This is a genomic window from Maritimibacter sp. 55A14, assembly GCF_003122205.1.
Taxonomy (GTDB): Bacteria; Pseudomonadota; Alphaproteobacteria; order Rhodobacterales; family Rhodobacteraceae; genus QEYE01.
Genome location: NZ_QEYE01000022.1, coordinates 1 through 56,703, shown reverse-complemented (window position 1 = coordinate 56,703; position 56,703 = coordinate 1). Strand labels below are relative to the sequence as shown.

The 56,703-nt window shown below is 64.2% G+C and carries 54 protein-coding genes (1 of these 54 only partly in view); 33 read left to right on the top strand and 21 right to left on the bottom strand.

From position 1 onward, the window contains the following. A protein-coding gene (gene dapD, locus DDZ14_RS15970) for a 2,3,4,5-tetrahydropyridine-2,6-dicarboxylate N-succinyltransferase (RefSeq protein WP_109425980.1) crosses the window boundary here: on the bottom strand, positions 1-794 show its 5' portion. The gene continues 34 nt to the left of window position 1, outside the view; the window shows 794 of its 828 coding nt (coding positions 1-794); it begins with the start codon at positions 792-794; the stop codon falls past the left edge of the window. Positions 795-888: 94 nt separating this feature from the next. On the opposite strand from dapD, the gene DDZ14_RS15965 reads away from it, so the two are divergent. Further along, positions 889-1,716 (top strand): TIGR00730 family Rossman fold protein, encoded by an 828-nt coding sequence (locus DDZ14_RS15965; protein WP_109425979.1) that lies wholly within the window; start codon positions 889-891, stop codon positions 1,714-1,716. Here DDZ14_RS15965 and DDZ14_RS15960 read toward each other — a convergent pair. The 4 genes from DDZ14_RS15960 to DDZ14_RS15945 all read right to left on the bottom strand — a co-directional run bounded on the left by DDZ14_RS15960 (position 1,698) and on the right by DDZ14_RS15945 (position 5,455). Continuing rightward, positions 1,698-2,591 carry an esterase-like activity of phytase family protein gene (locus DDZ14_RS15960; protein ID WP_109425978.1) on the bottom strand — a complete coding sequence of 298 codons (894 nt, stop codon included), beginning with the start codon at positions 2,589-2,591 and terminating at the stop codon, positions 1,698-1,700. The genes DDZ14_RS15965 and DDZ14_RS15960 overlap by 19 nt on opposite strands. Next, positions 2,564-3,526 (bottom strand): penicillin-insensitive murein endopeptidase, encoded by a 963-nt coding sequence (gene mepA, locus DDZ14_RS15955; protein WP_109425977.1) that lies wholly within the window; start codon positions 3,524-3,526, stop codon positions 2,564-2,566. Before mepA ends, DDZ14_RS15960 begins: the two co-directional genes overlap by 28 nt. Continuing rightward, complete coding sequence (locus DDZ14_RS15950; protein ID WP_109425976.1) at positions 3,511-4,860, bottom strand: MFS transporter; 1,350 nt, start codon at positions 4,858-4,860, stop codon at positions 3,511-3,513. The genes mepA and DDZ14_RS15950 overlap by 16 nt, the downstream gene beginning before the upstream one ends. A 64-nt stretch (positions 4,861-4,924) precedes the next feature. Continuing rightward, a complete protein-coding gene (locus DDZ14_RS15945) occupies positions 4,925-5,455 on the bottom strand; it encodes an acyl-CoA thioesterase (protein WP_109425975.1) in 531 nt (176 codons plus the stop codon). A gap of 141 nt (positions 5,456-5,596) precedes the next feature. Here DDZ14_RS15945 and DDZ14_RS15940 point away from each other — a divergent pair, with 141 nt between their 5' ends. Together DDZ14_RS15940 and DDZ14_RS15935 are read left to right on the top strand one after the other, a co-directional pair. After that, positions 5,597-5,881 (top strand): YggT family protein, encoded by a 285-nt coding sequence (locus DDZ14_RS15940; protein ID WP_109425974.1) that lies wholly within the window; start codon positions 5,597-5,599, stop codon positions 5,879-5,881. An 89-nt stretch (positions 5,882-5,970) separates the two neighbouring features. Next, the gene (locus DDZ14_RS15935; protein ID WP_109425973.1) at positions 5,971-7,290 is read left to right on the top strand and encodes a glycine cleavage T C-terminal barrel domain-containing protein; all 1,320 of its coding nucleotides are present in this window, start codon (positions 5,971-5,973) and stop codon (positions 7,288-7,290) included. Positions 7,291-7,293: 3 nt separating this feature from the next. Here the strand turns inward: DDZ14_RS15935 and msrA are convergent, their stop codons facing one another. Further along, complete coding sequence (msrA, locus tag DDZ14_RS15930; RefSeq protein WP_109425972.1) at positions 7,294-7,962, bottom strand: peptide-methionine (S)-S-oxide reductase MsrA; 669 nt, start codon at positions 7,960-7,962, stop codon at positions 7,294-7,296. Positions 7,963-8,117: 155 nt separating this feature from the next. On the opposite strand from msrA, the gene DDZ14_RS15925 reads away from it, so the two are divergent. Both DDZ14_RS15925 and DDZ14_RS15920 read left to right on the top strand, forming a co-directional pair. Beyond that, a complete protein-coding gene (locus DDZ14_RS15925) occupies positions 8,118-9,026 on the top strand; it encodes a D-amino acid aminotransferase (protein WP_109425971.1) in 909 nt (302 codons plus the stop codon). Then, entirely contained in the window at positions 9,026-9,742 is a 717-nt protein-coding gene (locus DDZ14_RS15920) for a sulfotransferase family protein (protein ID WP_109425986.1), read from the top strand. Before DDZ14_RS15925 ends, DDZ14_RS15920 begins: the two co-directional genes overlap by 1 nt. 200 nt (positions 9,743-9,942) lie before the next feature. On the opposite strand, the gene DDZ14_RS15915 is transcribed toward DDZ14_RS15920, so the two are convergent. The 3 genes from DDZ14_RS15915 to DDZ14_RS15905 form a co-directional block, all read right to left on the bottom strand. After that, positions 9,943-10,920 carry a Hint domain-containing protein gene (locus DDZ14_RS15915; protein WP_109425970.1) on the bottom strand — a complete coding sequence of 326 codons (978 nt, stop codon included), beginning with the start codon at positions 10,918-10,920 and terminating at the stop codon, positions 9,943-9,945. Positions 10,921-11,085: 165 nt separating this feature from the next. Next, a complete protein-coding gene (locus tag DDZ14_RS15910) occupies positions 11,086-12,309 on the bottom strand; it encodes an argininosuccinate synthase (RefSeq protein ID WP_109425969.1) in 1,224 nt (407 codons plus the stop codon). 78 nt (positions 12,310-12,387) lie between these two features. Further along, positions 12,388-13,455, bottom strand: a complete 1,068-nt coding sequence (locus tag DDZ14_RS15905) for a transporter substrate-binding domain-containing protein (RefSeq protein WP_158275543.1) — start codon at positions 13,453-13,455, stop codon at positions 12,388-12,390. A 148-nt stretch (positions 13,456-13,603) separates the two neighbouring features. Here DDZ14_RS15905 and ilvA point away from each other — a divergent pair, with 148 nt between their 5' ends. Beyond that, positions 13,604-14,872 carry a threonine ammonia-lyase IlvA gene (gene ilvA / locus DDZ14_RS15900; RefSeq protein ID WP_109425985.1) on the top strand — a complete coding sequence of 423 codons (1,269 nt, stop codon included), beginning with the start codon at positions 13,604-13,606 and terminating at the stop codon, positions 14,870-14,872. Between the two features lie 15 nt (positions 14,873-14,887). Here the strand turns inward: ilvA and DDZ14_RS15895 are convergent, their stop codons facing one another. Next, positions 14,888-15,226 (bottom strand): Hpt domain-containing protein, encoded by a 339-nt coding sequence (locus DDZ14_RS15895; RefSeq protein WP_109425967.1) that lies wholly within the window; start codon positions 15,224-15,226, stop codon positions 14,888-14,890. A gap of 164 nt (positions 15,227-15,390) precedes the next feature. On the opposite strand from DDZ14_RS15895, the gene DDZ14_RS15890 reads away from it, so the two are divergent. Then, on the top strand, positions 15,391-16,674 hold the full coding sequence (locus DDZ14_RS15890; RefSeq protein WP_233252616.1) for a PP2C family protein-serine/threonine phosphatase: 1,284 nt from the start codon (positions 15,391-15,393) through the stop codon (positions 16,672-16,674). Here DDZ14_RS15890 and DDZ14_RS15885 read toward each other — a convergent pair. Continuing rightward, entirely contained in the window at positions 16,669-17,109 is a 441-nt protein-coding gene (locus DDZ14_RS15885; protein ID WP_109425966.1) for an NUDIX hydrolase, read from the bottom strand. The two genes, DDZ14_RS15890 and DDZ14_RS15885, sit on opposite strands and share 6 nt — an antisense overlap. 87 nt (positions 17,110-17,196) lie before the next feature. Between DDZ14_RS15885 and DDZ14_RS15880 the strand changes: the two genes are divergently transcribed. From DDZ14_RS15880 to DDZ14_RS15835, 10 genes are all read left to right on the top strand, one after another. Further along, complete coding sequence (locus tag DDZ14_RS15880; protein WP_109425965.1) at positions 17,197-18,213, top strand: Hsp33 family molecular chaperone HslO; 1,017 nt, start codon at positions 17,197-17,199, stop codon at positions 18,211-18,213. Next, entirely contained in the window at positions 18,200-18,802 is a 603-nt protein-coding gene (locus DDZ14_RS15875) for a CoA pyrophosphatase (RefSeq protein WP_109425964.1), read from the top strand. The genes DDZ14_RS15880 and DDZ14_RS15875 overlap by 14 nt, the downstream gene beginning before the upstream one ends. Then, positions 18,799-19,953, top strand: coding sequence for a CCA tRNA nucleotidyltransferase (locus DDZ14_RS15870; protein WP_233252615.1), 1,155 nt, complete (start codon positions 18,799-18,801; stop codon positions 19,951-19,953). Before DDZ14_RS15875 ends, DDZ14_RS15870 begins: the two co-directional genes overlap by 4 nt. Before the next feature lie 183 nt (positions 19,954-20,136). Continuing rightward, entirely contained in the window at positions 20,137-21,981 is a 1,845-nt protein-coding gene (locus tag DDZ14_RS15865) for an ABC transporter ATP-binding protein (RefSeq protein ID WP_109425962.1), read from the top strand. After that, complete coding sequence (locus DDZ14_RS15860; RefSeq protein WP_109425961.1) at positions 21,978-23,204, top strand: class I SAM-dependent RNA methyltransferase; 1,227 nt, start codon at positions 21,978-21,980, stop codon at positions 23,202-23,204. Before DDZ14_RS15865 ends, DDZ14_RS15860 begins: the two co-directional genes overlap by 4 nt. A gap of 244 nt (positions 23,205-23,448) precedes the next feature. Next, entirely contained in the window at positions 23,449-23,997 is a 549-nt protein-coding gene (locus DDZ14_RS15855; RefSeq protein WP_109425960.1) for a glycosyltransferase, read from the top strand. A gap of 30 nt (positions 23,998-24,027) precedes the next feature. Further along, positions 24,028-25,296, top strand: a complete 1,269-nt coding sequence (locus DDZ14_RS15850; protein WP_109425959.1) for a lipopolysaccharide biosynthesis protein — start codon at positions 24,028-24,030, stop codon at positions 25,294-25,296. A 255-nt stretch (positions 25,297-25,551) separates the two neighbouring features. Continuing rightward, the gene (locus tag DDZ14_RS15845; RefSeq protein ID WP_109425958.1) at positions 25,552-27,486 is read left to right on the top strand and encodes a PrkA family serine protein kinase; all 1,935 of its coding nucleotides are present in this window, start codon (positions 25,552-25,554) and stop codon (positions 27,484-27,486) included. A 23-nt stretch (positions 27,487-27,509) separates the two neighbouring features. After that, positions 27,510-28,829, top strand: coding sequence for a YeaH/YhbH family protein (locus DDZ14_RS15840; protein ID WP_109425957.1), 1,320 nt, complete (start codon positions 27,510-27,512; stop codon positions 28,827-28,829). Beyond that, complete coding sequence (locus DDZ14_RS15835; RefSeq protein WP_109425956.1) at positions 28,822-30,336, top strand: SpoVR family protein; 1,515 nt, start codon at positions 28,822-28,824, stop codon at positions 30,334-30,336. The genes DDZ14_RS15840 and DDZ14_RS15835 overlap by 8 nt, the downstream gene beginning before the upstream one ends. Before the next feature lie 284 nt (positions 30,337-30,620). On the opposite strand, the gene DDZ14_RS15830 is transcribed toward DDZ14_RS15835, so the two are convergent. After that, entirely contained in the window at positions 30,621-31,388 is a 768-nt protein-coding gene (locus tag DDZ14_RS15830; RefSeq protein WP_109425955.1) for a type II CAAX prenyl endopeptidase Rce1 family protein, read from the bottom strand. Between the two features lie 397 nt (positions 31,389-31,785). On the opposite strand from DDZ14_RS15830, the gene DDZ14_RS15825 reads away from it, so the two are divergent. The 7 genes from DDZ14_RS15825 to DDZ14_RS15795 all read left to right on the top strand — a co-directional run bounded on the left by DDZ14_RS15825 (position 31,786) and on the right by DDZ14_RS15795 (position 38,829). Beyond that, entirely contained in the window at positions 31,786-32,694 is a 909-nt protein-coding gene (locus tag DDZ14_RS15825; RefSeq protein WP_109425954.1) for a LysR family transcriptional regulator, read from the top strand. 115 nt (positions 32,695-32,809) lie between these two features. Beyond that, entirely contained in the window at positions 32,810-33,973 is a 1,164-nt protein-coding gene (locus DDZ14_RS15820; RefSeq protein WP_109425953.1) for an ABC transporter substrate-binding protein, read from the top strand. Between the two features lie 61 nt (positions 33,974-34,034). Beyond that, on the top strand, positions 34,035-35,024 hold the full coding sequence (locus DDZ14_RS15815; RefSeq protein ID WP_109425983.1) for an ABC transporter ATP-binding protein: 990 nt from the start codon (positions 34,035-34,037) through the stop codon (positions 35,022-35,024). Then, on the top strand, positions 35,017-35,961 hold the full coding sequence (locus DDZ14_RS15810; protein WP_109425952.1) for an ABC transporter permease: 945 nt from the start codon (positions 35,017-35,019) through the stop codon (positions 35,959-35,961). Before DDZ14_RS15815 ends, DDZ14_RS15810 begins: the two co-directional genes overlap by 8 nt. Then, positions 35,951-36,757, top strand: a complete 807-nt coding sequence (locus DDZ14_RS15805; protein ID WP_109425951.1) for an ABC transporter permease — start codon at positions 35,951-35,953, stop codon at positions 36,755-36,757. The genes DDZ14_RS15810 and DDZ14_RS15805 overlap by 11 nt, the downstream gene beginning before the upstream one ends. Before the next feature lie 17 nt (positions 36,758-36,774). Next, the gene (locus tag DDZ14_RS15800) at positions 36,775-38,199 is read left to right on the top strand and encodes a gamma-aminobutyraldehyde dehydrogenase (RefSeq protein ID WP_109425950.1); all 1,425 of its coding nucleotides are present in this window, start codon (positions 36,775-36,777) and stop codon (positions 38,197-38,199) included. Positions 38,200-38,436: 237 nt separating this feature from the next. Continuing rightward, entirely contained in the window at positions 38,437-38,829 is a 393-nt protein-coding gene (locus tag DDZ14_RS15795; RefSeq protein WP_109425949.1) for a response regulator transcription factor, read from the top strand. A 191-nt stretch (positions 38,830-39,020) separates the two neighbouring features. Here DDZ14_RS15795 and DDZ14_RS15790 read toward each other — a convergent pair whose 3' ends face one another. The 5 genes from DDZ14_RS15790 to DDZ14_RS15770 all read right to left on the bottom strand — a co-directional run bounded on the left by DDZ14_RS15790 (position 39,021) and on the right by DDZ14_RS15770 (position 43,795). Beyond that, positions 39,021-40,658, bottom strand: coding sequence for an acyl-CoA synthetase (locus DDZ14_RS15790; protein ID WP_109425948.1), 1,638 nt, complete (start codon positions 40,656-40,658; stop codon positions 39,021-39,023). Between the two features lie 4 nt (positions 40,659-40,662). Continuing rightward, positions 40,663-41,463, bottom strand: a complete 801-nt coding sequence (locus DDZ14_RS15785) for an enoyl-CoA hydratase (RefSeq protein WP_109425947.1) — start codon at positions 41,461-41,463, stop codon at positions 40,663-40,665. A 22-nt stretch (positions 41,464-41,485) separates the two neighbouring features. Beyond that, complete coding sequence (locus DDZ14_RS15780) at positions 41,486-41,935, bottom strand: OsmC family protein (protein WP_109425946.1); 450 nt, start codon at positions 41,933-41,935, stop codon at positions 41,486-41,488. A gap of 30 nt (positions 41,936-41,965) precedes the next feature. Continuing rightward, positions 41,966-43,141 (bottom strand): glycine cleavage T C-terminal barrel domain-containing protein, encoded by a 1,176-nt coding sequence (locus tag DDZ14_RS15775; RefSeq protein ID WP_109425945.1) that lies wholly within the window; start codon positions 43,139-43,141, stop codon positions 41,966-41,968. A 162-nt stretch (positions 43,142-43,303) separates the two neighbouring features. Beyond that, complete coding sequence (locus tag DDZ14_RS15770) at positions 43,304-43,795, bottom strand: Lrp/AsnC family transcriptional regulator (protein ID WP_109425982.1); 492 nt, start codon at positions 43,793-43,795, stop codon at positions 43,304-43,306. Positions 43,796-44,412: 617 nt separating this feature from the next. Between DDZ14_RS15770 and coxB the strand changes: the two genes are divergently transcribed. From coxB to DDZ14_RS15745, 5 genes are read left to right on the top strand one after another with little or no spacing between them, the layout of a single operon-like run. Next, complete coding sequence (gene coxB / locus DDZ14_RS15765; protein WP_233252614.1) at positions 44,413-45,228, top strand: cytochrome c oxidase subunit II; 816 nt, start codon at positions 44,413-44,415, stop codon at positions 45,226-45,228. Between the two features lie 48 nt (positions 45,229-45,276). Continuing rightward, the gene (locus DDZ14_RS15760) at positions 45,277-47,049 is read left to right on the top strand and encodes a cbb3-type cytochrome c oxidase subunit I (protein ID WP_109425943.1); all 1,773 of its coding nucleotides are present in this window, start codon (positions 45,277-45,279) and stop codon (positions 47,047-47,049) included. Continuing rightward, positions 47,046-47,744, top strand: coding sequence for a cytochrome c oxidase subunit 3 (locus DDZ14_RS15755; protein WP_109425942.1), 699 nt, complete (start codon positions 47,046-47,048; stop codon positions 47,742-47,744). The genes DDZ14_RS15760 and DDZ14_RS15755 overlap by 4 nt, the downstream gene beginning before the upstream one ends. 13 nt (positions 47,745-47,757) lie before the next feature. Continuing rightward, positions 47,758-48,480 (top strand): heme-copper oxidase subunit III family protein, encoded by a 723-nt coding sequence (locus DDZ14_RS15750; RefSeq protein ID WP_109425941.1) that lies wholly within the window; start codon positions 47,758-47,760, stop codon positions 48,478-48,480. A gap of 6 nt (positions 48,481-48,486) precedes the next feature. Continuing rightward, a complete protein-coding gene (locus DDZ14_RS15745) occupies positions 48,487-48,855 on the top strand; it encodes a cytochrome C oxidase subunit IV family protein (protein ID WP_109425940.1) in 369 nt (122 codons plus the stop codon). Between the two features lie 7 nt (positions 48,856-48,862). Here the strand turns inward: DDZ14_RS15745 and DDZ14_RS15740 are convergent, their stop codons facing one another. Both DDZ14_RS15740 and mntR read right to left on the bottom strand, forming a co-directional pair. After that, positions 48,863-49,759, bottom strand: coding sequence for a DUF2189 domain-containing protein (locus tag DDZ14_RS15740; RefSeq protein ID WP_199221360.1), 897 nt, complete (start codon positions 49,757-49,759; stop codon positions 48,863-48,865). A gap of 120 nt (positions 49,760-49,879) precedes the next feature. Next, a complete protein-coding gene (gene mntR, locus DDZ14_RS15735) occupies positions 49,880-50,353 on the bottom strand; it encodes a manganese-binding transcriptional regulator MntR (RefSeq protein WP_109425981.1) in 474 nt (157 codons plus the stop codon). Positions 50,354-50,493: 140 nt separating this feature from the next. Here mntR and DDZ14_RS15730 point away from each other — a divergent pair, with 140 nt between their 5' ends. The 4 genes from DDZ14_RS15730 to phnE are packed head-to-tail and all read left to right on the top strand — an operon-like array spanning position 50,494 to position 54,768. Beyond that, on the top strand, positions 50,494-52,356 hold the full coding sequence (locus tag DDZ14_RS15730; RefSeq protein WP_109425938.1) for a cytochrome c peroxidase: 1,863 nt from the start codon (positions 50,494-50,496) through the stop codon (positions 52,354-52,356). 11 nt (positions 52,357-52,367) lie between these two features. Then, positions 52,368-53,225 (top strand): phosphate/phosphite/phosphonate ABC transporter substrate-binding protein, encoded by an 858-nt coding sequence (locus DDZ14_RS15725; protein ID WP_233252613.1) that lies wholly within the window; start codon positions 52,368-52,370, stop codon positions 53,223-53,225. 5 nt (positions 53,226-53,230) lie between these two features. Next, positions 53,231-54,010, top strand: coding sequence for a phosphonate ABC transporter ATP-binding protein (locus DDZ14_RS15720; RefSeq protein WP_233252612.1), 780 nt, complete (start codon positions 53,231-53,233; stop codon positions 54,008-54,010). Continuing rightward, positions 54,007-54,768, top strand: a complete 762-nt coding sequence (gene phnE / locus DDZ14_RS15715; protein ID WP_109425935.1) for a phosphonate ABC transporter, permease protein PhnE — start codon at positions 54,007-54,009, stop codon at positions 54,766-54,768. The genes DDZ14_RS15720 and phnE overlap by 4 nt, the downstream gene beginning before the upstream one ends. Before the next feature lie 236 nt (positions 54,769-55,004). Here the strand turns inward: phnE and DDZ14_RS15710 are convergent, their stop codons facing one another. Both DDZ14_RS15710 and DDZ14_RS15705 read right to left on the bottom strand, forming a co-directional pair. Next, positions 55,005-55,472, bottom strand: coding sequence for a DUF2269 domain-containing protein (locus DDZ14_RS15710; RefSeq protein WP_109425934.1), 468 nt, complete (start codon positions 55,470-55,472; stop codon positions 55,005-55,007). Continuing rightward, positions 55,469-56,560, bottom strand: a complete 1,092-nt coding sequence (locus DDZ14_RS15705) for an SDR family oxidoreductase (protein ID WP_233252611.1) — start codon at positions 56,558-56,560, stop codon at positions 55,469-55,471. Before DDZ14_RS15705 ends, DDZ14_RS15710 begins: the two co-directional genes overlap by 4 nt. Between the last annotated feature and the right edge of the window lie 143 nt (positions 56,561-56,703).

Below are 56,703 nucleotides of genomic sequence, written 5' to 3'. Positions count from 1 at the left end.
GAGCGCGTCTTCGCGTCCACCCGCTTCACGATCACCGCGCAATAGAGGTTGAGGTTGTTCTTGGTCGGCATGCTCCCTGAGACGACCACGGAATAGGGCGGCACCTCGCCCATGAAGACCTCGCCGGTCTCGCGGTCCACGATCTTGGTGGATTTGCCGATATAGACGCCCATGCCGAGAACCGAGCCCTCGCGCACGATGCAACCCTCGACCACTTCGGAGCGCGCGCCGATGAAGCAGTTATCCTCGATGATCGTGGGGCCCGCCTGCATCGGCTCCAGCACCCCGCCGATACCGACGCCGCCCGAGAGGTGCACGTTCTTGCCGATCTGCGCGCAGCTGCCCACCGTCGCCCAGGTATCCACCATCGTGCCCTCGTCCACATGGGCCCCGAGATTGACGAAGCAGGGCATCAGCACCACGCCGGGGGCGATATAGGCCGATTTGCGGACCACGCAGTTGGGCACCGCGCGGAAGCCCGCGGCGCGCCACTGGTTCTCGCCCCAGCCCTTGAACTTGCTATCGACCTTGTCCCACCAGCCGCCGCCCTGCGGCCCGCCCGGCTGGATTTCCATATCCTTGATACGAAAGCTGAGAAGCACCGCTTTCTTGGCCCATTGGTTCACATGCCAGTCGCCATTCTCCTGCCGCTCGGCCACGCGCAGGCGGCCAGAGTCCAGAGCGTTCAGCGTGTCCTCGATCGCCTCGCGTGTCTCGCCCCCGGTGGTCGGCGTGATGGTGTCGCGCGCCTCCCAGGCGGCCTCGATCGCGGTCTCAAGCTGGGCGTTCGACATCGGCGCTCTCCAATTCCTGTCTGGCCTCGTTGGGCCAGAGCCTATAGAGCAGTCGGACAGACCGCGCAATCGTGCTGACGCAGGGAGGATCGCGATGGATGACGAGGGCAGGCGGCGCGTTTTTCCCGACGCGCATCACGATGTCGAGCACACGCAGGAGGTGCCCGATACGCCGCAGACGCGCGCACCCGCATACCGGCTTGCCTTCGCCGATCCCGATTTCCTGTGCCGCGACGAACTGCGCCCGGTGCGCCTGCAACTGGAGCTTCTCAAGCCCGAGATGGTGATGGCCGAGCGCGGCATCGAGAGCACCATCGTGCTCTTCGGCGGCTCGCGCATCCCGCCGCCCGCCGAACGCGACACCGCCCGTACCGAAACCCTGGCCGAGTTGTCGCGCTTCTACGAGGAGGCGCGGGAGTTCGCCCGGCTGATGACGCTGAAAAGCATGGAAAGCTACGGGCGGGAGAATGTCATCGTCACCGGCGGCGGACCCGGCGTGATGGAGGCCGGAAATCGCGGCGCGATGGAGGCCGGTGGCGCGTCGATCGGACTCAACATCGTGCTGCCGCACGAACAGGCGCCCAACGAATACGTGACGCCCGATCTGTGCTTCAACTTCCATTACTTCGGCATCCGCAAGATGCATTTCCTGCTGCGCGCCAATGCGGTGGCGGTCTTTCCGGGCGGGTTTGGCACGCTCGACGAGACGTTCGAGACGCTGACCCTGATCCAGACCGAGCGGATGAAGCGCGTGCCGATCCTGCTCTTCGGCGAGGAATTCTGGCGCCGGATCATCAACTGGGAGGCGCTGGCCGAAGCCGGCACGATCTCGCCCGAGGATCTGGAACTCTTCCGCTTCGTCGACACTGCGGCGGAGGCAATGGAGGCGATAGAGACCTGGGATCAGGGCTCCAGCCGGTAATCGACGAATTCGGTGCGCTGCGCGGGGTTGAAATTGTCGTCCGACAAGAGCGTCGCGCGCAACGTGCCGCCGGGCTCTTGCCAGATCGCGATGGCCTCCAGATTGTCATGGGTGCCATAGGGTGTTTCCAGAAGCGTCGCTTCGGCGCGCAACCCGTCCGGGCCGGGTGCGAAGACCCGGATGCGGCTCGAGACGCCCGTCAGCACACCGCGGAAATCGCGTTCCAGCAGGTAGAGCCGCCCGTCCGGGCCGAAATCGGCACCGACCGGGAGATAGCGGTCGCGGCGCGGCAGGCTGTAGGGCTGTGTCCAGGCACCATTCGCGAAGACGAAGACAGGATAGGGCTTGATCCATTCGCCGGACCGTTCGGGGATCGCGAAGAGCCGGCCGTCCGGGTCCAGAGCAAGCGCCTCCAGCCCGGAATTGCCCTGGAACCCGGCGAAGGCCGGCGCGACCGGCAGCGCCTCGGGCACCGCGTCAGGGCCGGCGCGCGCGTCCACGCGATGGTCGCGCTCATAGGAGATGTAGAGCCGGCCATCCGCCGCCACGGCCAGCCCTTCGGCGTCAATGCGGGTGTCGCGCACCGGCGCGCCGTCCACGTCGCGGATCCAGCGCAGCCCGTCATGGCGCACGCCCGTCACGACGCCCTCCGGGCCGCGGTCCAGCCGCCCGGTCAGGATCTGGCCCTGATCGCTGATCGCGGTGAAGCTCCGGCCGTCTGCGTCGATCTCCAGCCCCGAGAAGCCGCCGAAATTGCTCTTCTCCGCCGGCCAGTGATAGCTGCCGACATGGACCAGCCGTTCCGCTGCGGCCGCGCCACCGCAGGCCAGCAGCCAGGTGGCCAGCGTTAGTCCGAGGCCAGGACGGCGGTGCATTGGGCGGGCAGATCGGCGAGCGTGTAGTCGCGCGGATGGCGCCGCTTGGGCGCCGGTTTCGCGGGTTTGCTGCCCGGCGGCGGCGGCTTGAGGTAATCCGTCACCCACCAGGTCAGCGTCTCGTCGCAGCCGTCGCCGCCTTTCGACAAATCCGCGACGGTCGGGCGCTGCACCTGGCAGGCGGCGGAGCCCGCCGGGCATTTCAGCCGGACATGGAAATGGTAATGATGGCCGTAGATCGGCCGCACCTTCTGCAGCCAGGCGCGGTCGCGCCCGGCGTCCCGGCACATTGCGATCTTGGCCGGCGCGGTCACGAAAACCCGATCCACCGCAGGGTCGGAGGCCGCAGCCTTGATGATCTGCATATGCGCCGGTGTCCAGTTGCCGTTCACGCTGCGCTGGTCGGCCGAGCGGACCGAGATCGAAGAAAGGCTCTCGCGCGCCGCGCGGCTGAGGTCGAGCCGGTGGGGCCGGAGCATCCAGATATCCGCGTCGAGCCCCATCTGGTGCGACCTGTGGCCCGAGGTCATCGGCCCGCCGCGCGGTTGGCTGATATCGCCCACATAGAGCCCCGGCCAGCCGTGCCGCGTGGCCTCGGCCGACAGCCGCCGGATGAAGCCGATCATCGCGGGATGGCCCCAGTTTCTGTTGCGCGACAGGCGCATCGCCTGCCAGGTTGGTCCGGTTTCCGGCAGTTCCACCGCACCGGCGACGCAGCCGCGCGCATAGCTGCCGAAGGCGGCAGGCTGCTGGCGCGATCCGCGCGGCTCCGCCCCGAAGAGCAGGTTCGCCTTGGTCGCCGTCGCGCCGGATTTCGTCACCGCCTCGGGCGTTTGGGTGGTCGCGGCGCGCGATGCCGTGTCAGGGCCAGAGGTCTCGTCGCCACAGGCGACTAGCGCCAGTGCAAGCAGGAGGGGGATCAGTGGGCGGACCATGTCTCGGCGCTGTCTCCGTCGGACTTGACCCATGCTAGCAAAATCAGGCCGATCAGGAAAAGGACAATCAGCGGCAGAATCCCGATCTGCTGGCTGCCCGAAATATAGGTGGCCACACCGATCGCCAACGGCGCGATGAACGAGGTCGCCTTGCCCGCCAATGCGTAGAGCCCGAATGCCTCGGTGATGCGCGCGGGATTGGCCTGGCGGCACATCATGGTGCGGCTCGCCGATTGCAGCGCGCCGCCTGCCGCGCCGATCGTGGCGCCCAGCACGTAGAAGGCGATATCGGGCAGGCGCGAGGCCGCATCGACGGGCAGGCCGAACACCGCCTCGCGCGAGACGAAGACGATGGCGATGGCTACCGAGGTGAGTACCAGCACGCAGGCGATGATGACGGGTTTGGGGCCGAAGGCGCTGTCGGCGTGCCCGCCGATCCAGGCGAATACCGCGCCGGTGATGATCGCCAGGATGCCGAAGATGCCGGTGTCCACGACGCTCCAGTTCAGCACGCCCGCGGCGTAAAGCCCGCCGAAGGTGTAGATGCCGTTCAGCGCGTCGCGATAGAACATCGAGGACGCCAGGTAGGCCAGCAGGCTTGGGGTGCGCGGCAGCCGCCGGATGGTCCGCGCCAGCCCCACCAGCGCGGCCCGCACCACGCCGGGTTCGGTGCGCACCGGCTTGGGATCGCGCACATAGAGGAAGAACGGGATCATGAAGACCGCGTACCAGATCGCCGTCAGCGGCCCCACGAAACGGGTGCCCTCGCGCGTGGCGGCGTCGAGGCCCAGCCCCGGACTCAGCCCCACGAAGGTGCGCCCGCTATCGGCATCCTCGGCGAAGAAGACGAGCATGATCACCAGAGCGATCAGCCCGCCGACATAGCCGAAGGCCCAGCCATTGCCGGAAATGCGGCCGATCTCCTCCTTCGGGCCGAGATCGGGCAGCATGGAGTTGGTGAAGATGGTGGCGAATTCCATGCCGATCAGGCCGATGGCGAAGAAAAAGAGCGTCATCCCGAGGCTGAAGCCTTCGGGCGCGGCCAGCCAGAGCCCGGCCGAACCGATCACGTAAAGCGCCGAGAAGCCCCAGATCCAGCGCATCCGGTTGCCGCCGGTATCGGCCATCGCGCCCAGCACCGGCGCCAGCAAGGCGATCACGACCCCCGCCGCACCGACACCGAAGCCCCAGGCGCTCTGCGCGGTGGACCCGTCGCCGAGGATTTCCTTGACATAGGGCGCGAAGATGAAGGTCAGCAGCAGCGTGTTGTAAGGCTGGCTGGCCCAGTCGAAGAAGAACCAGCCCCAGATCCGCTTGCGGTCGTATCCCGCCATGCCATGCCTCCTGCCCGTTTTGCGGCGATAAGACCGGGGCGGGAGCGGGCTGGCAAGCGAAATGTCAGGTCTCCGGCGGCCAGGGCCGGGTCGCGTCGGCCTCGATCCAGGCCCGCACATGGGCCGGCAATTCGGGTGAAGCCGCCTCCGCCCCCATCGCCGCCAGCACCTTCGCCGTGGGCAGCAGGCCGTTCCTGTCGGTCACGGCGGCGCGGTAGAGTGCCGCCGAATTGGCCTGTCCGCGGTGCCACATGGATTGTTCGATATACAAGAACCGGTCATCCCAGCCCACGCAGCGGCTGTGGATCTCGACCTTGTCGAAGACCCGCGTCCGCCGCCGCCATCGTACCGAGACGCCCGCCATCGTCAGGGCCCAGCGGTTGCGCCGCATCACCGGCACCAGCCCGACGCGCAGGCCGAGCGGGATGCGCCCCAGGTCGTAGAGCGTCAGCGACCGCCCGTTGTTGAGTTCCAGCCAGATATCCAGATCCCAGGGCCAGCAGATATGGTGCGAGACATGGGTGCCCAGGAAGGGCAGGCGGGGCTTGCGGGATTGAACGGCCAGTTCCTTGACCATGCGCACGATCGGGTACATCGCGGGACCTCCTTTTCCGCGAAGGTCTGGCGGGCTGTGCGGCGGCGTCAAGCCGGACGCTGCGGAAAGCGGGCGCTTGCAACCGCCGTGAAGCCGATTTACCTGTGGTCGGATCGGATTTTCCCAAGGAAAGAGCGGCCCATGACCTCCCTGCTTCAGATCATCCTGCTGGTTCTCGATGTGGTCTGGTTCATCGTGATCGCGCATGTGATCATGAGTTGGCTGATCAGTTTCCAGGTGCTCAATCTGCGCCAGCCGATCGTGGCGCAGCTCTGGTACGGGCTGGAGCGGCTGCTGGAGCCCGCATACCGGCGCATCCGCCAGTTCCTGCCGCCGATGGGCGGGCTCGACCTGGCGCCGCTGGTCGCGCTGCTGGCTGTCATCGCGCTGCGTATCATCGTCCGCAACAACCTCTACGCTTTCTGACCCGGCGCGCGGCCCGACTTGTCTGCCGCGCGGGGACTCCCCAGCTTTGGGGAGTGTTTCCGTTTTGCAACGGACAGGAGGAAAGCGCCATGAACGACCACCAGCGAACCCATCCCAACATCCCGGTCGTCGCGCAGTTCGACCGCAAGGTTCCGGTCAATCTGCGCCAGTCCGGATCGACCCCGGTGCAGATGCTGGTGTCCACGAGGGTGCGCAAATCGCCCTTCTGGCATCTGTCGGTGGAGGCCGGCGCTTGGCGGGCCACGGTCTACAACCGCATGTACCACCCCCGCGGCTACGTGAAGCCCGAGGATGGCGGCTCGATGGCCGAATACGATGCACTGGTGAACCGCGTGACGCTCTGGAATGTCGCGGTGGAGCGGCAGATCCGTGTGCGCGGCCCGGAGGCCGAAGCCTTCGTCAACCGCGTCATCACCCGCGACGCGACCCGGATCGCGCCGATGCGCGGGAAGTACTGCATCCTGTGCAATGAAAAGGGCGGCATCCTGAACGATCCGGTCCTGCTGCGCCTGGCGCCCGACGAGTTCTGGTTCTCGATTTCCGACAGCGACCTGATGCTGTGGCTGCAGGGCGTCAATCTCGGCCTCGGATACGATGTGGAGATCGACGAGATCGACGTCTCGCCGCTGCAGATACAGGGCCCGGTATCGGAGGATCTTGTGGCCGATCTGGTGGGCGAGGCGGTGCGCGAGATCCCCTATTACGGGTTGATGGAGGCCGAGATCGGCGGCGCCCCGGTCGTCGTCAGCCAGACTGGCTTCACCGGCGAGAAGGGCTACGAGGTCTATACCCGCGACAGCACGCTCAACGCCGAGGCCGTGTGGTACGCTATCCGCGGGCAGGGGGCGTGCTACGGGTTGCGGGTGATCGCGCCGGCCCACCATCGCCGCATCGCCGCTGGCATCCTGTCCTGGGGGCAGGACATGGATTGGGAAACATCGCCCTTCCAGGTGAACCTGGCCTATCAGGTGCCCCGCAAGAAGACGGCCGACTATATCGGCAAGGCCGAACTGGAACGGCAGCGCGACGAGATCGACGCGGGGCGCTACCCGTTCGAGTTGAAACTGGTGGGCATGAAACTGGCCGGCCGGCCGATCACCGATTACGCGCCCGATTTCTGGGTCATCCAGGACGAGGCGGGCGCGCGGGTGGGCTATGTGACCTCGCCATGGTGGTCGCCGGAACTGGATACGAATATCGCGCTGGGCTACGTCCCCTGGAAACTGAGCGCCATCGGAACGCGGCTGCGGGTCGAACTGCCTGAACGCTATGCTGAGCAGTCTGGCAGCCCCACCCCGGCCGAAGTGGTCGAGGTCCCGTTCCGCCCCTCGGTCAATCCCAGCGCCCGCGAACGGGCCCGCGCCCGTGGCCGTGACTGGGCGGTCTGAGGCTCAGTGCACGAAGGGCGCGGCGTCGCCCCAGAGCGCCTCGACCCGCGCATCCCGCCCGCAGCCCTTGCGGTAGCCCTTGTAGGCCCGCGCCTTGGTGACCCAGCCGAAGCGGGTCAGGATGCGCTCCTGGCTGGCGTAATAGTTCTGGTGATAGTCCTCTGCCGGATAGAACTCGCCGGCCTCCAGCACCGGCGTGACGATCTTGCGGCCGAGCGCAGCCTGTGCGTCGGCCTTGGCGGCGCGCGCCGTCTGCGCCTGCGCCTCGGTTTGCGCGAAGACCGCGGTGCGATAGCTCGGCCCCCGGTCGCAGAACTGTCCGCCCGCATCGGTCGGGTCGATGGAACGGAAGAAGAGGTCGAGCAGCCGGCGATAGCTCAGCCGGTCGGCGTCATAGGTGATCTTCACCGCCTCGTAATGACCGGTCCCGCCGCGCGTCACCTGCTTGTAGCTGGGGTTCTCGACATGGCCGCCGGTGAAGCCCGAGACGGTTTCCACCACGCCATCGACTTTGTCGAAATCGGCCTCCACGCACCAGAAGCAGCCACCCGCGACGATCGCGGTCTCAAGACTGCGCGCCTCGCCCGGCGCGGCCCGCAGCATGACGACAAGTGTGATTGTCAGAACCAGCGCGGACGTCTTGAACATGGTCAGATGTCGGGTTCGGGGCATCGGTCTTTCCTCCGGTTCATGTCGCCCGGTTCATGACCTAGTGCGCATTGCACGGACAACAAACGAGCCCGTGACCTCACGCAGGACTTACCGCCTGTTTCAACTTGGCGCGGCCGCGCGTCCTGCCTATCGTGCGCGCAAGGGAAGGAACCGGAATGACAGATCGCATCACCACACACCAGGCCGAGGACGACGCCCGGAACGCCGATATCCTGATCCATGTGAACGGCGCTCTGAAGCCGCGGGCCGAGGCGGTGGTTTCGGTCTACGATTCGGGCTTCATGCTGGGCGACGGCGTGTGGGAGGGGCTCAGGCTCTATAACGGGCGCTGGGCGTTTCTGGACGAGCATGTGGCGCGGCTCTTCGAGGCGGCGAAGGCGATAGATCTCGATATCGGGCTGGACGCGCAGGGCGTGGTCGACGCGCTGGAGGAGACCCGCCGCGCCAACGGGATGGAGACCGATGTCCATGCCCGACTGATGGTCACGCGAGGGCCCAAGATACGGCCCTTCCAGCATCCCGGCCTGTCGCGCGACGGCGCGACCCGCGTCATCATCATGGAACATTCGCGCCCCTCGCTGCCGCGGCCGGTCCGGCTGGCCACGGTGCCCCATCTGCGCGGCCTGCCGATGACCCAGGATCCCAAGCTCAACAGCCATTCCAAGCTCAATTGCGTGCTGGCCTGCATCGCCGCCGAGAAGGCCGGCGCCGACGAGGCGCTGATGCTCGACGTGCATGGCTTCGTGAACACCACCAACGCCTGCAACTTCTTCATCGTGCGCGGCGGCGAGGTCTGGACCAGCACGGGCGACTACTGCATGAACGGCATCACGCGGGCCAAGGTGATCGCGCTCTGCCGGGCCAACGACATCCCGGTGTTCGAGCGCAATTTCTCGCTGGTGGACACTTATGGCGCGGATGAGGCATTCCTCACCGGCACGTTCGGCGCGCAGACCCCGGTGGCCGAGATCGACGGCCGCCCGATAGGCGACGGCAAGATGGGGCCGGTCACGGCGCGGATACGGCAGCTCTACAAGTCACTGATCGCGCAGGAGTGCGGCTGATGCGCATCGCGATGTGGTCGGGGCCGCGCAACCTGTCGACGGCGATGATGTACGCCTTCGCGGCACGCGGCGACACCGCCGTCTGGGACGAGCCCTTCTACGCCGCCTATCTGCGGCTGACCGGGCGGGATCATCCGATGCGCGAGCAGATCATAGCCGCGGGCGATCCCGATCCGGCGCGCGTGGCTGCGCGCCTGACCGGGTCGGTGCCGGGCGGCAAGCCGGTCTTCTACCAGAAGCACATGACCCAGCACATGGTCCCCGGCGTGCCGCGCGGCTGGATGCGCGACTGCACAAATGTCTTCCTGATCCGCCATCCCGCGCGGGTGGTCGCGAGCTTCACCGCCAAGCGCGAGAACCCCGATCCCGACGAGATCGGCTTCCGGCTGCAGGCGGAATTATTCGACGAACTCGCGGAGGCCACCGGGGCGCCGCCGCTGGTGATCGACAGCCACGACATCCGCGACGATCCGGGCGGGACGCTGTCGCGCTTCTGCGCCCGGATGGGGCTGGACTACACGCCCGCGATGCTGACCTGGCCCGCGGGCGGGCATCCCGATGACGGGGTCTGGGCGGCGCATTGGTACGGCGCCGTGCACCGGTCCACCGGGTTCGCCGGGGCCGAAGGCCCGTTGCCGGAGTTTTCCGGCGCCGCCGCGCGCATGGCGGAGACGGCGCTGCCCTTCTACGAGCGGCTCGCGGCGTTCCGGATCTAGGGCGGTTTCAATTCGATCTTCTACATACGCCTTGCGCGAAGGTTCACCTGTTGCTCCGCTTGGATGTGCAGAAATTAACCGCGCCGCCCACTGGCCGGATCGCCATCCCGCGGCTCGTCTCCGAGTGTCCCAATGCCCGCAAGAGCCATCGTGACCGCTTCGGTTCAGCTTTCAGGACGTGGCCGCCGGGAGGCCCCCGATCAGTGGAATTCGCTGTAGAGCGCGCCGACTTCCTGCGAGCGCAAGACCATCCGCGCGGTTTCCGACAGCGGCCCGTACTGGCGCCCGAGCTGCGGGAAAAGTTCCAGTATCTCGGCGAGTTGTTCGCCGTCCATCCCGGCGCGGATCGTGTCGCCGACATAGAAGCTCTCGGTTGCAAGCCCTTCGGCGAATATGATCTCATGCCGGTCGAAGAGCAGGTGGTAATAGGTGATCCCCCCGGTCGGGACGGAGCCGGATATGCCGGGTCGCCCGATCAGGCTGAGCGCGGGGGCCAGGGCCTCGTCACAGCCAAAATGCAGCTCCATCTCCCATCCGTCGAGCAGGATGCGGTGCTGCGGCGAGACGACGAGCGCGCGGCGCGGCAGGTCCGGACCCAGCGCGCCCGGCGCAATGCAGACCGGCGCGAATTTGCGCTGCGCCAGAAGCTGGCGCTGCGTCAGGTGAACCGAGCCCACCCAGCGCAGCGGCTGGTAGCCATTGTCGAGCGTGCGCACCATCGAGCCGACGCGCAGGTCCTCCACCGCAATCTCGCCGTCCTCGGTCGTGATATGCGTACCTTCCGCGAGACAGGGAATGTCGTTGTAGTCCACCGCGGTGTAATTGCTGAAAGTGCTGAGCTGCACGGTCGATCCGGTCGAGGCGCCGGGGATCGAGTCGCCCGTGTCGTTCATGATGAAGGACCGCGTCGTGCCGTTGATCGTAAGCTGGAAGGTCTTGACCGTTTCGGCGCTGCCGTCGATCCGGACCGAGTCGTCGAAGAAGAACTCGTAATCTGTGATCGCCCCGGCATCGGACGTGAGAACCTGCGCCGCGCCGCTGTCGGCGCCCTGCGTGGCGTCCAGGAAGCCGTCATCGTCCTCGAAGCTCAGCGTGTAGCTGTTCAGCACGACAACCGTGCCCCCACTGCTGACATAGCTGTTGGGAACTTCGTAGATGGTGACTGTGCGCGTAACCATGATGCTGGGCCCGTTACCTCGTAACCACTCGAAACACTCTCTTCCGGCGGATGTCGGAAAGACATAATCCGGCCCGCTGTCATCATTTCGGCAGAATAGTGATGATAATCTGTTAATACTCCGGAGACCGAGGAATTCCGGGCCGGAATTCCCCTTCCGGTGGCGTCACGAGAGCTTTCTGTTGCGCATCGCAAGCAGGCGCAACCGCAGGGCGTTGAGCTTGATGAACCCGGCCGCGTCCTTCTGGTCATAAGCGCCGGCGTCGTCCTCGAAGGTTACATGCTCCTCCGAATAGAGGCTGTGGTCCGACCAACGCCCCACGGTGCGCGCCAGCCCTTTGTAGAGTTTCAGGCGCACCGTGCCGGTCACATGGTCCTGGCTGCGGTCAATCAGCGCCTGAAGCATTTCGCGTTCGGGCGAGAACCAGAAGCCGTTATAGATCAGTTCGGCATATTGCGGCATCAGTTGGTCCTTCAGATGCGCCGCGCCGCGGTCGAGGGTGATCTGTTCGATCCCGCGATGCGCCTCCAGCAGGATCGTACCGCCCGGCGTCTCGTAGATGCCGCGCGACTTCATGCCGACGAAGCGGCCCTCCACCAGGTCGAGCCGGCCGATCCCGTGCGCGCCGCCCAGTTCGTTGAGCCGCGTCAGGATCTCGGCCGGCGTCATGGCCTGGCCGTCGATTGCCACGGCATCGCCGCGTTCGAAGGTGATCTCGACGAATTGCGGCGCGTCGGGTGCGTCTTCGGGATTGACGGTGCGCTGATAGACGTAATCGGGCGCGTCCTCGGCCGGGTTCTCCAGCACCTTGCCCTCCGACGAGGTGTGCAGCAGGTTCGCATCGACCGAAAAGGGCGCCTCGCCGCGCTTGTCCCTGGCGATAGGGATCTGGTTCTGTTCGGCGAAGGCCAGAAGCTTGGTGCGGCTGGTCAGGTCCCATTCCCGCCAGGGGGCGATCACCTTGATATCGGGGTTGAGCGCGTAGGCTGCCAGCTCGAACCGCACCTGATCGTTGCCCTTGCCGGTCGCGCCATGCGCCACCGCGTCGGCGCCGGTTTCCGCGGCGATCTCGACCAGTCGCTTGGAGATCAGCGGGCGCGCGATGGAGGTGCCCAGCAGATAGAGCCCCTCATAGACCGCGTTGGCGCGGAACATCGGGAAGACAAAATCGCGCACGAATTCCTCGCGCACGTCCTCGATGAAGATGTTCTCGGGCCTGATGCCCAGCATCTCGGCCTTCTTGCGCGCGGGCTCCAGTTCCTCGCCCTGACCCAGATCGGCGGTGAAGGTCACGACCTCGCAGCCATATTCCGTCTGGAGCCATTTCAGGATGATCGAGGTATCGAGGCCGCCGGAATAGGCCAGCACGACTTTCTTGGGGGCGGACATGCGCGTCTCCGACTGTCTGGGGTCATTTCACCGCACAGCGATTAGCGCCTTTGCCCGCGCGGTGCAACAAAGCCTCGGTCAGTTGCCGAACCAGCGCCGGCGGATCGCCTCGTATGTGCCGTTCTCGCGCAGAAGCAGAAGTGCCTGGTCGATATCCTCGCGCATCGCGCTGCCCTGGGGAAGGGCGATGCCGTATTTCTCGGGCTGGAACACCCGACCGACCGTGGTGAAGGCGCCGTTTTCCGCGGTCTGCGCATAGTAGGAGAGAATGGGCGCGTCATGCACCACCGCGTCGAGGTCCCCCGATTCCAGTTTCGCGAACATCCCGCCGATTGTGGGATAGGTCGTGTGGACGATGGCTTCCTGTTGCAGGAACCGCGCCGAGGTCGATCCTTCGGTGGTGCCCACCCGCTTGTTGCGCAAATCCTGGTAGCTGTCGACCTGGCTGCGCAACTGCCCCACCGTCAGCTGTGTAGTGATCTGCGCCACGAAGGCCGAGACGATGAAAAGGCCGATCACGATCAGCGAATAGGCCAGCATCCGTCCGGCCCAGGTCCTGGGGGTGAAGATCGTGAAACTGGCATTCGTCACGACGTTGATCGACCACCAGAGCCCCTCGCTGAACCCCTTGGAATAGCCGTCCTCGGCAAAGCTCTGATGGCGCCGCTCCACCAGCCAGATCAGGTTGCCGAATAGGATCAGCAACAGGAAGGCGCTGCCCAGCCAGATCAGCAGGTCGGGATTGAGGACCGTCTTCAGCACCGAGGGCGCGTCGTTGATCGGTTTGAGGATCAGGAGGCCGGAATCGTAGATCGGCTGCGAGAAATCAAGCACTTGCTCGCGCGAATGGGTGATCGAGATATTGGCCACGGCGGCATCGACATCCTGAGCCTGCACCGCGGCCAGCATCTCGGGGAAGGTCTCGAATTCGGTGAATTCTGTCGTCACGCCCAGTGCATTGCCCAGCGCTTTCCACAGCTCGATGCTGAACCCGGTCCAGCCGCCGTTTTCCCGCAGCGCGAATGGCGCGCGTTGGATCGTCGCCACCCGCAGCGTCTCTGCCGTCTGCGCCGGTCCCGCCTCCGGAAAGACGCAGAGCATCGCCGCCAGAACGGCGGTCATCCATCCAAGTCTGAAACCGGCCAACACTGATCCCCTCCGTCCGTTTTGATTGCGATAGCCTGTCCAGCACCGGTGCGGAAGGCGTTTCGGCGGGGTATGTTGCATGCCTGCATCCAATGGTGTGCGGAAAATCCGCTTTACGGCGGCGGCGTGTCGCCGCATGGAAGGGGTCATGACCGATCATTCTCCCTCCCCCGCCGCCTTCCGGGAGCGCGCGGATGCCGCAACCGCCGCGTTGCGCGAACTCTTCCCGCCCACGCCGCTGGGCCGCAACGACCACCTGTCGGAACGGTTCGGCGCCGACATCCTGCTCAAGCGCGAAGACCTGACGCCGGTGCGCTCCTACAAGCTGCGAGGGGCGTTCAACGCCATCTCCAGGGTGATGGCCGATGCCGCCGGAGCGCGGCGATTCGTCTGCGCCAGCGCGGGCAATCACGCGCAGGGCGTGGCCTATGTCTGCCGCCACTTTGGGGTGGAGGGGGTGATCTTCATGCCCGTCACCACGCCGCAGCAGAAGATCGGCAAGACCGAGAAATTCGGCGGCGAGAACGTGCGGATCGAGTTGACGGGCGACTATTTCGACCAGACCCTCGCCGCGGCCCAGTCCTATTGCCGCGAGGCCGGCGCCCATTTCCTGTCGCCCTTCGACGATGCCGACGTGATCGAGGGCCAGGCCAGCGTCGCCGCCGAGATCGTCGCGGAACTGGGCGAGGCACCGGACATGATCGTGCTGCCCGTGGGCGGCGGCGGGCTGTCGGCGGGCGTGGTGTCCTATCTGCGCGCGGCGGGGCCGGGCACCGATATCCGCTTCGTGGAACCCGCCGGCGGGGCCAGCCTGGCGGCGGCGCTCGCGGCGGGTGCGCCGGTCAAGCTGGGCCGTGTCGACAATTTTGTGGACGGGGCGGCGGTGGCGCAGGTCGGCGCGCGGACATTCGAGGCGTTGAAGGACACCGATCCGGCCCGCGTGCTCGCCGCGCCGGAGGACCGGATCTGCGCCACGATCATCGAGATGCTGAATGTCGAGGGCATCGTGCTGGAGCCCGCGGGTGCGCTGTCGGTCGATGCGCTGGCCGACCTGGCGGGCGAGATCCGGGGCAAGCGCGTGGTCTGCGTGACTTCGGGCGGCAATTTCGATTTCGAACGCCTGCCGGAGGTCAAGGAACGCGCGCTGCGCTTCACCGGGCGGAAGAAGTATTTCATCCTGCGTCTGCCGCAACGCCCCGGCGCGCTCAAGGATTTCCTGACGCTGCTCGGGCCGGGCGACGACATCGCCCGTTTCGAGTACCTGAAGAAATCGGCGCGCAATTTCGGCTCGGTCCTGATCGGGATCGAAACGCGGCAGGCCGGCGGTTTTGACCACCTTTTTGCCCGTATGGATGCGGCCGGCTTCGCCTACCAGGACATCACCGACGATGAGGTTCTGGCGCAGTTCCTGATCTGACCGGGCGGCGCGCGGTCAGCCGCTTGTGCAGTTGGCGGCGCGCGCCCCCGTGCCCGACAGGAAGGCGGCGCGCGAGGCGTCGTAGATCTGCTCGATCCCGGCCAAATCGACCGCGCCCCCCGCAGCGGCGCGCCGTTCGTCCTCTGCGCAGAGTTCGGCGAAGCCGCGGAAGCCGAGATTGAGCGCGCTGCCCTTGAGGAAATGAAGCTGTTCGCCCAGGCGGTCCGGCGCGGCGCCGGGGCGGATGTCGGACATGACCGCCTCGACTTCTTCGAGGAATATCTCGATCACCTCCGCGAAATCCTCTGCCCCGACATCGTTGCGCAATTCATCCACCCTTTGCCAGTCAATCATGCTCCGCTCCGTGGTCTCGTCACCCCAATGAACCGGAGCTTAGGGCGCAGAGGTTAACGGGTCGTAGCCGCCGGGCGGTAAAGCCTGCACCATTCTGATGTTCACGCCATCTTAAACCTTGCCCGCGAAATCTGGCCCCCTGTGTCAGAGTTACGAGGTCCCGGTTGAAAGCAGCAGATCACAAGACCGGCGAGGCCGCCCCGCCACCCACCGCGGAGTCCGCGATCCGGCGCATTCTGGTCGCCGATGACAGCCGGATGCAGCGCAAGATCCTCACCGCGTCGCTGCGGCGCAATGGGGTCGAGGTGCTGGAGGCCGAAACCGGCGACGCGGCGCTCGCGATCTGCCGGGAAACGCCGGTGGACCTGGTGCTCAGCGACTGGATGATGCCGGGGATGGACGGGGTGGAGTTCTGCCGCGCTTTCCGCGCGCTCGGGAGCGACCGCTACGGGTATTTCATCTTGCTCACTTCGAAGAGCGGGAAGGACGCGATCGCTCAGGGCCTCGATGCCGGGGCCGACGATTTCCTCACCAAACCGGTCAATGCCGACGAATTGCACGCGCGCATCCGGGCCGGTGCGCGCATCTTGCAGATGCAGCGCGAACTGGTCGAGAAGAACCGGATCGTCAGCGACGCGCTGGCGGAGATACGCACCCTCTACGACGCGCTCGACCGCGACCTGACGGCGGCCAAGAAGCTCCAGGAATCGCTGGTTCCAGAAGTGTTTCACGATCTCGGCAACGCGCGCATCTCGCTGATGCTGCGCTCCTCGGGGCATGTCGGCGGCGATCTGGTCGGCCATTTTCCAATCGACGGCTGGCGCGTCGGGCTCTACGCGCTCGACGTCTCGGGGCATGGCGTCACCTCGGCGATGATGACCGCGCGCCTGGCCGGGTTGCTGAGCGGCGCCGTGCCCGAACAGAATGTCGCGCTGCGGCGCCGCGCGGATGGCGGTTACGCCGCCCGCCCGCCGGAGGAGGTTGCCGCCCGGCTCAACGCGCAATTTATGGCAGAGATGGACACCGATCACTATTTCACCCTGCTGCTCGCGGTTTTCGAGGTGCCGACGGGGCGGCTGACCGTGGTGCAGGCGGGCCATCCCCACCCCGCCTTGCAGGCCATCGGCGGCGAGATGAGTTATCTCGGCCATGGCGGCCTGCCCATCGGCCTGATCCCGGATGCCCGGTTCGAGAGTTTCACGCTGCAACTCGCGCCCGGCGAGCGGCTGCTGATCTATTCCGACGGGGTGACGGAATGCCCCGATGGCGAAGGCGGCATGATCGGGGAGGCGGGGCTGGCGCGGCTCATGCGTCGGCATCACGGCCTTTCTGGGCGCGCGTTTCTCAAGATCGTCTCGGGAGAATTGCAAGCGATCGCGGGCACCGACGACCTGCCCGACGACCTTTCCGCGCTGCTGCTGGAATTCGACGGGCCGGTTGCGTCATGAGCCCCCGAAGACATGCGCCACGAAATGCCGATCACCGGGATTGCCCAGATGGCGCGCGGCTTCGCCCGGCGTCATCCAGAGTGCGGTGTGACCGGGTTCGCGCGGGGGACCATGGCGCAGCACCGGCCGTGCCAGGAAGACATGGCAGACCTTGTGCGCCCAGAGTTCGTATTCCGGCATGTAAGTGAAGCGTTGGAAGGCACCCATCCGGCGTAGCGGCTCGATGCGCCAGCCGGTTTCCTCGAAGACCTCGCGATGCAGCGCCTGGAGCGGTGATTCGCCGGGGTCGATACCGCCGCCGGGAAGCTGGTACTCGGGCGACGGCTCGGCCTGGTGGGTGACCAGAAGCTGCCCGCCGCGTTCCAGCAACGCATAGGCGCCGGGACGCTCGCCATAGCGTATATCCGGCCTGACCGCTTCCCCGAAACGCCGCATGCGCCTGCCTCGTCGCCCTTGGCCCGGCGGTTGCCGTGCCTACATAGACGCGGTATGCCAACGCGCGATGCCCAAGGAAACCCCCGCATGAGCCTGACTCGAAAAATCGCGTGGGACGATACCGTCCTGCCCTTCCAGCTCGACCGGTCGGATGTCCGCGGCCGGGTCGCACGGCTGGACGGCGTGTTGGAGCGCGTGCTGCGCCAGCACGACTATCCGGCGCCGGTGGAGGCGATGGTGGCCGAGGCCGCGATGCTGACCGCGATGATCGGCCAGACCATCAAGCTGCGCTGGAAACTGTCGATCCAGGTGCGCGGCGACGGCCCGCTGCGCCTGATCGCCACCGACTACTACGCCCCTACCGCCGAAGGCGAGCCCGCGCGGCTGCGCGCCTGGGCCAGTTTCGACGCCGAGCGGCTGGACATGGAGGCTGCGCGGCCCTTCGGCGAGATCGGCCATGGTTATTTCGCGATCCTGATCGACCAGGGCGAGGGCATGACGCCCTATCAGGGGATCACACCGCTGGCCAGTGGCTCGCTGGCGGCCTGCGCTGAGACCTATTTCGCCCAGTCCGAGCAGCTTCCGACGCGGTTCTCGCTGTCGATGGCGCGCGCGCAGGCGCCCGGCGGGCCAGAGGCATGGCGCGCCGGCGGCGTGATGCTCCAGCACATGCCCAAGGCGTCGCCCCATGCCGCCGGCGCGGGTGAGGGCGGTTCGGGCGCGGCTGGGCTGCTGTCGGCGGAGGATCTTCTGGGCGGCGAGGATGGCGAGCACTGGGCGCGCGCGAACATGCTGCTCGACACGGTGGAGGAAACCGAGCTGATCGGCCCGCATGTTGACCCGCATGAGCTGCTCGTGCGGCTCTTTCACGAGGAGGTTCCGCGGGTCTTCGATGCGCAGTCCGTCGCCTTCGGCTGCACCTGTTCGGAGGAGAAGGTGCGCCAGAGCCTGTCGATCTATTCGGCCAAGGACATCGCCACGATGACGACCGAGGACGGTCGGGTAACAGCCGACTGTCAGTTCTGCGGCGCGCATTACGTGCTCGACCCCGCCGAACTGGGCTTTGAGGGCATCGCCCCGGAGGATAGCGGTGACGACGGCTGACCCCTTCGAGCCGGTCGTCGCCGCGCTGGGCCGCCCGGCCGTCCAATCGTCGGATTTCGACCTGACCCCGTCGGTGCGTCTGCCGGAGGGCCGCAAGCTGCGCCCGGCCGCGGTCCTGGTGCCGCTCCTGCAGACGGACCACGGTCTGCGGCTCTATCTGACCAAGCGCGCCTCGCATCTCAAGCACCATCCGGGGCAGATTGCCTTTCCCGGTGGCAAGCGCGACGACACCGACGAAAGCCTGGAGGCCGCCGCGCTGCGCGAGGCGCATGAAGAGATCGGGCTCGATCCCGGCAATGTCGATATCCTGGGCAGACTCGCGCCGCATGAGACGGTGACAGGCTTCACCGTGATGCCCTTCGTGGCCCGGCTGCGCGGTCCATTCGAGCCGGTGCCCGAAGCCGGCGAGGTGGAGGAGGTCTTCGACGTGCCTTTCGCGCATCTCTGCGATACCTCGCGCTACCGTGTCGAGGCGCGGCGCTGGCGCGGCGAATGGCGCCGCTACTACGCGGTGCCCTATGGCCCCTATTACATCTGGGGGGCGACCGCGCGCATCCTGCGCGGGCTGGCCGAACTGGTGCGGTCGTGACGCGGGTGACCGGCCCCTGGCTGGAACGGCCCGCGACCCAGACGGTGCTGGGCATGCTCGAGGCGGGCGGGCATCAGGCGCTGGCGGTGGGCGGTTGCGTGCGCAACGCCCTGCTGGGGGAGCCGGTGTCGGATGTGGACATCGCCACGGATGCGCGCCCGGAACGGGTCATGGCCCTGGCGCGGGCGGCGGGGCTCAGGCCCGTGCCGACCGGGGTCGAGCATGGCACGGTGACCGTGGTCGCGGACGGGACGGGCTACGAGGTGACGACCTTCCGCCACGATGTGGAAACCGATGGCCGCCGCGCGGTGGTCGCCTTTGCCGATGAACTGTCGGACGACGCGCACCGGCGGGATTTCACCATGAACGCGCTTTACGCGCGCGCCGACGGCACGGTGATCGACCCGCTGGGCGGGCTGGCCGACCTCAACGCGCGGCGTGTCCGCTTCATCGACGACCCGGCGGCGCGCATTCGCGAGGATTACCTGCGCATCCTGCGCTTCTTCCGCTTCCACGCCTGGTACGGCGATGCGGAGGCAGGGCTCGACCGTGACGGCCTGGCCGCCTGCGCCGAACTGGCCGGGGGGCTTGACAGCCTCTCGCGCGAACGGGTGGGGGCGGAACTGTCGAAACTCCTGGCCGCGCCGGACCCGGCGCCGGGCGTCGCGGCAATGGCGCAGGCGGGGATACTGGCGCGGATCCTGCCCGGTGCCGATCCGCGCGCGCTGCCGCTGCTGGTCCATTGCGAAGGCGCGGCGGGTATCGCGGCCGACTGGCGCCGGCGCCTGGCGGCGCTGGGCGGCGCGCCGGACAACCTGCGGCTGAGCCGCAAAGACGCCCGCCGGGTTGCGCTGCTGCGCACGTGCGCGGGCAGTTCCGACACGGTGGCGGCGCTCGGCTATCGCCACGGGGCGGAGGCCGCGCTCGATATCGCGCTGCTGCGCGCCGCGCTGCTGGAGACGCCGTTGCCCGCCGACGCCGCGGCGCAGGCCGCGCGCGGGGCCGCCGCGACCTTCCCGGTTGCCGCGCGCGACCTGATGCCGGGGCTCGATGGCCCGGAACTCGGCGAAAGGCTGAAGTGGCTGGAAGAGGCCTGGATCGCCTCGGATTTCACGCTGACGCGCGCGGAACTTCTGGCCGGGAAGGATTGACAGCCGGGCAGGGCGCGTGCGTGTTGCCTCACGATTGCTGACCGCTTTCCGCCGGGCCGCGGCATGGCCCGGCTGATCGCGCTGCCGGTGGTGCTGCTTCCGGCGGGCTGAGCCCGCGCGACATGGCCTTTGCCGTGGCGCGGGGCTATATCCTTGCGCAGACCCAAGCCGCAGGCCGCCCGCATGTTCCGCTATTTCGAAAACCTGGTCGATCCCTATGTCGCCCATGACGCGACGGATACGCCGCCACGGCGGCTCTGGCCCTTCATGCGCGCATGGTCGCGCCCCTTCCACCGGGTCTTCGCGGTGGCGGGGATTCTGTCGCTCGTCGTGGCGCTGGTCGAGGTCGGGCTGATCTTCTACATGGGCCGGGTTGTGGACCTGATGGGCGCGGGCAGCCCGTCCGAGGTCCTGTCGCGGCACGGGCCGGAACTGATCGGCATCGCGGTCTTCATCCTGATCCTGCGCCCGGTGATCCAGGGGATCGGCACGGCGGTCCTCAACAACGCGATCCTGCCCAATTACGGCACGCTTTTCCGCTGGCGGGCGCATAACCAGGTGCTGCGCCAGTCGGTCGGCTGGTTCGAAAACGATTTCGCAGGCCGCATCGCCGGGCGCATCATGCAGACCCCGCCGGCGGCGGGCGAGGCGGTGTTCCAGCTTTTCGACGCGCTGACCTTCGCGGTGGCCTATGTGATCGGCGCTCTGATCCTGCTGGGGGATGCCGATCTGAGGCTCGCGGTGCCGCTGGGCGTCTGGCTGCTGCTCTATTTCGGTCTCGTCATGTGGACGGTCCGGCGCGTCGGTCCGGCTTCCAAGGCCGCCGCCGATGCGCGCTCGCGCGTGACCGGGCGGGTCGTGGACAGCTACACCAATATCGACCAGGTCAAGCTTTTTGCCCATCACGACCGGGAACTGGCCTTCGCGCGCGAGGCAATCGAGGACGCGCGGCGCACATTCTCCGCCGAGATGCGGCTCTATACGATCATGGATGTCACGTTGACGCTGATCAACGGCTTCCTGATCGTCGGGGTCGTGGGTTGGGCAATGGCGCTCTGGTCGCAGGGCGCCGCCTCTGCCGGGATCGTCGCCGCGGCGGCGGCGCTGGCGCTGCGGCTCAACGGAATGACCGGCTGGATCATGTGGGCGCTTTCGTCCTTCTTCCGCCAGCTCGGAGTCGTGGCCGAGGGGATGGAGACGATCGCACAGCCCATCGCGCTGACCGACCGGGCCGGCGCGGGCGAGTTGGCGGTGCGCGCGGGCGAGATCCGGGTTGAGCGTGTCAGCCACCATTACGGCCGCGGCGCCGGCGGTCTGGATGACATCAGCCTGACCATCGCGCCGGGCGAGAAGGTCGGTATCGTCGGGCGCTCCGGCGCGGGCAAGTCGACGCTGGTGAAGCTCCTGCTGCGCTTCCATGACTGCGAAGCCGGACGCATCCTGATCGACGGGCAGGACATCGCGGCGGTGACGCAGGACAGCCTGCGCCGGCAGATCGGCATGGTCACGCAGGAGAGCACCCTGATGCATCGCTCGGTCCGCGACAACATCCTCTATGGCCGCCCCGAGGCCAGCGAGACGGAGATGATCGAGGCCGCCCGGCGCGCCGAGGCGCATGACTTCATACCCGGTCTGCGCGACGCACAAGGCCGCTGTGGCTACGACGCCCATGTCGGCGAGCGGGGCGTGAAGCTGTCGGGCGGGCAGCGGCAGCGCGTGGCGCTGGCGCGGGTGATCCTTAAGGATGCGCCGATCCTGGTGCTGGACGAGGCGACATCCGCACTCGATTCCGAGGTCGAGGCCGCCGTGCAGGACACGCTCTACAGGTTGATGGAGGGCAAGACGGTGATCGCCATCGCGCACCGCCTGTCGACCATCGCGGCGCTCGACCGGATCGTTGTGCTGGAGGAGGGCCGGATCGTCGAGGAAGGCCGCCATGCGGAACTTCTGGACCGCGGCGGCGCCTATGCGCGCTTCTGGGCGCGCCAATCGGGCGGGTTCATCGGTGTGGGCGAGGCTGCACAGTGAAAGTGACGGTGGAACGGCTTGGCCATCTGGGCGACGGGGTGGGCGACGGCCCGGTCTTCGTGCCGCGCGCCCTTCCGGGCGAAGTGGTCGAGGGCGTGGTCGAGGACGGCCGGATGCTCGCGCCGCGCATTCTCACGCCCTCGCCCCTGCGGGTGCGCCCCACTTGCCCGCATTACAACGGCTGCGGGGCCTGCGCGGTGCAGCACGCTGCAGATGATTTCGTGGCGGACTGGAAGCAGGACGTCCTGCGCGCCGCGCTGGCCGCGCAGGGGCTGGAGGCGCCGCTGCGCCCCATCGCAATTTCGCCGCCTGGCAGCCGCAGGCGCGCGGTGCTGGCCGGGCGGCGGACCAAAAAGGGCGCGATCGTGGGCTTCCACGGCCGCGCTTCGGAGACGCTCGTGGCGGTGCCCTTCTGCCGGGTCCTGCATTCCCACCTGCTGGCCGTGCTCCCGTTTTGCGAGCGGCTGGTGCAGGTCGGCGGCTCCCGCAAGGGGGAGCTCGGCTTTGCCGTGACCGCGACCGAAGGCGGCGTCGACATGGCGGTGACCGGCGGCAAGCCCGCCGATCTGGCCTTGCGCGCGGCCCTGGCCGCCGGGGCGGAGGAGGCCGATCTCGCCCGGCTGAGCTGGAACGGCGAACTGGTCGCCGAACGCCGCCCGCCGGTCGTCCATTTCGGCGGCGTCGCCGTGGTGCCGCCGCCCGGCGCCTTCCTGCAGGCCACCGCGCAGGGCGAGGCGGCGCTGACCGCCGCAGTGACCGAAGCCGTGGGGGGCGCGGCGCGGGTGCTCGACCTATTCGCGGGTTGCGGCACGTTCAGCCTGCCGCTCGCCGCGCAGGCGGAGGTGCATGCGGTGGAGGGCGATGCCGCGCTGACCGCCGCGCTCGATGCGGGCTGGCGGCATGGCGCGGGGCTCAGGCCCGTGACAGCCGAGACGCGGGATCTCTTCCGCGACCCGCTGCTGCCGGCGGAGCTTGCGGGTTGCGGTGCGGTCGTGATCGACCCGCCGCGCGCCGGCGCCGAGGCGCAGATGCGGGCGCTCGCGGCATCGGATATCGCGCGGATCGCGGCCGTATCCTGCAATCCGGCGAGTTTCGCGCGCGACGCGAGAGTGCTCTCGGAGGCGGGCTTCCGCCTCGACTGGGTGCAGGTGGTGGATCAGTTCCGCTGGTCTCCGCATGTGGAACTTGTGGCGCTGCTGACGCGCGGCCATAAGAGGGCCTGATCTGCAGTCATCCTGTTCGGCGCGGCGCTCTTGCGCATGGACACCTCGGAGACGTTGAAGGCACTTGCGGGCCCGTCATGGTGAGCACAGCCGGGAAACTCCATCATCCGGCGGTTCAGGACCGGTAGGCACGTCAACGGTTCATTGAGGCTCTCGCGCATCAGTCGGCGCGATCGCGTGGGAATTGCTTGGACGCTCACGATGCTGGCACAGTAAAAGACCAGTGATCTGTCCATGCACGGAAATGCCGAACGAATTGTCCAGTTCCGAACATCAGCCGCTGAATGTCTTGATTTGGGGAACCTATGATCTCGGCAAACCACGCACGCGGCTACTGCTGGAGGCTCTTCGGCGCTCAGGAGCGTCTCTAACGGAAATCCATGCTCCCGTCTGGGAAGGCGCAGAGGACAAATCCGTCTTGGGTAAAATCGATGCGTTGAAACGAGGCATCCGTTGGGGAGCAGCATATCCCCAGCTTATCTGGCGGTTTCTCCGCGCGCCCAGACCCGATGTCGTTGTGGTCGGATATCTTGGGCATCTAGACGTTTTGTTACTCTGGCCATTCGCCAGCCTACGCGGGACGCCGGTCGTCTGGGATGCATTCCTTTCCCTGTACGATACGGTGATAAACGATCGCCGCATGGTGTCGCCGCGGCATCCGGCAGCGTTTGTCCTGAGGGCCTGGGAATGGTTGGCCTGCCGCGCGGCCGATCGCATCGTTCTCGATACGGAGGCCCATGCCGACCTGTTTCGCAGCGAATATCGGCTCCCAAGGGCTGGTATCTGCGTTTGACCTCGCCTGGAGATTCCCTGAAGGAAGAGCATGGCCTTTTTCGCACCTTTCCAGCAGCGGTATCCGGGGGTCGCGTCCATTCTGCGGAACGGGGCGCTTCTGACCGCCACGCACTGGACCGAAGCCGGGCTTCGCGGGCTTTATGCGCTGCTCATCGCCCGGTGGCTGGGGCCCGAACTCTATGGCGTCTGGAGCTTCGCGACCACGAGCTACGTTTTCGCCGTCATGCTGACGGGGTTCGGTCTCGAGACCCTTATCCCCCTGCGGCTTGGGCGGGATCGGGCCTCCGGGGCCTTCCTTGGCACGACCTTCCTGCTGCGGCTCGGGCTGGTCGTTTTCGCCGCCCTGACCATGGCGCTTTATGCCCTTACGGTCGAAGGCCACGCGCTGTCGCGCCTTGCGCTTCTGATTGCGCTGCCCGCGCTGATCGGGCGTGGGCTGGTGCATTGGTCGCGATCCGCCTTTCTGGGGCTGGAACGAAACCATACGGCGTTCGGACTGGCCGCCGCGCTGCGGGTACTTGAGGTTTGCGCCGGGCTGGTCAGCCTTTGGCTCGGGGCGGGGGTGTTCACCTTGCTTGTCATCCACGCGGTCTCGTGGCTTGCGGAAGCGGCCCTGTCCCTGCCCGCACTGTCCCGGCAAGTCGCGATCAGACTGCACATCGACAGGGCGGAGTTGCGAACGGTTCTGAAGCAAGGGGCCGTGTTGGCGCTGGCCGCGACAAGCGTGGCCGTCCTCGCCGCGATGCCCCTGATCCTCACCCGCTATGTCACGGACAATCTGAAGATCGTCGGCCAGATCGGTTTGGCGACACAGCTCGCCACACTCGCGGTCATGTGTGTGCAAGGAATACTGGCCGCCGCGCTGCCTGTGGTCGGCCGCGCGTCAGCCAAGGGCGACCCGCGACTCCGCCTGTATGCGATAGGTGTCGCATTCGGCGCAGTCGCCGCCTTCGGTATCGCGATCGTCGCGGCGCGGGCTTTCGGGATTCCGGTTATCGACAGCCTGCTGGGGGTGGAATTTGCTCCGGCGGGGGCGCTTTTGCCTCTGGCCCTGCTCGTGGGCGGCATGACGATCCTGCCGGTCGGGTTCGGGCAGATTCTCGTCGCGCAAGGGCGCAGATGGCCCGGCATGGTTGCCGGATGGTCGGGGGCGTTGATACTGTTGTTGGCGCTGCCACCCATGGTGCGCGCATCGGGGGCGTCCGGCGCATTGATTGCTGCGGCCTTGGGCTGGAGCGTGCGTGCAGTCATTCTGATTGGATGTGCTCTTGTTCCCATGAGCGCCAGCGATCGCTGAAGCTGGCCGTCGGAATGCAGACGCCTGCGTGAGCGACAGCGGGAACCGGACGTAGCACATCACCCCCCGCCAGCCCCAAGCTGAGCAAATCCGGCATGGTCAGACAAGCCACTGAACGAACACAATAAACATATATTGAATAGAAACACCTCGGGTACAGCCCCATATTAATGATGGGCATGTTCGTGGTACGATGACCAGAGATTGGACAGCCGACGCACGGACCGAGACCGACCAGAGCAGGAGTGAGCAGAGATGGACATCTTCGACCAGTTTGCAAAAGGATATGAGCGCACCAACATCGTCGAGATGAGCCTGCAGGATTACCTCCTGGGCTGCCGCGAAGACCCGATGATGCGGGCGACGCCGACCGAGAGGATGGTTGCGGCCATCGGCGAGCCGGAACTCGTCGACACCAGTCAGGATCAGAGGCTGGGCCGGATCTTCCTCAACCGGACCATCAAGCGCTACGAACCGTTCCGCGGTCTTTACGGTATCGAGGAAACGGTCGAACGCATCGTCGGGTTCTTCCGCCATGCCAGCCAGGGACTCGAGGAAAGCAAGCAGATCCTCTATCTTCTCGGTCCCGTCGGTGGCGGCAAGTCCACGTTGGCGGAGATTCTGAAGCGGCTCATGGAGCAACAGCCGATCTACGTGCTCAAGGCGGGCGACGAGATCAGCCCGGTCTTCGAGTCGCCTCTCGGTCTTTTCGACCGCGAGCGGATGGGCGACGTCCTGGAAAACAAATACGATATCCCGAAACGGCTTCTGACCGGTCTGACGTCGCCCTGGGCCATCAAGCGGTTGAAGGAGTACGAGGGCGACATATCCAAATTCTCGGTCGCCAAGCTTTTTCCTTCGCAACTGCGCCAGATCTGCATCGCCAAGACGGAACCCGGGGACGAGAACAACCAGGACGTTTCCTCCCTGGTCGGCAAGCTCGATATTCGCAAGCTCGAGGAATTCAGCCAGAACGACCCGGACGCCTACAGCTATTCCGGCGCACTGAACCGAACGACGCAGGGCCTGATGGAATTCGTCGAGATGTTCAAGGCGCCGATCAAGGTGCTGCACCCGTTGCTCACGGCAACGCAGGAAAGCTCTTATATCGGCACCGAGAATATCGGCGCGTTTCCGTACCAGGGGATCATCGTGGCCCACTCCAACGAGGCAGAATGGCGTCAGTTCAAGAACAACAAGAACAACGAGGCGTTTCTCGACCGGATCAGCGTCGTGAAGATGCCATATTGCTTGCGGGCTACCGAAGAGACGCAGATTTACGACAAGCTCCTGCGGGAAAGTACCCTGCGCGACGCGTCCTGCGCCCCCGAGACGCTGGAGACCCTCGGACGTTTCAGTGTTCTGACGCGGCTGCGTGAGCATGAGAACTCGCCGATCTATTCCAAGCTCCGGGTCTATGATGGCGAAACGCTGAAAGACACGGATCCCAAGGTGCGCTCCGTGCAGGAGTATCGCGATGCCGCCGCCGGTGACGAGGGCATGACCGGCATATCGACCCGCTTCGCCTTCAAGGTGCTGGCGGAGACCTTCAACCACGATACCGAGGAGATTGCCGCCGATCCGGTGCACCTGCTCTACGTGCTCGAACAGACGGTCAAACGGGAACAGTTCGACGAAGAGACGGAAGGACGTCTCCTGGGCTTCATCAAGGACGAGCTTTCGCCCCGCTATGCCGAGTTCATTGGCAACGAAATCCAGAAGGCTTATCTCGAATCCTATACGGATTATGGACAGAACCTCTTCGACCGCTACATCGCATATGCGGATGCTTGGATCGAGGATCTGGATTTCAAGGATCCGGACACCGGGCAGATGTTCGACCGGGAAATCCTCGAACAGGAGCTTGCCAAGATCGAGAAACCGGCAGGTGTGGCCAACCCCAAGGATTTCCGCAATGAAGTCGTCAAGTTCGTCCTTCGCGCCCGCGCGGAACAGGACGGCAAGAACCCGGATTGGCGCAAATACGAAAAGCTACGCCGGGTCATCGAGAAACGCATGTTCGGCCAGATCGAAGATCTGCTTCCGGTGATCAGTTTCGGCGCCAAGCGCGACAAGGAGACTGACGACAAGCATGAGGAGTTCGTCGACCGGATGATGGAACGCGGATACACCCGTCGTCAGGTCCGGCGGCTTGTTGAGTGGTACATGCGCGTTAACAAGGCTGGCTGATCCCAAAGGAGGATGCGAGCAGATTGGCCCATTTCATTGACCGCAGGCTGAACCCAAAGGACAAGAGTCTCGGCAATCGCCGACGATTCATAAGGCGGGTGCGTGGCGTCGTGAAGCAGGCCGTGTCGGAGAGTGTGCGCCGGCGGGCCATCGCGGATGTCGATCAGAAAGAGCAGGTCAGTGTTCCGGCGGACGGCATTTCGGAGCCGAGTTTCCAGCATGCGACCGAAGGCGGCCAGCGGGAGCGCGTCCTTCCGGGCAACAAGTCGTTCCGGGCTGGCGACCGCGTCGATAAGCCCAAGGCCGGGGCCGGACAGGGCGGCCGGGAAGGCTCCGCCGAAGGTCAGGGCGAGGATGAGTTCATGTTCGTGCTGTCGCGCGATGAATTCCTCGATCTCTTCTTCGAAAATCTCGAACTGCCCGATCTGATCAAGCAGAACCTCAAGGAAATCCACTCGACCCGACCCCGTCGAAGGGGGTACGCAGTCACCGGCACGCCCGCCAATCTCAGCGTCGAACGGACGATGCGGAATGCCCTCGGACGGCGTATTGCCCTGGGGCGCCCCGGCACCAGGAAGATGCTCGATCTCGCCGAACGCGTTCGCGAACTCGAAGCGCTGTCTTCGCCGACCACGGAGCAGCAGGCCGAGCTCGAGGATGTAGAAGAGCAGCTGAAGAAGATTCTGCAGCGCCGCAGGCTGGTTCCTTTCGTCGATCCGCTCGATATCCGCTACAGGCACTTCACTCAGGATCCCGAGCCGACCGCTAATGCAGTCATGTTCTGCCTCATGGACGTCTCCGCCTCGATGGGGCAGCGCGAAAAGGACCTGGCCAAGCGGTTCTACGTTCTGCTCCACCTGTTTCTCCGGCGGCGTTACGACAAGATAGACCTTGTCTTCATCCGCCACACCCAGACCGCGAGTGAAGTGGACGAGGACACGTTCTTTCATTCGCGCGAAACCGGGGGAACGGTGGTCAGTTCAGCGCTGACCAAAATGAAGGAAGTCATCAAGGACCGCTATTCGCCATCGGATTGGAACATCTACGCTGCACAGGTCTCGGATGGCGAGAACTACACCGGCGACTCCGAGAACTGTGCCGAGATCCTCGATACGGATCTGATGCGGCTCTGCCAGTATTTCGCGTATATCGAGATCGTCGACGAGGATGAGGCTCGGCTATTGTCCAGCGAGGCCAACGGCATGGAACTGTGGCGTGCCTACCGGGGCCTCTCGAAGCGTTGGCAGCAGTTCGCGATGAAGCGCATCGCCGGCCCCGCGGATATCTATCCGGTGTTCCGCGAACTCTTTGAAAAACAGCCGGAGGGATCCGGTCATGGCTGATGTGAGACGCGGCGAACTCCTCTTCGACGGGGCCGAATGGGATTTCGATGCGCTGCACCGCGCACATGACGCGATCGAACGGGTCGCGCTCGACGACCTCGGGCTCAATCTGTACACCAACCAGATCGAGATCATCTCGTCGGAGCAGATGCTCGATGCCTATTCGTCCAATGGCATGCCGCTGATGTATAGGCACTGGTCCTTCGGCAAGCATTTCCTGCGCGAGGATCAGCTCTATCGCAAGGGCGCCCGCGGTCTTGCCTACGAGATCGTTATCAATTCCAACCCCTGCATCAGTTATTGCCTGGAGGACAATACGATGGCCTTGCAGGCGCTGGTGATCGCGCATGCCGGCTTTGGCCATAATCATTTTTTCAAGAATAACCACCTGTTCCGGCAATGGAGCGATGCCGGAGGTATCCTCGATTACCTCGAATATGCGCGCAACTTCATAGCGCGATGCGAGGAGAAACATGGCGAGCAGGACGTCGAAAAGCTGCTCGATGCCGCGCACTCGCTGATGCCGTCGAGCGTCTTTCGCCACCGGCGCCCGGTCGAACTGTCGCTGCGGGACGAAAGCAGGCGCCGCCGCGAGCGGCAGGCAGAAGAGGAACGGGCGGTGTATTACCTGTGGGAGACGCTCGACCGAGCCCGCCCCTCGGCACAGATCAACGAGGAAGCCCAGGCGCGCAAGCGCGAGATGGGGCTGCCGGAGGAGAACCTGCTCTATTTCATCGAAACCCACAGTCCAATTCTGAAACCGTGGGAACGCGAGATACTGCGTATCGTGCGGAACATTGCCCAGTATTTCTATCCGCAACGCCAGACCAAGGTGATGAATGAGGGCTGCGCCTGTTTCGTGCATTACCACATCATTCAAGCCCTGCATGAGGCCGGCCAGATCACCGACGGCGCCATGCTGGAAATCCTGCACAACCACACCAACGTTCTGACCCAGCCCGATTTTGACGATCCCCGATTTACCGGTCTCAACCCCTACGCCATCGGGTTCGCCATCATGCAGGACATCAGGCGAATCTGCGACGCACCGACCGAGGAAGATCGCGAATGGTTCCCCGATATCGCCGGGTCTCGGGACTGGCGCAATGTGCTCAAGGACGCATGGGCGAGCTATCGCGACGAGAGTTTTGTCCAGCAATTCCTGAGCCCCAATGTCATACGCCGGCTGCGGCTGTTCTCGCTCGTCGATGAGGAGGACGATCCCTATTACACCGTGAACGCGATCCATGACGAACACGGCTACCGGAAGGTCCAGGAAGCCTTGTCGCATAACGTCAGCGTGTCCATGATGGATCCGGACATCCAGGTTATCGACGTGGACCTTCTTGGGGACCGATGCCTGCAGCTCCGGCATTTTAAACGTCACGGAATTCCGCTGGATGAGAAAACGCGCGAGATGACCCTGACCAATCTCCGGCGCCTTTGGGGATACGAGGTCATGATCGATGATTCGGATAGTGACGGCTGCTCTGCCCGACCTTCCTAGTGCTCGCCACCTGACATAAGATACCCGATGGAAGCAGGATATTGGGCATCGGCCCAGCATCCTTGAGCGAAAACGGTCAGATGATGTGACCTGCCCCCCGACGACCGCGACGAACACCCGCCATTGATCGGGTCACCTGTCGCCGCAATGCGGCCTCCCTATTTCTGCCGCTCGCGCATCGTGCAGCATTTCTGACTTGGATAGCGGCAACGCGAGTCGGAGTGGCCTGTCCGGTCACCTCGTTTGGCAGTAGGCAGCGGTCCCATTTGCCACGACCAAGGTTGTCAAGAGCGACGGACGATGAAAACGTCCGCGAGGATCAGCACCACAAGCGCCACGAGCGCCGTGCCAACCAGCGGCGCCTGTACCATTTGGAATATTTCGAGTTTGCTCTGCTCGGCCAACGCCTGAACAACGCCAACGACGCCAAGGAAGGTGTGAAAGATGATTGTCGCATAGACGTCCTTTGAGAGGAAAAACATCGCGCTGGTCAGGAGGCCGATCAAACTTAGAAAGGCCACCATCCCAACCGTGTTGAACGGCGGGCTATGAGCGAAGTGATAGGCGCCGAACATAAGGCTCGCGACCATCGCGGCAATGGGAAGGGCGACCCACATTCTGGCATTGATACCCCGCGCAATCGTTCCCGCCATAATCGACCAACAGACCATTACTTCCGCTATCGAGACGACAAGGACTTGGGAGTAAGCATTCAGCAGAACCACGGGGGCGGTCGAAGGTGCGCCCTGCGCGAAAAGGAACCCAAGGCCGAGCGCCGCTCCCAACGGCACCCAGGCCACCGTTCGGCCGAGTGATGCGAACCCCGCGTGTCTTCGTCTTTGGGAATCGCCGCCCGTAAGGAAACGCAGCAGGAGTGCTGCACCAACGATCCCGATCAGGACATTCGCCACACCCGTGTAAAGGAGCCTGTCCGCGACCGCGTCAGGCCGCGCGAACGTTCCGATCCTGCCCTCTAACCACCACGTTGCGAGCGTCCACAGCACCCAAAGGCCCACGCCCCACGCAATCCGTCGACCGTCTGCGGCAATCATTGCGCCCTCTCTGTTCGCCAAATTCTGAATAGTGGCACATGCTTCCGGGTGCACTGAGCCATGTCAATTCAGTGGCTGGCGCTACAACCGAGACTTTTCGGCTCCGGGCTCGGACCGGACTTGCGGCCGCGCAGCGTCAGGCACAGGCAGTGGCGCGCCAAGGGAGCCGAGGACTGCCCAGACCGGATGAGAGGGATGGCTCATGCTCCAACGGCGTCGAATGCGCCATGGTGCAGTTGTTATCGACCGCTGGGAAACCCGAAACAGGTTGGCCTGTGGCTCGCGGTGGCCTAAAAGGTTTTCGATCAGTTGAAAAATCGCTCATGCCAATCTCCCGTGCCGGTCTGTCTGCCGGTTGGCGGCATTTTCTTCCCCGGACGAAGCAGATCACCTCGCCATGTCCCTCACTCTCAAACAGCTTCGCTATTTCGTCGCCGCCGCACACCAGGGGTCGGTCAGCAAGGCGGCCCATGCCGTGTCGATCTCGCAAAGCGCCGTGACCGAAGCGATCAAGGAACTGGAAGCCTGTCTCGGCGTGATGCTTTTCATTCGCCACCCGCGGGGCATGACGACAACGCCCGAAGGCCAGCAATTCCTGCGCCACGCGATCTCGATCCTCGCGGAAGTGTCGAACGCGACCCGCGTCGTATCCGCCGGATCGCAACGGGTCACTGGGCGGCTCAATCTCGGGGTGACCTCGCTGACGGCCGGTTACGTGTTGTCTGACGTTCTGTCACGATACCGCAGGCTCAATCCTGACGTCGACGTGACCGCGATCGAGGATACCGGGGAGTATCTGGAGCACCTGATCATCGGTGGCGAACTCGACGTGGCCGTGATGGTCACGACCAATCTGCGCGACGCGCAAGCACTCCAATCCGAGATCCTCGAGGTGTCGCCGTTTCGCCTGTGGTTGCCCGTCGACCACCATCTGAACCGTCAGCAGAGCATCACGCTGTCCGATGTGGCCGGCGAACAGCTCATCGTTCTGGATGTCGACGAGATGGAACAGGAGGCGGTCAAACTGCTCTCGGCCTTCGGCGAGCGGCCGCGCATCGCCTTCCGCACCCGGTCGGTCGAAGCGGTGCGATCGCTTGTCGCGACAGGGGCCGGCGTGGCGCTGCTGCCTGATCTCGTTTACCGCCCCTGGTCACTGGAAGGCGACCGGATTCACAGCCGCGATGTGTCCGGCGCCCTTCCAGTCGTTCAGGTGGGCCTCGTCTGGCGGCGCGGATCGCCGATTTCCGCGGCAGCACGCGAGTTTGTCGCCGTCGCGCAGGCTCAGCACGAGGTAAACGCACGATAAACTCGGTATCTGTTTATCAGATAGCTTGCGTTCTGATAATTGTATTTGCGATAATGTCAGTTCCTCCTCATGGTTTCCGCAAGACACGCAATGAAATCCAATGGGGAGACCTCTGATGAAATCCTTTCTGAATTCTTGCACTGCCCTCAGCCTTGCGGCCAGCGTGTCGGTCCTGCCAGCCTCGGCCGAGATGATGACATCCATCGGCGAGGGAGAGGGCGAACTCAATATCGTGGCCTGGCCGGGCTATATCGAGCGTGGCGAGACCGCGGCCGAGTTCGACTGGGTCACCAGGTTTGAGGAAAAGACCGGCTGCAAGGTCAACGTGAAGTCGGCCAATACCTCGGACGAGATGGTGGCGCTGATGAACGAGGGCGGGTTCGACCTCGTCACCGCCTCGGGCGATGCGTCGCTGCGGATGATCGCGGGCAAGCGGGTCCAGCCGATCAATATCTCGCTGATCCCGAGTTGGGATACGATCGACGACCGCCTGAAAGAGGCGCCTTGGCATTATGTCGATGGCGCCCATTACGGCGTGCCTTACATGTGGGGCCCAAACGTGCTCATGTATAATACCGAGGTCTTTGGCGACGACGCTCCCACCTCATGGAACGTGGTGTTCGAGCCGATGAACCTGCCCGACGGCGAGCCGAACGAGGGCCGCGTGCAGGCCTATGACGGTCCGATCCACATCGCCGATGCAGCGCTCTACCTGATGACGCACCAGCCTGAACTGGGCATCGAGTCGCCCTATGAGCTGAACCAGGAGCAATACGATGCCGCGCTGGACCTGCTGCGCCAGCAGCGCAAGCTGGTGAGCCGGTATTGGCACGACGCGTTCATCCAGATCGACGACTTCAAGAACGAGGGGATGGCGGCCTCGGGGTCGTGGCCGTTCCAGGTCAACCTGCTCCAGGCCGACGGTGCGCCGATCGCGAGCGTTATTCCCGAAGAGGGCGCGACCGGATGGGCCGATACCACGATGATGCACGCGGACGCGGCCAACCCCAACTGCTCCTACATGTGGATGGAGCACACGCTCAGTTCGAACCTGATGTCGGACCTGAGCGTCTGGTTCGGCGCCAACCCGGCGGTTCCTGCCGCCTGTACGGATGGGCGCGGCATGCAGACGGCCGAGGGCTGCACTAAGAACGGCTTCGACGATTTCGACAGGATCAGTTTCTGGCAGACGCCGGTGTCAAGCTGCGAAAGCCAAGGTGAATGCGTGCCCTACTATCGCTGGGTCTCCGACTATATTGGTGTGATCGGCGGCCGCTGATCGAACGACAACGGGCCCGCCGCTGCCCGTGCAGATCGGCGGGCCGACTTCGGAAAGTTTCATGACTTCAGCTATCGCCTTTCGCCAGGTCTCGCGCCATTACGGGACGGTACAGGCCGTGGATGCCGTCGATCTGGAGGTTGCCGAGGGCGAATTCTTCGCCATGCTCGGGCCGTCCGGATCCGGCAAGACCACCTGCCTGCGCCTTATCGCGGGGTTCGAGCGCCCTACCTTCGGCGAGATCGAGATATTCGGCCGGCCCTCCAGCGCAGTGCCGCCCTATCGCCGTCCGGTGAACACGGTTTTCCAGGACTACGCGCTGTTCCCGCATCTCAACGTGCGTGACAATGTGGCCTACGGGTTGATGATCGCCGGCGCGGGAAAGGCGGAGCGCCACCGGTCCGCGGAGGAGGCGCTCGCAATGGTGGCACTGCCGGGCTATGCCGACCGCAGGCCCTCGGCCCTCTCGGGCGGCCAGAGGCAGCGCGTCGCGCTCGCCCGCGCGCTTGTGAACAAGCCCAAGGTTCTATTGCTCGATGAACCGCTTGGCGCGCTCGATCTGAAGCTTCGCGAACAGATGCAGGTGGAACTCAAGAGCCTGCAGCGGCAGCTTGGGATCACTTTCGTGTTCGTCACTCACGATCAGGGCGAGGCGCTGTCGATGGCCGACCGCGTCGCCGTGTTCAACGAGGGGCGGATCCAGCAGATCGGTCGTCCACAGGACATCTACGACCGCCCGCAAACACCATTTGTGGCCGATTTTGTCGGTTCCTCGAATGTGCTGCCGCCGGAGATGGTCGAGCGCCTCACCGGACGTCGGGTTCATGCCAGCCTGCGGCCCGAGGCGGTGCGCTTGCAACCCTGCGGGCACCTCGCACGGGTCGTCGAACAGGCGTTCATGGGCGCCGTGACACGTCTGACGCTCGACATGGACGGGCAGAGGCTGTCGCTGCTCCTCCCCAAGGGGGAAGACGCGCCGGAGAAGGGCGCCACGGTGCAAATCGGCTGGGACGAGGACGCTCTGCATCCGATGGAGCCGCGGGATGGCTGAAACGGCTGCGCGCCCACCAGCCCCGCGAGGGCTGAGCGACAGGCTTTCGGACCTTCTGTGGAGCCGTCAGGGCTTGCTTGTCCTGTTGCTCATTCTGCCGCCGGCGCTGTGGCTGGGAATAATTTACCTCGGCGCGCTCTTCGCGTTGCTGGCGCAGAGCTTTTTCGCCATCGACCCGTTCTCGGGGCTCATCAAATACGAGTTCACGCTCCGCACCTACGGCGAGCTCTTCCGTGCCGCCAATCTCGATATCATCTTGCGCACGGTTCTGATGGCGGGGAGCGTCACCCTCGCTGCGGCACTCATCGGGTTCCCGGTAGCTTACTACGCGGCGCGTTACGCACGCGGGAAGTGGAAGGCGCTGTTCTACCTCGGCGTCATGCTGCCCCTTTGGTCGAGCTACCTGGTCAAGGTCTATTCCTGGAAACTGATCCTCGCGAAAGAGGGCATCCTGAGCTGGCTGTTCGAGACGCTGCACCTTACCTGGCTGCTCGACGCCTACCTTTCCCTACCGGTGGTCGGCGGCAATTCGCTATCGGTGAGCTGGACCGGCACCTTCCTCGTTTTTCTTTACGTATGGCTGCCGTTCATGATCCTGCCGACGCAGGCCGCGCTAGAGCGCGTGCCGCCCTCGATGCTCGAGGCGTCGGGCGATCTTGGTGCGCGTCCGGGGCAGACCTTTCGGCACGTGTTATTGCCACTGGCGCTGCCGGGGATCGTCGCGGGCTCGATCTTTACCTTTTCGCTGACCCTCGGCGACTACATCATCCCGCAGATCGTGGGCACGTCTGCGCGGATGATCGGACAGGCCGTCTATCAGTTCCAGGGTACGGCCGGAAACATTCCGCTGGCCGCGGCTTTCGCGGTCGTGCCGATCCTGATCATGGGGGTCTATCTCTACATCGCCAAGCGCATGGGGGCTTTCGATGCGCTCTGATCGCGCGCCACTCGGACTGAAGATCGCCGCTGCGGCGGGGCTCTTGTTCATGCACCTGCCGATCCTGCTGATCTTCGTCTATGCCTTCACAACCGAGGACAAGAGCTATCAGTGGCCGCCGCCGGGCTATACGCTGAAATGGTTCGGTGTGACATGGGAGCGCGCCGATGTATGGGAGGCCCTTTCGCTCTCGCTGCGGGTTGCTGCGATTTCAACGGCGATCGCGCTGTTGCTGGGCACGCTCTGTGCCGCAGCGGTGTCGCGCACGCGCTTCTTCGGGCGAGAGGCGATCTCGCTCCTGGTGATCCTGCCCATCGCGTTGCCGGGGATCATCACCGGCATCTCGCTGCGCTCTGCCTTCAACCTCGCCGATATCCCTTTCAGTTTCTGGACCATTGTTCTGGGCCACGCGACGTTTTGCGTCGTGGTAGTCTACAACAACGCCGTGGCCCGGTTCCGACGCACCAGCGGCAGCCTCGTCGAGGCGTCCATGGATCTCGGGGCGAACGCGTTCCAAACCTTCCGCCATGTGATCCTGCCGAATATCGCGACCGCCCTTCTGGCCGGCGGTATGCTCGCCTTCGCGCTGAGCTTCGACGAGGTGATCGTGACCACGTTCACCGCCGGCCAGCAGCAGACCCTACCGATCTGGATGCTGGAAGAGCTGGTGCGCCCCCGCCAACGTCCCGTCACCAACGTTGTCGCGATGGTCGTGGTGTTGGTGACGTTCCTGCCGATCCTCGGCGCGTTTTACCTCACCCGCGGCACGGAAACGGTCGCCGGTCAGGGCAAGTAACAACAGGGAGACCCATCATGGAAACCAATATGCTCATCGGTGGCACGTTCGAGGCCGGTACGGAGATCGAGGAAAGCGTGTTCAATCCGCGCACCGGCGAAGTGATCCTGAAGATGCCCGAAGCCGACCCTGGCCAGATCGACCGTGCGGTAAAGGCAGCCCGCGCGGCATTCCCCGCATGGTCGCGCACGACGCCGGGCGAACGGTCGGCCAAGCTCCTCGCGATCGCGGATGCCGTCGAGAGCAAGCTGGAGGAACTTGCCAAGCTCGAGGCGCTCAATTGCGGCAAGCCGATCAACGAGGTTCGCAACGAGGAAATTCCCGCCGTCGCCGACTGTTTCCGTTTCTTCGCCGGCGCGGTCCGGAACATGCATGGCCCGTTGGCGGGGAACTACCTTGCAGGGCATACGAGCATGATCCGGCGCGATCCGATCGGCGTCGTCGCCTCGATCGCGCCGTGGAACTATCCGATGATGATGATGGCGTGGAAACTGGCCCCGGCGCTGGCCGGCGGCAACACGGTGGTGATGAAGCCCTCGGAACAGACGCCCCTCACCGCCCTCGCCTTCGCCAGGATCATGGCCGATATCCTGCCCAAGGGCGTGATCAACGTGATTGTCGGTCAGGGCGGCACAGTGGGCAATGCGCTGATCAACCATCCGCAGGTCGACATGATCTCGATCACCGGTGACGTGGCGACTGGCAAGAAGGTGTTGATGGCGGCCTCCAAGAGCGTCAAGCGCACGCATCTGGAGCTGGGCGGAAAGGCCCCGGTCATCGTGCTGGACGACGCCGATCTGGGGCGCGTCGTGGCAGGGCTGAAGGCGTTCAGCTTCTACAATGCCGGACAGGACTGTACCGCGGCCTGTCGCGTCTACGCGGGAGCAGGCATCTATGACAGGCTAGTGGCGGAGCTGACCGACGCGGCGGGGAGTATCGTCTTCGCCAATGCCGACGACACGTTGAACGAAATCCCACCCCTCATCTCGCCGCGGCAGCGGGACCGCGTGGACAGCTTCGTGCAGCGCGCCGCGGAACAAAAACATATCGAGATCACTACCGGCGGCACGCCGCATGATGGCAACGGTTTTTACTACAAGCCGACCGTCGTCGCAGGGGCCCGCCAGGGCGACGAGATCGTCCAGCGCGAAGTATTCGGCCCGGTCGTCTCCATCACACGCTTCGCCGACGACGACCCGGTCGTCGGCTGGGCCAATGACAGCCAGTATGGCCTGGCCTCGTCGGTGTGGACGCAGGATATCGGCAAGGCGATGGAGATCTCGGCCGGGCTCCAATACGGCTGCACCTGGATCAACACGCATTTCATGCTCACCACCGAAATGCCCCATGGCGGCCTGAAACAGTCGGGCTACGGCAAGGATATGTCGATGTACGCGCTGGAGGATTACACGGCGGTGCGCCACGTCATGATCGCACATTGAACAGGGAGACCTCATGAATGCGGACGCCAAGCGGAGCTGGTCAACCGGGATGCCGCCAGGTTCATCGGTCGGGAGCATTTCCTTCATCACGGTTGTGTTAACAACTTGAGGGTGTATCGTTGACGCACGGGCGGAGTCCGGCTCATGCCTTTGTGTGGGGAGGGCACCCCAGGAGATGCTGCGGACTTGCAGGGAAGATGGCGCCTACGCGGGCGGTGATTACCAGGGTTCTGTTGGATGAAGATACTCGCCGTCGATGATGATCTGATGATCCTTGAGTTGCTCAAGGAGGCGATGGCCGCGCTCGGCGAGTTCGAGGTCGAGACCGCATCCTCTGGCGAGATGGCAATAGAGATCATCCGCGAGAGGGGACCCGTTTACGACTGCTTCCTGCTGGATATCCAGATGCCTGAGACCGACGGGATCGAGGTCTGCAAGACGATCCGGGCCATACCGGGCTGCGAGCATACGCCGGTCATCATGGCCACCGCGATGTCACAGACAGCCTATATGGAACGCGCCTACGCGGCCGGGGCCACGGATTATCTCATCAAGCCGTTCGATTTCATCGAGCTGAACACGCGCCTGAACGCGGCGGTCAGGACCGATCAATCGGATGGCCCGACTTGAGTTCCGTCACAGGCTTCCGTCAAAACCTGATGCGCTCTGATCCAGATGTTCGCCGAAGCGCAGCTTCTCCGAACAGATCATTCGCCGCGAGTGCCTGATCTGAACGCACGGTAGTTCCGATAGTGAGGACAATGTCATCTTCGGGTTAATGGCGACTCCCGTATAGCGCGGAGGATTGGGGGTTGCTGGCTTTATCCGAGCGCAAATTTCCTTGCCTTTTCGCGCAGGACGAATTTCTGGATCTTTCCGGTCGGCGTTCTTGGAACAGGCATGAAGACGAACCTGCCGGGCACCTTGTAGGGCGCGAGTTGATCGCGGCACCAGTCCCGCAGCGTATCGGCATCCGTCTGCTGACCCGTGGCGATTTCGACAAAGGCACAGGGCGTTTCGCCCCATTTTTCATGTGGCATTGCAACGACGGCTGCAACCCCGACGGCGGGATGGCGATACAGCACCTCTTCGACTTCGATGGAGGATATGTTTTCACCGCCGGAAATGATGATGTCCTTTGATCGGTCCTTGAGTTGGATGTAGCCATCGGGGTGCATGACGCCCAGATCTCCGGAGTGGAACCATCCACCGGCGAATGCTTCGTTTGTCGCTTTGGGATTGCGGAAATAGCCCTTCATCACGACGTTTCCGCGGAACATGACCTCGCCCATGGTTTCGCCATCACGCGGCACCGGGACCATCGTTTCCGGGTCCAGGACGTCGAGTTGCTCCAGTGGCAGATAGCGCACGCCCTGGCGGGATTTGAGCGCAGCCTGTTCGATTGGCGAGAGATCGGACCAGCCCTGATGCCAGTCATTAACCACTGCGGGGCCATAGGTTTCCGTCAGGCCGTAGAGATGGGTCACGTCGAAGCCCGCTGTTTTCATGTCCGCCAACAGCTTTTCGGGCGGCGGCGCGGCGGCGGTGAAGAATTGTACGGTGCGATCAAGGCTACGTTTGACCTCGTCGGGTGCCGAAATAATCAGCGACATCACGATCGGGGCCCCGCACAAGTGGGTCACGCCTTCGTCGGCAAGGGCGTTCCAGATCGGTTCGGCACGCACATTGCGGAGGCAAACATGGGTGCCGATGATGGCGGACATCGTCCAGGGGAAGCACCAGCCGTTGCAATGAAACATCGGCAAGGTCCACAGATAGACCGCGTGTTTTTGCATCGAGGTCGTCAATGCGTTGCCCTGCGCCAACAAGTAGGCGCCCCGGTGATGGGACACGACGCCCTTTGGGTCACCGGTCGTGCCTGACGTATAGTTAATCGAGATCGCGTCCCACTCATCTTCGGGCATCAGCCAGCCGAAGTCGGGATCACCTCCAGACAGGAAGGTTTCGTAATCCGTTGCCTCAAGGAGGGGTTCCGGCCAGGCAAACTCAGCGTCATCGTATTGGATCAAAACTGGGTTCACGGTTGCAAGCGAAAGCGCCTCTTGCATGAGCGGCATGAACTCCCGGTCCACGATCACAATCTTGGACATGGCGTGGTCGAGTTGAAACGCGATGATGGCTGCGTCCAGACGCGTGTTAATCGAATGAAGGACACCGCCGCACATCGGCACGCCGTAATGGCATTCCAACATCGCCGGGGTGTTTGCCAGCAAGACCGATACTGTGTCGCCGTGCCCGATGTTGCTCGCGGCCAGCGCCGAGGCCAGTTGCCGCGACCGCCGATAGAACTCGGCATAACTCCGCCGAAGATCGCCGTGAACGATTGCGATGTGGTCTGGGAAAACGTCGGCGGCGCGTTCCAGAAAGACCAGCGGCGTGAGGGGCTGATAATTCGCAGGATTGCGATCCAGCCCGGTGTTGTAGGGGTTCGTTCCCATGGAATCAGGCATCCTGCCACTGTGGCGCACGTTTCTCGATGAAGGCACCGATGCCCTCTTCGGCATCATGGGCGAGCATGTTCTGAACCATCACGCCGGAGGCGTAATGATACGCCTGCGCCAGCGGCATCTCGCGTTGCGCATAGAACGCGCGCTTTCCGGTGGCGAGTGTCATGCTGGATTTGGACGCGATCTTGCGGGCGATCGCCATGGTGACCTCCTGCAACGCCTCGGGGGCAACCGCATAGTTGAGCAAACCGATTTCCGCCGCGCGGACCGCAGGGGTCATGTCGCCCGTCAGCAGCATCTCCATCGCGTGTTTGTTGCTCACGTTCCTCGACAAGGCCACCATCGGGGTGGAACAGAACAGGCCGATATGAACACCCGGTGTGTTGAACTGCGCCGTGTTCGCCGCAATGGCAAGATCGCAACTGGCCACCAGTTGGCAACCCGCCGCGGCTGCAATTCCTGTGACCTCGGCAATGACCGGTTTTGGACAATTCACGATCGCCTGCATGAGGGCGGAACACTGCGCCATGACCTTGGCGAAATAGGCCTTGCCGCGATCAGGGCCGGCCCGACCGGCGGTCATTTCCTTCAGATCGTGACCCGCGCAATAGGCCGGTCCGGTCGCGGCCAGAATGACGACCCGGACCGACCGATTGACCCCGGCCTCGGCAAAGGCCCCGCCCAGCTCTGCCAGCATCGCCTCGGATAGGGCATTGCGCCGTCCGGTGTCATTCAGGGTCAGCCGCAAGATGCCCTCATCATCCAGATCACGCAGCAGAATATTGCTCTCTTGCACAGGTCAGATCCTTCTTTGAGGTCTATAGAATGTTGATTTCCACGCTGTCAGCGAGGGTATTGGCGATAAAGCAGTAGCGATGCGCGCGATGCTGCATCTGTTCCAGCTCGGTTGCGTCGATTGCAAAGCCCGTGTCAAACCGTACAACCGGGTGCAGATCCACGCGCGTGACCGACATCTTGCCCCTGGCGTTTCGGCCAAGATGGACGACGGCATAGTCATGATAGCTCGCGACCGGCCAACCGGCTTTGGCCGCCAGCGCCAGAAAGGTCATCATTTGACAGCTGGACAGGGCCGATGCGAGGGCCTGTTCAGGATTGGTATTGCCGGGATCACCGCCCCAATCCGGGGCGGCGTCCACTTGGACATCGCAGCTGTCATTGTATTGCACGGTATGTGCATTTGAGTACTTGCCTGTCTGCAACGCGGGTTCTGCGCGCTGCCAGTGCAGTTCGATCGAAAGGTCGGACATTTTTTTCGGGTCTCTATTCTGTTGAGGCGCTCAGGCGGCTGCGATAGATTTTTTGGGGTCGTAGAACGGGCGCTCCACGATGGTGGCATTTTCGGTTCCGACTTCGTTCACAATGCCGGATCTGTTCACGACTTTTACCCGCGTACCCAGATTGCCATATTCTGACGCGACCATCGCCAGCGCGATATTCTTTTCAAGGCGGGGTGAGTGGATAGCAGACGTCACCTTGCCGATGACCACGCCGTCTTTTTCAATGCGCCAATAAGAGGAGTTCGGACCTTTCAGCGGCTCGCCTTCGATGATCAAACCAACCTGTTTGCGGCTCACGCCCTCCTCCTGAATACGGCGCAGCGCCGCCTTACCGATGAAATCGGCCTCCATATCGAGGTTCACCAGCCTGTCCATCCCAAGCTCGTAAGGGTTGGTGCTGCTGTCTGCGTCCGCATGGTAGGACAACATCCCTCCCTCGATCCGGCGGATCGACGAGGTATGGCCGGGCTGCAGGCCGAACGAAGCGCCCGCCGCCATGATCTTCTCCCACAAATCATCGCCGCGTGACCCGTCGCGCAGGTACAGTTCATATCCCAACTCGCTGGACCAGCCGGTGCGCGACACGATCAGCGGAATGCCGTCAAGCTCGACCTCACGCAGCCAGTAGTATTTCAGTTCCATGATGTCGTCGCCGAACAACGCCTTCATAACCTCGCCTGATTTTGGCCCCTGCAATTGCAGCGGTGATACGTCGGGTTCACCGATGGTGACATCAAAGCCGGAATGTACGGCCACGCCCTGCGCCCACAGCAGGATGTCGCTGTCGGCCAGCGAAATCCAGAAGTGGTTTTCGGCCAGACGCAGCAGGATCGGGTCATTCAGCAGGCCGCCATCGGCATTGGTGATCAGGATGTATTTGCACTGCCCAACCGCCATTTTCGACAGGTCTCGCGAGGTCAGCATCTGGGCGAATTTAGCGGCATCCGGCCCGGTGATTTCAACCTGCCGCTCAACACCCACATCGCACAGGATCGCCTCATTCACGAGGTTCCAGAAGTTTTGCTCCGGATCGCCAAAGTCACGCGGGATATACATGTGATTATAAACAGAAAATCCCTTTGCGCCCCAACGCAATGTGGCGTCGAAATAAGGAGATTTGCGGATTTGTGTGCCGAAACCGAAATCTTCCGATTGTAGATCGTCTGCTTGTGTCATGTTTATCGCCCTTGTTCACCAGCGGCCTGACGTGCCGTGGATGGTCTGAATCTGGCGATTGTTTAGCCTCGGATACTCCATGTAAGCGGACCAAAAATAGGCAGTTGGCAGACTGAACAGACCGTTTTTGCGGCGTCAAACGGACTGTTCGGGCGCGTCGGGTCATATACCCTGTCTGAGTGCCAGTTTCGCCAGGTTTGGCTGGCCTGATTTGACCTTCCGAGTCGCGATGTATGTCATGTAGCGATCAATCCCAAGCTCAGCCGCCAGTAGGGTATCCATCAGCCTCTGAAATGACTCGAGGCTAGGGGTTACAGTCTCCATGACATAGTCCATACCGCCACCTGTGGCGACGCAATCGGTGATCTCGTCCAGATCTCTGATGAAGGCCTCGAACCGATCGAAATCCGACTTGCGGTGATGCGTCAGCGCGATGGTCACAATGACGTGGGTAAGATCGCCTATCTGATCAAGCGCTATTTCAGCGTGATACCCTCGTATGAAACCCGCAGCTTTCAGCTTGTCCAAACGGGCCCAGCAGGGTGTCGGAGAAAGATTGACGATCTCAGCCAGCCTGGTCTTGCTTAGCTGTCCATGCTTCTGGACTGCGCTGAGGATGCGAACATCGGTCGCATCAAGACCAAGCCTTTTCATCTGTTCGATACTTTCGTTGCGTCTCGCGAGACCGATGCGGCGGACATCAATATACAGGAAGCGGCTACTTACGTAAGCGCCGGGTTCACTGCCCTGCCCAAGGCCAGAAATCATGATCTGTTCCCTGAAGTCCGCAGGGTACTGGTCCCGCGTTCTCGGCATGAAAAACACCCTGCTTCATCAAGTGAGACGTGTCTACCGGATGCCGGGCCGAAACCGAAGACCATGTGGGCTGGGACCTGAGCCACCGGTCCCGGCCATGGACTCGCTGACGGATGTCTTCACTACCCTGCCGCCTGGGCGACGAACTCGATCGGCATGGGCCTGGCCCTTGTCTTTGCCACCTTCGTGCTGCCGGTGCTGGGCGATGCCACCTGGCAACTCTACGGCGCGTCGGAGCCAAGGGACGCGGAGTGAGCAGGGGGGCGGACCATCGTGGCCCGGCGCCCTGACCGAACATCGGCCGCTCACTCCCCATGTCCCGATCCTGGGGCGGGCGGCGCCACGGCGCTGGAAAAACGGCCAAAAATCCGTTATGGTTACATGGTTTTGCTTGGGTGCTCCTCGTCACGCCGTCTTGGCGCGCTGAATGCGTCGGGAGATGTACCGCGATGATAATGGCATGGGTCCTCGTCCTCGTTGTCCTTGGCTCGGTGATCTTTCACCTTGTCAGCCCGTGGTGGTGGACGCCGATCGCCTCGAACTGGGGCTACATCGACGACACGCTCGTCATAACCTTCTGGATCACCGGGATCGTGTTCGCCGCCATTGTGCTGTTCATGGCGTATTGCGTGTACCGGTTCCGGCACCAGTCCGGGCGGACCGCCGAATACGACCCCGAGAACAAGCGGCTTGAGATCTGGCTTTCCGTCGTGACGTCGCTCGGTGTCGCGGCCATGCTGGCGCCGGGCCTCATCGTCTGGAAGCAGTTTGTCACCGTTCCCGACGATGCGACCCAGGTCGAGGTTGTCGGCCAGCAATGGTTCTGGAGCTATCGGCTGCCGGGAGAGGATGGCAGGCTCGGCTCAAGCGGAGTGGAATGGATCTCGTCCGACAACCCGCTCGGCGTCAATCCCCATGACCGCTTCGGCGCAGATGACGTCATCGTGGAGGGCGGCAATCTCCGCCTGCCGATCGGCAAGCCGGTGAAGGTCGTGCTGCGGTCGGTCGACGTGCTGCATGATTTTTATGTGCCGGAGTTCCGCGCCAAGATGGACATGGTGCCGGGCATGGTGACCTATTTCTGGTTCACGCCGACACGCACCGGAGACTTCGAGGTGCTCTGCGCCGAGCTTTGCGGCACCGGCCACGCCTTCATGCGCAGCTATGTGCAGGTGCAGGAACAGGCGGATTACGATGCCTGGCTTGCGGACCAGGCGACCTTTGCCAGCCTGCAACAGGGCCAACCTGTCAGAGTGGCCAAGCAACCTTGACGAGACGATACCGCCCGGCCTTCCGCGACCGGAGATAGGAGGCGAAACATGGCGAATGCCAGCGACAGACCGGATGCCGGAATTCCCCCCGCCGAGGTTCCCGACCTTGCGTTGCCGCATCCGCATAGCTGGTGGGCCAAGTATGTCTTTTCGCAGGACGCGAAGTATATCGCGATCCAGTATGCCTGCACCGCCACGGCCATCGGGCTGGTTGCACTGGTGCTGAGCTGGCTGATGCGGCTGCAGCTGGGCTTTCCGGGGATTTTCGATTTCATCACCCCCGAAGCCTATTACCAGTACATCACCATGCACGGCATGATCATGGTCATCTACCTGCTGACGGCCCTCTTCCTGGGGGGCTTCGGCAACTATCTGATCCCGCTCATGGTTGGCGCCCGCGACATGGTGTTCCCCTTCGTCAACATGCTCAGCTACTGGGTTTATCTGCTGGCGGTACTGGTGCTGGTGGCCAGCTTCTTCGCGCCTGGCGGACCGACCGGCGCCGGGTGGACGCTTTATCCGCCGCAGGCGATCCTGAGTGGCACGCCAGGCGGGCAGGGCGCGGGGATCATTCTGATGCTGGTTTCGCTGATCCTGTTCATCATCGGCTTCACCATGGGCGGGCTGAACTATGTCGTGACTGTGCTACAGGCCCGCACCCGCGGCATGACGCTGATGCGGATGCCCCTGACTGTCTGGGGTATCTTTATCGCCACCGTGATGGCGCTGCTGGCATTTCCCGCCCTCTTCGTCGCCTGCGTGATGATGCTCTTCGACCGGCTCCTGGGCACATCGTTCTTCATGCCTGCGCTGGTCGAGATGGGCCAGCAGCTGAGCTATGGCGGCGGCAGTCCGATCGTCTTCCAGCACCTGTTCTGGTTTTTCGGACACCCGGAGGTGTATATTGTCGCGCTACCCGCCTTTGGTATCGTCTCGGATCTGATCAGCGTACATGCGCGCAAGAACATCTTCGGCTACCGGATGATGGTCTGGGCGCTTGTGATCATCGGCGCGCTGAGTTTCATTGTCTGGGCGCACCACATGTATGTCAGCGGCATGCACCCCTATTTCGGCTTTTTCTTCGCCACCACGACGCTGATCATCGCGGTGCCTACGGCGATCAAGGTCTATAACTGGGTGCTGACGCTCTGGCGCGCCGACATCCATCTGACCTTGCCGATGCTCTTCGCGCTGGCCTTTATCGTCACCTTCGTGAACGGCGGTCTGACCGGGTTGTTCCTAGGCAATGTGGTGGTCGATGTGCCGCTCAGCGACACCATGTTCGTGGTCGCGCATTTCCACATGGTGATGGGGGTGGCACCGATTCTGGTGATCTTCGGGGCGATCTATCACTGGTATCCCAAGGTGACTGGCCGGATGCTGAACGTGGGTCTGGGCCATATCCATTTCTGGGTCACCTTCGTGGGGGCTTATGCGATCTTCTTCCCGATGCACTATGTCGGCCTCGTCGGCGTGCCGCGGCGCTATCCGGAGATCGAGGCCACGTTCATCACCACGCCCATCGCGGGGCTCAACGCCTTCATCAGCGTCGCCGCCCTGACCGTCGGGGCGGCACAGATTCTTTTCCTGTTCAACCTTTTCTGGAGCCTGCGCAACGGGCGCGAGGCGGGGCCCAACCCGTGGCGGGCCTGCTCGCTCGAATGGCAGACACCGGAGACGCCACCGAAGCACGGCAACTGGGGCAAGGAGTTGCCGGTCGTCTATCGCTGGGCCTACGACTACTCGGTGCCGGGCGCACCTGAGGACTTCATTGCCCAGAACGATCCGGGACCGCGGGTCGAGAGGGATGGGCCGCCATGAGCATCGTCCTCGTCTTCCTGCTCGCGGTCGCGCTCGTCGCGGGGTGGTGGTTGTCGCAGCAGCGTCTGACCTCCAAGCCGTGGCTCGAAACCGGGGCGGGGCCGCCCGCCTCCGACAGGCCCGAAATTCCCACCGCCAAGATCGGTCTCGGCGTGTTCCTCGCGGTGGTTGGCGGTCTCTTCGCGCTGTTCGGCAGCGCGCTGGTGATGCGGATGGGCTATGCCGACTGGTATCAGGTGCGGCTTCCGGATGTCGTCTGGGTCAACACCGCCATCCTGGTGCTGAGCAGCGTGCTGATACACATCGCCGTCGGCGCCGCGCGCCGGGACGAGACGGCCCAGCTGCAAGCGGGGGTTGCTGCGGCCGGGGTCTCCACGCTCGCCTTCCTGGGCGGGCAACTCCTGGCCTGGCGCATCCTGATCGACAGTGGCGAGCCGCTTGCTGCGCATCCCGGCGCCAGCTTCTTCTACCTGATCAGCGGCCTGCACGGCCTGCACATCCTCGGCGGGCTTGTGGCGCTGGCCCGCACCGGCGCGCGCCTCTGGCGGGGCGAGGAGTCGCGGCGCGTCCGGCTCGGGGTCGAGCTTTGCGCCATCTACTGGCATTTCCTGCTGATCGTCTGGTTCGGGATGCTCGCCCTGCTGATGGGCTGGGCAAGCGACGTGGTCGCGCTGTGCCGGACGATCCTGACATGAGGGGGGACGACGCATGGCCGACGCGACGGTAAAACGGCTCGACGCCTCCGGACAGCGGCCCGACGGGCTGGAAGGGTTCGTCGCCGACTGGAGTTCGGACCAGCGCGCCTTCAAGAAGGTGTCCTGGGGCAAGGCCATGATGTGGATCTTCCTGCTGAGCGACACCTTCATCTTCTCGATCTTCCTCGTCTCCTATATGTCCGCGCGCTCGTCGACGACCGAGGCCTGGCCTTCTGCCAGCGAGGTCTTTGCGCTGCATATCGGTGGGGCCGATATTCCCCTGATCCTGATCGCCATCATGACATTCGTGTTGATCTCGTCCTCCGGCACGATGGCGATGGCGGTGAACTGCGCCTATCGCAAGCAGCGCCGGAATACCGCGCTGCTGATGATCGCGACGGCCGCGCTCGGCGCCGCCTTTGTCGGGATGCAGGCCTTCGAATGGTCGAAGCTGATCGCCGAGGGCGTCCGCCCCTGGGGCAATCCCTGGGGCGCGCCGCAGTTCGGCGCCAGCTTCTTCATGATTACAGGCTTCCACGGCACCCACGTTTCGTTCGGGGTGATCTTCCTTCTCATTGTTGCCTCGAAGGTCTGGAAGGGCGAATTCGACAGTGGCCGGCGCAGCTGGCTCTGCCGCGAGAAGGGCGACTACGAGGCGGTCGAGATCATGGGTCTCTACTGGCACTTCGTCGATCTCGTTTGGGTCTTCATCTTCGCGTTCTTCTATCTGTGGTGAGGGAACATGACGAAAGCCAAAATCCATCAAGCCAGCAACGCTCCGGCAGCTGCCCCCGCCCATGAGGAGGGTCAGCAACATCCGATCAAGCTCTATCTCGTCGTCTGGCTCCTGCTTTTCGTGCTGAGCGCGGGGTCATACCTCGTGGACTATGCGGATCTTCAGGGGCTGCTCCGCTGGAGCCTGATCGTCATCTTCATGCTGTTGAAAGCGGGGCTGATCGTCGCCGTCTTCATGCACATGGCCTGGGAGCGGCTGGCGCTCGGCTACGCGATCCTGCTGCCGCCCTTGGCGGTTCTTGTGTTTCTCGCGATCATGACCGCCGAATCCGATTATACGCTCGGCTCAAGACTGATATTTTTCGGAGGCCAGTAGGGCATTGTCAGCCTTCGTCCCGCGCGGCGGTTGCGGTCGCGGCCGGCACGACCAGTCTGCGGTACAGATGCCAACTGCTATGGCCGAGAACCGGAAAGGTCACGATCAGCCCGGCCAGAAGCGGCACGGCGCCCAGGAACAGAAGCGCGACAACCAGAAGTCCCCAGAACAGCACCGGGCCGGGATTGCGCCGCACGGCAAGATGCGATGCCGCCACGGCCGCTGCCGCCGACACGTTCCGATGCAAAAGCAGAGGAAACGCCACGACCGATGTGCGCAGTGCGAAGAAGGCGAAGCCGAAGCCGGCCGCGTTGCCCAGCAGGATCAGGGTCCAGCCACTTTGTGTCGCGACGACCGCGCGTGCGAATGCCGCAAGCCCGCCGTGATCCTGTCCGCCCAGGATCAGACGATAAAGGACATGCGCGCAAAGAATCCAGCCGAGGAAGATCGCCAGCAGCACAAGCGCGACCTTGGCGATCTCGGGCAATGCCGGCGAGCGCAGCACGTCGAGCGCGTGGCGCCATGACGCGTCGAGACCGGCTTCGAGCCGCCGGCTGATCTCGTAAAGCCCGAGCGCCGCGAACGGCCCCAGAAGCGCGAAACCTGCCGCCAGCGGATAAATCAGATAGAACGCATCCATACGCGACGCCCACGCGAAAAGCGCGAAACCGATGACCGGATACACCAGGATCGCGAACGCGTAGTGGGAAGGCTTCACGAGAAAGTCGGCAAGCCCGCTCCGCAGGGCGTCGATCACGTCGCCATAGCTGATCCGGCGGATGTCGAATGCCCCTGCGCCGCCGTCGCCGTTCGGGGCATATCTTTCCGCCGACATTGCGCTTTTCCTCGGACAAGACCGGCCGTTGCGCTGACCGCCTCGCGCCGGACCGTCGGCGCGCCGCATCACGCCGCGCCGATCCAGCCTACACGGTCGTGGACAATTTGTCCTGACCGGCGCTTGGGGGTGCGCCAGTGTCCCGCGGCGCCCGCATTCCGTTCCCGGCGGCAGGCCGCCAAGGTGCGGTCAGCCGTGTACTGCGACGAACCTCTCGAACGCGGCCAGCGTTTCCTCGCTGACATGGTGTTCAATGCCCTCGGCGTCCCGTTCGGCCGTCTCCACATCCACGCCAAGGGCAACCAATGCTGCCACGACGCTCCGGTGCCGGCGGCGGCAGGCCTCCGCCAGCGCCGCGCCGGCCTCTGTCAGGAAGATCGAGCGGTACCGCTCCCGGCGGACGAGCCCTTCACGCACGAGGCGGGAGAGGTTCTTGGTTACGGTCGGCGGCTTGACCCCCAGCCGTTCGGCCATGTCCACCGGGCGGGCTTCGCCATTGATTTCGACAAGCTCCGCGATCAGCTCGACATAGTCCTCCGCCATCTCGCTTTCATGCGCGGTGCGCACCGAGGCGAACGCGCCGGCCTGAGCGGCCGGGGCGCGCTCCCCTTTGCCTGACGCCGGTTCGCCACAGGCCCCGTTGGTATCGCGTGAGCTTTCCATGCGCGAACCCTGAAACATATCACGGCGATTGACAATGTATTCGCCTGTGCTATCAAATTTAGACACGGCTAATTTTTACACATCCCGAACCGAAAGGCGATGCCAGGAACATGCAAGTGAAGTTCACAGTTGGGTTGCGAATGATATGCATTATCGCAAGCGCCGCCGCGACGCTCGCCAACGGTCCAGCCCTTGCGACCCCTGCGAAAGAGACGCCCTGGCTGCCCGAGGCCGCCGCCTATCGGCTGACCCTGCACTACGGCAACCTCGCTCCGGTGCCTTGGGAGAAAATCGAGAAGGCGTGGACCGAGCCCTATCGCGGGGCGGCGTTCCGCGAAGGCGCGATCGACCGCATCTCGGATGACAGCACGTTGAACACCGAAGCCATGGAGGCAGCGATCGACGCCCAGGACCGGCAGGCGCTCTTCGCCGCCGCGACCCGGCTCATTGCCGGACGCATCGAGGAACAGCTCGACCGGGCGATCGCGGCAGAGACGTCGGGTGCCGCTCAGACAGCGGTGTTGGAAGCGCAGGAGCTCTATCGCGCCTTCGCTGATCACGTGACGGCCGCCGACCCGGAGGCCGCGCGCGAGATCGGGATGGCTTGGCTGGAACTGTCCAGCGCGACCGGATCCTCCGGCGTGCTTGGCACGGGCGCGGCGCCCCGGAACACCGAGCGAATGGAAGCGGCCCGCAGGGTCATCTCGAGCTTCCTTGCGGCGAATTACCTGCCCGACAGCTTCGGGCGGCGCGCCACGCTATCGGCCATTCCCGAAACCGTCGCGGCGAGCGACAGGGTGGTGGACCTTCCCGCGACCCTTCCGCCGGGGTCTGACATTTTCGATCAAGACCCGCTGCCGCTTCTCGTGCTGAATTTCGAGGAGCAGGGGATCGACGAGAAGGACCTGCCGCTCATCGCCTATGGCGACATGCTGTTCGACAGCCCCGAAATCTTCGGAGATCCGGCCCGCAGCAACGGCATCGCCTGTTCCACCTGCCACAACCGGTCCGACATCAACCAGCGCTTCTTCATTCCCGGCGTCAGCCACCAGCCCGGTGCGGCGGACGTGGATGGCGGGTTCTTCAATCCGATGTTCAACGACCGCAGGGCGGATTCCCTAGATATCCCCAGCCTGCGAGGCTTGCGGTTTACCGGGCCTTACGGACGTGACGGACGGTTCGCCTCGCTGCGCGACTTCAGTCGCAATGTGATCGTGAACGAATTCGGCGGCGCCGAGCCGACCCCCTTCATGCTGGACGCGCTCGTGGCCTACATGACCGAGTTCGACTTCCTGCCCAATTCCATGGTCACCCCCGAGGGCGCGCTGACAGAGGCCGCCCCCGAGGCCGCGCAACGGGGCGAGGAGATCTTCAACCGGCCGATGGCCGGGCTCGCCGACAGATCCTGCGCCGGATGCCACATCCCCTCGGCCAATTTCCTCAACCGCCGGGCGCATGATATCGGCTCGGCCAGCGGGGCCTATGACGGCTCACGCGCGGGTGCGTTCGACACGCCGACATTGCTGGGCACAGCCTACACCGCGCCATATTTCCACGACGGATCGCTGCCGACGCTGGCCAGCGTCGTGGACTGGTTCAATGACGCCAAGTCGCTCGGCTTGACCGAGCAGGAGCGGTCGGACCTAACGGCATATCTTGAAACCGTGGGCGCGGCGGATGAGCCCTACGAGGCATTCGGTGAGCGGAACACGCCGTTCCGCTTGGCCTTCGAGGAACTCACCACCTTCGCGTCCACGCTCGACACGCTTCTGCCCGCGCGCGACGCGAAGCACACACGCCTGCTGATCGACACGGTCGCGGCTGACCTTTCCGCCGACGCCGGCACGATGGCAAACCAGAGCGCGCGCCCCGAGATTTATCGGCTGGCCAACATCCTCTTCGACGTGGGCGAGGCCGTCCGGGACGACGACTGGGCGGCCGCCGAGCGGCATTGGGCCAGCTTCAAGGTCGAGGCCGAAGCTATTGATGAGAGGGTTTACTGATGACGGCACCATTGACGCGACGCACCCTGCTGGCCACAGGGCTGGGCGCGCTGCTCGCTGCCCCCGCCCTGGGGCAGGACACAACTCTGCGTTTGGCCTTCATCCCGCAGGAGAACCCGGACAAGCTGCTGGGCGATATCGAGGTGATCACCGGCTGGCTGTCGCAGGAACTGGGCGTTCCGGTCGAGGGCTTCGTGACCATCGACCATGCCGCCGCCGTCGAGGCGCTGCGAAACGGCGATGCCGATATCTCCTTCATGGGGGCCTTGCCATTCGTCCTCGCCGAGGCCGAGATCGGCGCGGTGCCGCTTTTGTCCGAGGTCTACAGGGGCGAACCCTACTACACCGGGCGCATCTTCGTGCGACGCGACAGCGGGATCACCTCGCTTGCCGACCTCGAAGGCCGCGACATCGCATTTGCCGATCCGATCTCGGAATCGGGCTATCTCTACCCGCTGGCCGAGTTCCAGCGTGCCGGGCTGATTTCCGGCGTCGAGGAAGCCGACACATTCTTTGGCCGCATCTTCTTCGCCGGCGGCTATCAGCAGGCAATGCAGGCGATGGCGCAGGGCCTGGTCGCGGCGGCCGGGGCAAGCCAGTATGCCGACCTTCTGCTTACGCCCGAACAGCAGCCGCAGGTCACCTGGATCGCCGAAAGCCCGCGGATTCCGAGCCACGTGGTGATTGCGCGCCCCGGACTCGACAAGGGCCTGCGGGCACGTTTCGTCGAGACGATGATGCGGCTGAATGACCCCGTGCATCGCGACATGCTGCAGTATCTCTACGGGCCGGACGGCTACGTGCGTGCCGATCCCGAGGCCTTCGACGGCGTCCGGGAGATGGCACGCGAGTACGGGCTGCTGTCGTGACCCGCGTGGTCGATATCGACGATCTGGATTTCGCCCATGCGGGCGCGGACCTGCCGGCGCTCGAAGGTGTCGGGCTGGGGGTCGAGGCCGGTGAGGCGGTCGTCCTGCTCGGTCCATCGGGCGCGGGCAAGACCACGCTGCTGGCAATCCTCGACGGGCGGCTGCACGGCTGGACGGGGCGTGTCTCGGTCCTTGGCAGACCCCTGTCCCCGGACGCCCCGCCGCCTGCCGCGGCGCGGCCCGACATTGGCTTCATCTTCCAGGAGTTCGCGCTGGTCGAACGCTCCAGCGTCCTGCGCAACGTCCTGAATGGGCGGCTTGGGCGGATGTCGACCTTCGCGGCACTCCTCGGCCGCCATTCCGTGCATGACCTCGATGTCGCGCATCAGGCGATGGCGGATTGCGGCATCGGCGAACTGACCCATCGCCGCGTCGATTCACTGAGCGGGGGGCAGCGGCAGCGGGTGGCCATCGCCCGGTGTCTCGCGCAGGAACCGCGGCTGATCCTCGCCGACGAACCGGTCAGCAACCTCGACCCCGCCCGCGCCGGTGAAATCCTGACACTGATCACCCGCGCCGCGGCGAAGCGTGGCGCGACGACGATCTTTTCCTCGCACCAGCCCGAACTTGCCTTGCGCGTCGCTTCCCGCGTCGTTGGCATGACGGTGGGGCGGATCGCGTTCGATCACCCCGTCGGCGACGTCTCGGAACAGGAAATCGCGGCGCTTTACAGAAACGTCGCGCAAGACTGGCCGATCGAGGCGGAGCTGAGGCTGGTTCAATGAAGCGGAGCGGCGGCTGGGCCGGTTTCCTGACGGGTGCCGTCTTTGCGGCCATAGTGCTCTGGTCCTTTGCGACGAGCGACATGGAGCTATCGCGCCTTCTCTCCGCAGGGCCGCGCATCGTCGAATTCCTAAGCCGCATGATGCCGCCGGATCCGACCGTCGTGACCGAGATCGTCGACGGAACCGCCGAAACACTCCGCATTGCGATCCTGGGCACGCTCGGCGCGGTCATCCTGTCCGTTCCGCTTGGGCTTGCCGCCTCCGAGACGATGGCGCCCCCCGTCATCCACCGCAGCGTCAGGACGCTGCTCGCGTTGATCCGTGCGATCCCGCTGCTTCTGGTCGCGATGCTGATGGTCGGGGCGGTGGGCCTCGGCCCCATGCCGGGGATCATCGCCGTCGCGTTTCATGCCACGGGGATGCTGGGCAAGTTCTACGCCGAGGCCATCGACGGCGTGACCCGCGCCCCCATCGAGGCACTGGAAAGTGCCGGTGCCGGGCGGCTCGCCCGCCTTCGCCACGCCATCTGGCCGCAGATGGCCCCTGTCGTCGCCCGTGACACGATCTTCCGCTTCGAGCTGAACCTGCGGGAGTCGCTGATCCTCGGCATCGTCGGCGCAGGCGGGATCGGCTTCTACATCCAGACCTATGTGCGCTCCTTCCAATACGACAAGGCGGCGAGCGTCACGCTTGCCGTCATCCTGCTCGTGATCGCCATCGAAGGGATGAACGTCGCTTTGCGCCGGCACTTCTCATGAGGTGGGTGATTGCAGGCGGCGGGGTGGCTGGAACACTTCGCTGACAATAGAATGTGGACCATCCGTTTCAGCGATGGGGACCTGCCAATGCCAAGAGGCCGAGAGCAGGCAAACCCGGAAATCAACCGGAAACTCAATAGCTGGCAAAAGAGCCGCATCCGGCCCTGACCGTCCGTTCCCGGCTACCCCAATGCCGCAGTGCGGTTTCCCCGAAGCGGTTGTTTGATCTGCCCCCGTTACAGCGACGGTCTGGTCAGCATGAGCCATATGATCGCCAGAACTGCGGTGAAAGCCGGAAAGCCGAAAGCGAACCACCAGCGGTAGAGCCGGTGGTAATCTTCCGGCAGTGACGCACCGGTATCGCGTGCGGTAATCGCCAGGTTACGCATTCTGATCTGCATCCAGACGACCGGCAGCCAGAACGCGCCAACAAAGACATAGAGTGCAAGCGACCAGGCAACCCAGCCACTGAAAATGGGCCAGCCGAGCTGTCGCGCAAGCAGATAACCGGTGACGGGCTGCGCAATGGCCGCGGTGGCGGTGAAAACTGTATCGGCAATCACCACGATCCCCGCGACATGCGCAATCAGCCTTGGATCATGGCTCCGCTTGGACATCACCATGAAAAAGGCGATGCCCGCACCGGTGCCAAGCAGAACCATTGCACCGATGACATGGAGGAAACGGAGAAATTCGTAGCTCATCGTTCCTCCATCAATAGCCAGACCATGGCGGCAAGCGCCATTCCGGGAAAGACCTTGACCATCGGACCCAGAGGATCGGCCCAAAGGTCGGGTGCTACAATGAGGCTGCCAATCAGATACGCGCCAGACAGGCTCAGCATCCCAAGCACGGCAGGCTTGGTCCACCTGCGCCACAGGATCGCGAGGCCGAGGAAAAGGTCGGCGATGGCGCCGCCGATCACTGTCAACCCCGCCAGCCAGGCTGGAACGGCGTGATCGGTCAGGACCGACACGGCCTGTGCCGGATCGAACAATGTGATGAGACCCGACAGGCACCAGAACAGAGCCAGCGTTGCGATGGCGATCGGTAGGGCGAGATAGGCGCGTGCGAACAACCGTTCCTGCCGCGTCGCGGGCAGCAGCGCCAGGGTGTTCTCCAGCGAGCGGCAGGGACGGCCGCCGGCTTTGTCCCAAGGCCCGGGATCCCCGTGAATACCCTCCCGAAGCGCCGTTAGCGCCGTGGTTCGAAGGGGCGAACGCCACCCGAGGTGGCCAAGCAGGTCGGCGCCTCTGCCCATCGCTGACATGAGGATGGCCGGGACGGCCGGGCGAAAGACCGGCACGGGCCAGCCCTGCCAGAGCCGTATCGCCTCGACCAGTTCCGGAAAACCGTGGGCTTCAGGTTCCGTGAGATCCGCGATCATGCCCGAGGGAATCTCGCCCCGGGCGGCAGCGACGACGGCCTCGGCAACATCGCCGACATGGACCGTCTGAACCTGTGCGTCAGGCAAGATCCGAGGCGCGATCAGCGGCAGCGCCGCTGCCGCCCGCAACAAGGCCGTGCCGCCATAGGCCTCATGCGACAGCACAAGGGTCGGTCGCAGAATGACCCAGTCAGCCGCTCGGGAGGAGATAGTGGCATCGCCCCGTGCCTTGGTGCGGAAGAAGGCAGTCGAGGCCTCCTCCGACACGCCGGCCGCAGAGATCTGAACGATCCGTAGCGGCAGCCCGGCGGCGGCTTCGACAAGGCGTGAAACAGTCCTTACATGGATGGCTTCCAGATTGTCCCGCGCGCCATCCTGAAGCGCCCCGGACGCATTCACGACCACATCGATATCCGCAAGCTGACCTGCCCCCAAAAAACCGGGCCATTCAAAATGAGAGTTTGTTCTCGTAACGTTCAAAATGACGAGGAGAACAGACGATGCGCAAATCACGTTTCACCGAAGAACAGATTGTCGGGATCCTGCAG

Excerpts from the sequence above, each read along its gene's own strand:
- DDZ14_RS15950 (WP_109425976.1), bottom strand. The coding sequence starts at position 4,860 with ATGGCGGGATACGACCGCAAGCGGATCTGGGGCTGGTTCTTCTTCGAC.
- DDZ14_RS15730 (WP_109425938.1), top strand. The coding sequence starts at position 50,494 with ATGATATGCATTATCGCAAGCGCCGCCGCGACGCTCGCCAACGGTCCA.
- DDZ14_RS15940 (WP_109425974.1), top strand. The coding sequence starts at position 5,597 with ATGACCTCCCTGCTTCAGATCATCCTGCTGGTTCTCGATGTGGTCTGG.
- DDZ14_RS15755 (WP_109425942.1), top strand. The coding sequence starts at position 47,046 with ATGAGCATCGTCCTCGTCTTCCTGCTCGCGGTCGCGCTCGTCGCGGGG.
- DDZ14_RS15885 (WP_109425966.1), bottom strand. The coding sequence starts at position 17,109 with ATGCGGCGTTTCGGGGAAGCGGTCAGGCCGGATATACGCTATGGCGAG.
- DDZ14_RS15945 (WP_109425975.1), bottom strand. The coding sequence starts at position 5,455 with ATGTACCCGATCGTGCGCATGGTCAAGGAACTGGCCGTTCAATCCCGC.
- DDZ14_RS15750 (WP_109425941.1), top strand. The coding sequence starts at position 47,758 with ATGGCCGACGCGACGGTAAAACGGCTCGACGCCTCCGGACAGCGGCCC.
- DDZ14_RS15915 (WP_109425970.1), bottom strand. The coding sequence starts at position 10,920 with ATGGTTACGCGCACAGTCACCATCTACGAAGTTCCCAACAGCTATGTC.
- msrA (WP_109425972.1), bottom strand. The coding sequence starts at position 7,962 with ATGCCCCGAACCCGACATCTGACCATGTTCAAGACGTCCGCGCTGGTT.
- DDZ14_RS15920 (WP_109425986.1), top strand. The coding sequence starts at position 9,026 with ATGCGCATCGCGATGTGGTCGGGGCCGCGCAACCTGTCGACGGCGATG.
- DDZ14_RS15910 (WP_109425969.1), bottom strand. The coding sequence starts at position 12,309 with ATGTCCGCCCCCAAGAAAGTCGTGCTGGCCTATTCCGGCGGCCTCGAT.
- DDZ14_RS15740 (WP_199221360.1), bottom strand. The coding sequence starts at position 49,759 with ATGCGGCGCGCCGACGGTCCGGCGCGAGGCGGTCAGCGCAACGGCCGG.
- DDZ14_RS15805 (WP_109425951.1), top strand. The coding sequence starts at position 35,951 with ATGCGCTCTGATCGCGCGCCACTCGGACTGAAGATCGCCGCTGCGGCG.
- DDZ14_RS15770 (WP_109425982.1), bottom strand. The coding sequence starts at position 43,795 with ATGAAAAGGCTTGGTCTTGATGCGACCGATGTTCGCATCCTCAGCGCA.
- coxB (WP_233252614.1), top strand. The coding sequence starts at position 44,413 with ATGGCATGGGTCCTCGTCCTCGTTGTCCTTGGCTCGGTGATCTTTCAC.
- DDZ14_RS15855 (WP_109425960.1), top strand. The coding sequence starts at position 23,449 with ATGCCGAACGAATTGTCCAGTTCCGAACATCAGCCGCTGAATGTCTTG.
- DDZ14_RS15965 (WP_109425979.1), top strand. The coding sequence starts at position 889 with ATGGATGACGAGGGCAGGCGGCGCGTTTTTCCCGACGCGCATCACGAT.
- DDZ14_RS15830 (WP_109425955.1), bottom strand. The coding sequence starts at position 31,388 with ATGATTGCCGCAGACGGTCGACGGATTGCGTGGGGCGTGGGCCTTTGG.
- DDZ14_RS15835 (WP_109425956.1), top strand. The coding sequence starts at position 28,822 with ATGGCTGATGTGAGACGCGGCGAACTCCTCTTCGACGGGGCCGAATGG.
- ilvA (WP_109425985.1), top strand. The coding sequence starts at position 13,604 with ATGACCGATCATTCTCCCTCCCCCGCCGCCTTCCGGGAGCGCGCGGAT.
- DDZ14_RS15810 (WP_109425952.1), top strand. The coding sequence starts at position 35,017 with ATGGCTGAAACGGCTGCGCGCCCACCAGCCCCGCGAGGGCTGAGCGAC.
- DDZ14_RS15795 (WP_109425949.1), top strand. The coding sequence starts at position 38,437 with ATGAAGATACTCGCCGTCGATGATGATCTGATGATCCTTGAGTTGCTC.
- DDZ14_RS15925 (WP_109425971.1), top strand. The coding sequence starts at position 8,118 with ATGACAGATCGCATCACCACACACCAGGCCGAGGACGACGCCCGGAAC.
- DDZ14_RS15800 (WP_109425950.1), top strand. The coding sequence starts at position 36,775 with ATGGAAACCAATATGCTCATCGGTGGCACGTTCGAGGCCGGTACGGAG.
- DDZ14_RS15880 (WP_109425965.1), top strand. The coding sequence starts at position 17,197 with ATGAGCCTGACTCGAAAAATCGCGTGGGACGATACCGTCCTGCCCTTC.
- phnE (WP_109425935.1), top strand. The coding sequence starts at position 54,007 with ATGAAGCGGAGCGGCGGCTGGGCCGGTTTCCTGACGGGTGCCGTCTTT.
- DDZ14_RS15775 (WP_109425945.1), bottom strand. The coding sequence starts at position 43,141 with ATGACACAAGCAGACGATCTACAATCGGAAGATTTCGGTTTCGGCACA.
- DDZ14_RS15865 (WP_109425962.1), top strand. The coding sequence starts at position 20,137 with ATGTTCCGCTATTTCGAAAACCTGGTCGATCCCTATGTCGCCCATGAC.
- DDZ14_RS15935 (WP_109425973.1), top strand. The coding sequence starts at position 5,971 with ATGAACGACCACCAGCGAACCCATCCCAACATCCCGGTCGTCGCGCAG.
- mepA (WP_109425977.1), bottom strand. The coding sequence starts at position 3,526 with ATGGTCCGCCCACTGATCCCCCTCCTGCTTGCACTGGCGCTAGTCGCC.
- mntR (WP_109425981.1), bottom strand. The coding sequence starts at position 50,353 with ATGGAAAGCTCACGCGATACCAACGGGGCCTGTGGCGAACCGGCGTCA.
- DDZ14_RS15815 (WP_109425983.1), top strand. The coding sequence starts at position 34,035 with ATGACTTCAGCTATCGCCTTTCGCCAGGTCTCGCGCCATTACGGGACG.
- DDZ14_RS15745 (WP_109425940.1), top strand. The coding sequence starts at position 48,487 with ATGACGAAAGCCAAAATCCATCAAGCCAGCAACGCTCCGGCAGCTGCC.
- DDZ14_RS15825 (WP_109425954.1), top strand. The coding sequence starts at position 31,786 with ATGTCCCTCACTCTCAAACAGCTTCGCTATTTCGTCGCCGCCGCACAC.
- DDZ14_RS15710 (WP_109425934.1), bottom strand. The coding sequence starts at position 55,472 with ATGAGCTACGAATTTCTCCGTTTCCTCCATGTCATCGGTGCAATGGTT.
- DDZ14_RS15790 (WP_109425948.1), bottom strand. The coding sequence starts at position 40,658 with ATGGGAACGAACCCCTACAACACCGGGCTGGATCGCAATCCTGCGAAT.
- DDZ14_RS15820 (WP_109425953.1), top strand. The coding sequence starts at position 32,810 with ATGAAATCCTTTCTGAATTCTTGCACTGCCCTCAGCCTTGCGGCCAGC.
- DDZ14_RS15760 (WP_109425943.1), top strand. The coding sequence starts at position 45,277 with ATGGCGAATGCCAGCGACAGACCGGATGCCGGAATTCCCCCCGCCGAG.
- DDZ14_RS15780 (WP_109425946.1), bottom strand. The coding sequence starts at position 41,935 with ATGTCCGACCTTTCGATCGAACTGCACTGGCAGCGCGCAGAACCCGCG.
- DDZ14_RS15845 (WP_109425958.1), top strand. The coding sequence starts at position 25,552 with ATGGACATCTTCGACCAGTTTGCAAAAGGATATGAGCGCACCAACATC.
- DDZ14_RS15895 (WP_109425967.1), bottom strand. The coding sequence starts at position 15,226 with ATGATTGACTGGCAAAGGGTGGATGAATTGCGCAACGATGTCGGGGCA.
- DDZ14_RS15850 (WP_109425959.1), top strand. The coding sequence starts at position 24,028 with ATGGCCTTTTTCGCACCTTTCCAGCAGCGGTATCCGGGGGTCGCGTCC.
- DDZ14_RS15960 (WP_109425978.1), bottom strand. The coding sequence starts at position 2,591 with ATGCACCGCCGTCCTGGCCTCGGACTAACGCTGGCCACCTGGCTGCTG.